The organism is Magnetococcales bacterium (assembly GCA_015228815.1).
Classification (GTDB): Bacteria; Pseudomonadota; Magnetococcia; order Magnetococcales; family UBA8363; genus UBA8363.
This window is the reverse complement of sequence record JADGCV010000004.1, coordinates 97,679-152,868: the sequence shown is the minus strand read 5'-3', so window position 1 is coordinate 152,868 and position 55,190 is coordinate 97,679. Positions and strand designations below refer to the sequence as shown.

Here is a 55,190-nt window from a genome sequence, read left to right as displayed (position 1 = left end):
GCGAAGGCGTTGGCGGAGAAGGAAGCGAAGGCGTTGGTGGAGAAGGAAGCGAAGGCGTTGGCGGAGAAGGAAGCGAAGGCGTTGGCGGAGAAGGAAGCGAAGGCGTTGGCGGAGAAGGAAGCGAAACTGGCCGCCGAGAAGGAAGCGAAGGTGTTGGCGGAGAAGGAAGCGAAACTGGCCGCCGAGAAGGAAGCGAAAGAGGGTGCGATACGTAAAGCGCCCTTGTCTTTCGTATCCTTGATGCCATTACGGGTTGAGCCGCTTCCTTTTGGGGTGAAGAAGCTGGAAGATTCACGGGAGGTGGTGGGTACGTCAATATTTCAACCCAGGAAAGTGGCGATCGTTCGTCATTGGCAGATGCCGTATACCATGATTCCCGACGAACATGACGGCACTGAGGTAGGTTTCAGCATTACCGCTCCGGATGACCAATGGGTTCGTTTCTCCATGGCCCGCATGATGGGGCGGACCGTTTTTTGCGAAGGAGAACAATTTGATCTTTCGCCAGAAAATTTGTCCGAAATGGCACTATTCGTTCAAATCGTTCCACGGGAAGCGTTCATGGTGGCTTTCGAGGGGGATGGAACGGTGAAAATTCCCAGGTCTTTCTGGGACCAGGTTGTTCAGGCCCATGGAAAATGGGTGACTGTCAGCCGGATATTGCGTCAGAGTGACGGCGGCACCTATTTCATTCGCGATGTGGCATCCAAAAAGATCCTGGATATACAGGCGGAACTTGAAAAGTGAACCGGTGGTCGGGTCGTCTTCCAAGTCGTGTTGACCAGGTTATTGTTCCGCCATCCATTTTGCCAGTGAGCCGGCGACGATCATTATCCCCGATCCCGCGGAAAAGGCCAGGGCAAGGCGGCGCAACCATTTCTTGTCGATGACTGTCAATAATCGATTGGACAGGAAAAAACCGAACAGAATGGCCGGAACGAACGATATTCCCTGAAGCGCTTCACGGAGACCGAAACGATCGATCATCGTCAACGAGGCCAGGGAAAATACAATGCCCAGGGTGAAAAATGCCCCCAGAGTGGCTCGCAGTCGCGCTCCCGAGACATGTTGCAAGGCCAGCAACATCGGTGGACCACCCGCCGAGGTCATGGTCCCCATGATTCCTGACATGAGACCAGCCACCATGAGGATGGGACGAGTCGGCTGAAAAGGTCGAATGTGCATGCTCATGAAAGCCCCAACCACGATCAGGAAACCCATGGTCGGGACCAGAATCGACCCGGGGAGGAGCGCCATGGCAATGGTTCCCGTCACTGTTCCCGCCATGCGTCCGATCCAGGCTCCTCCGACATCCTGCCAATGGACCGCATGACGTTCCCGCCACCAGGTCAATGAGGTCAAAAAAAAGGTGGCAAACATCATTGGGCCGGGGATCAGTTCCGGTTTGATGAGCAACAACAAAGGGGCGGCGATCAACGCGATGCCAAAACCGACGGTTCCCTGAATCAAGGCGCCCGTTGCGACGGCCAGCCACGCCGGCAGTAGTTGCAACCAGGGCATGTCAGGAAGCATGGGAACCAGTGAAGGAGAAAGGAGATGACAGAGAAAACCTGAACATGATGTCCACCTTCGGTGGGCAATTTCTTTTCAATCTCGTCGGCTTTGGTATCAGTCCATGTCATCATGGAAACCATCGCCAAGGGCCGATTCACGCTTAAACATACGTTGATGGATGCGACATGTCTGTACTTGGCCTCGGCAGCCCTGAAGACCCACTGTCATGTCACCCCCTGTCCGAAAAAACATCGTCCAGGGATTGAACGTCCAATATCCGAAGGCTCCATTCTTCCAGAGAGGACGGCTCTGCTTTGGCGATCTTTTCGCTGGCCCATTCGGGAATAGTGCCAAAACGACGTTGCAGCAGGCTGGTTAGAATTTTGGCCTCGCCTTTCTGTTCGCCATCTTGAAGTTTCTGCACCAGAAGACGCTCCAATTTCGGGATGGCATGGAGCCTTTCATCAGGCATCATATCAATCGTTGCCTCAAGCATCCGTCTCCCGACCTGCATCACGGAATCCGAAGTCAGACCTGCATTATCGAGATGATCTAATGAATTTTGCATGAAATTACTCCTTAAACCGGTTACAATGGCATTGAAGGGCTCTGACGCATAAGGCAACCCTTGATTCGGCAAAGTCAATCGCAAAGTTCTGCCGAAGATCGGCTGGTTTTCATAAACACCATTGATCCCGACCGGTTGAAATGAATAGCATTTGAGGAGAGACATTCGAGGGGTGATCGAACCGACAAAAAGTGTTCGCAATTGATGATATTTTAAATCAGCATATTCCAAATAGGAATCATCATATCGATAGACCTTGGCAAACGTCCTTTCGTTCAGGCTCTCGGTCACCTTTGAATGCCACTTTGTCACATTTTATAGATCAGTATACTGTCAATGATTTGCTCTATGTAAGGTCTCGGGTTGACAACGGGTTCGACCAGCCCGGTCCACGACCAGAACCCGTTGTCAACAAAGACGGAGGACCAGGAAAGAACTCATGGTCCTCCGTTCGGTCCATCTACAGTCCCATCCCCATTTGAATGTAACCGCAGGGGCAGGAAAGATGACACACATGGCAACCGTTGCACCGGGTGTAATCGGTATGCATCACCTTGCCTTGTGGCCGTTTGAAATCACGCTCGATGGCTTCTCTCGGGCAGTAGATCCGGCATTGGTCACACGCGAAGCACAGGCCACAACTCATGCAACGCTTGGACTCCACCAACGCCTGTTCGAAGGAGATCGTTTGTGTCGTCTCCTTGAATGTTTTGGTCGCTTCTTCGACGGGAATTTGCTTTTCCTCGTTCCGCTTGATCGACGGATAGAAGCTCAGACGCATTTCGGTATGTTTCACCGGACGCGCCTTGTGGGCCAAATTGATGTTGTCACCATTGAGATAGGCATGAATGGCACGAGCCGCCATCCGTCCATGTCCGACGGAACGGGTTGAAATACCCAGTCCGATCACGTCGCCCCCGGCGAATACCCCCGGGGTCGGGGTGTTGAAGGTCTTATCGACCGACAGCCATCCCCATTTGTCCGCCAGGGTATCCATTCCCTGCTCCAATTCCGGCACCTGCCCGATCCCCATGATGATGGTATCGCAGGCGATGACGAATTCCGAGCCTGCGACCGGTACCGGACGACGCCGGCCAGAACTGTCGGGCGCACCCAGTTCCATCCGGATGCACTTGACACCGGTTGCCCGTCCCCCCTCGGTGATGATTTCCACCGGGGCGGTCAGAAGCTCGAAATGGATTCCTTCATGCTCCGCCTCGACCACATCCTTGGCGATGGCGGGCATTTCATCCTTGGTCCGGCGGTACAGCACCGTCACCTGGGTGTATTTCGACACCCGGATCGCCGAACGGGCCGAGTCCAGGGCGGTTTTTTCGATGGAGACGGTCTCTTCATCATGTTGCGCCTTCCGATCCACTTCCTCGCGGGCCTGGTCGTAGGCATGGGGATTTCCCGAAGCATCGGCGGCATCGAGTTCTGCCTGAAGGCGCAGAGAGACGCGGGCGGCGTCCATGGCGCTGTCACCACCACCGATGACGATGACCTGGGAACCGATTTCCACCTTGGCCCCGGAGTTGACCCGGTTGAGAAAACTTGCCGCGGTGAATACATTGGCCGAATTTTCCCCAGGGATGTTCATGACGCTTCCCTTGTGGGCCCCAAGACCCAGGAAAACGGCATCGTACTGTTTTTTCAGGTCTTCAAAGGAGATGTCTCGTCCAATGCGGGTGTTGCATTTGAGTTCCACCCCCAGGTCGAGAATGTTTTGCACCTCCGCGTCGAGGATGTCGTCGGGCAGACGGTAGGAGGGGATGCCGTAACGCAACATTCCTCCCGTCTTGGCGAACGCCTCGAAGATGGTGACCTTGTGCCCCCTGCGGGCGAGTTGATACGCACAGGAAAGCCCCGCGGGACCCGATCCCACGACCGCAACCTTCTTGCCCGACACCTTGTCGGTCAATTTTTTGTACTTCAGTTTGCGGTTCAGGCCATGGTCGCCGATGAACCGTTCCATGTTGTTGATCGCCACGGAACCATCGGTCATGTACTGCCGGTTGCATCCCGATTCGCAGGGATGGGGACAGATCCGACCGTGGGTGGCCGGAAGGGGATTTTTATCGGTCAACAGTTCCCACGCCTCATCCAGGGCCTGATCATGCGACTTCTTGAACATTCCCGTCTGGGCGATGGTGGTCAGATAGCCCCGGATGTCCTCGCTGCTGGGACAAGCGTCCCGGCAGGGGGGGATCCTTTGTACGTAGGTGGGGCATTTCCAGCTGGTGCCGTTACGGACGACGATTTCCTCGGGTACACCACGACCGAGCCTTGCTTCCAGGTCTTCCTTGGAAACCTGATTCAAAATGGACGACTCAAGCATTAACGGATTCCTCCCGGAGTAAACAGGTTACCAGACAACCGCATCAGAGCCGGAGCATGGCCGACCTGTTGAGCGTGGAAAGGGCCTCCGGACTGTCATCGATGTGATAACGGGTAAATGGGAAACCGGTTTTTTCGAAAAACCTCTGCCATCCAATCCGCTCGATCCATTCTCCCAGACGCTCCCACGGCTTGCCCCCTTCCTTGTAGGCGGCGAGGATCGTCTTGACGGCGGCGGAAACTTCGGGCCACCGCGGCGGGTTGTTGGGAATTCCCCAGACCGCCAGTTTCATGAAGGTCGGGGCGCTGCGGGCGTTGGACATCTTGCCGCCGACCCAGATCGACAGGGTATCGGTCTGGGCATCGCGAATTTCCATGCTCGGGCATTGGCCATGGCAGGCGCCGCAGTACATGCACTTCTCTTCAACCACTTCGACGGTTTCCATTCCATCGATCGTCGCCGGACGGATCGCGGCGGCAGGGCAGATGGCGACCACCTTGGGCAGTTCGCAAATCTGCATGTTCTTGTGGTTGATCCGGGGTGGATGGTGGTGTTGCACGATGATGGAGATGTCGCCATGGCTGGCGCAGTTGATCTGGCAGCACGAGGAGGAAATGTGTACCCGGTTGGGCAGTTCCTCGTTCTTGAAATCGGCGATCAGGTCATCCATCAGCGCCTTGACCGAACCGGCGGCGTCGGATCCGGGCAGGTTGCAGTGCAGCCAGCCCTGGGTGTGGGAAATGTTGGAAACCGAAGGACCCGTCCCCCCCAGTGGCCAACCGAGATCCTTTTCGACCGCATGAATCAGAGGATCAAGGTTTTCCTTCTTGCCCACCAGAAACTCGATGTTGGAACGGGTGGTGAAGCGCAGATGCCCTTCGCAATACTTGTCGGCGATCGCGCACACCTTGCGCACGGTGTCGGCGCTCATCGTCCGTGGAGATCCGGCCCGTACCGTGTAGAGTTTGTCGCCGTTCTCGGCAACATGGACAAGCACTCCAGGACGCAATCTTTCATGGTAGTCCCACTTGCCATAGTTCTTGGCCATGAGTGGATGCAGATACTTCGTGTAGTCGGGAGCGCCCTGGTCGCGGGGCGCCAACGTGTTTTGACTCATGATACGCTTGACTCCTGTGAAAATGATGGCCTGTTGGCGATGATTCGAGCAGCCTAGACGGTTTCCCGACCTTCCGATTCACGATTCCAGACGGGGGGATTCTGGACCCGTTCCCCTTCGAACCGGCTGGGTCCCAATTCCTCGAACTTGATGTAGGAGGTCGTCCGGGGCCGGCTGACCATCCGGGCGTCGGGTTCGATGTCGATCCCCTTGAGGAAGGTCAGCATGCCGATGCGATAGATGAATTCGCCGATCCGCTCGTGATCCATGCCGTTGTCGTTCCAGAATTCCCAGACCTTCTCGACGAAATCGGTGAAATTGGTGCGGTCTTCATCGGTTTCGAGCTTGACGAACGGAACCAGAACCGACCCCATGGTGTCGCCAATCTTCAGGGTCCGCTTGCCGCCAACAAGGATGGTCGCGCCACGGTCCTTGCCCGGCTTGAGGGCCTTGTGCATGACGTTGATGCAATGCATGCAACGGACGCAATCGCTGTTATCGACCACGAGTTCCTTGCCACGGACCGAAAGGCAACGGGTCGGGCAGCGGGTCAGCACGTTGTCGATCAGGTATTCCATCCCCTTCTGGTCGATGAATTCCGCCACTTTCTTCTGATCGACCTGCATGGGGCCCCGCCAGGTGCCGATGATGGGCATGTCGGAGCGGACGATGGAGTTGGCGCAATCGTTGGGGCAGCCGGAGAGCTTGAACTTGAATTTATAAACGAACTCCGGACGGTGCAGATAGTGAATGAACGTATCGGTAATATGTTTTGTCATTTTCATGGTGTCATAGCAGGCCATTTCGCAACGGGCCTGACCGACACAGCATTGCAGCGTCCGCATGGCGGCGCCCGAGCCACCGATGTCCCAACCATTGTTCATCAGGTCTTCGGCGCATTGCAGGGAGCCTGCATCGTCGAACCCAAGGAGGAGGACGTCGCCCGACATCCCATGGAACTGCAGAATGCCGGCGCCGTTCTTTTCGGCAATGTCGGCCAGATTGCGCAGGGCATCGGTGCTGTAGACCCAGCCCGGCGGCTCGATCACGCGGACGGTGTGAAAGTTGGCGAGACCGGGATATTTGTCCGCCTTGTCGGAGACGCGGGCGATGATGCCGCCGCCGTAGCCGGGGGCGTTGAGAATCTTCCCTTGCCAGTAGTTCCAGCGGGTTTCATAGGATTCTTCCAACTGGTTGAGCAGTTGGGTGATGACGGGTCTTTTCTTGGAATACGCCTTCAGATCGGTCACAAAACTTGGCCATTCCCCCGTTTCCAGTTCGTTCAGCATCGGGGTGTTCAAGGCCATTTCCTTAGCACTCATACGATGACTCCTCTTGACAGTGTGAGATTGCTTTCCAGTGTGCTTGCCCCGATGGGAGCCGGCCTCACCTCAAGCGGCGTAGTCATGATCGGCGGGATCACGGAATCTTTACAAAGTCGGATTCTACATGCCCGAGGCATGCATGACAACTTCGAAAGATCACATTTTCCTGATTTACTCATTTCACTTTTTCACCGGTCACGACGGGTGGATGTACTCAAGGTGTCGTGGGTGGGTGACGAACGGATCCGGCACCTGTGCCACAATCAGTGAATTGCTAACAATAACAAAAAACTACGCGAAAAACCGATATTCCGCGGGACTGGCTCATTGTTTGTCCCTTTTGAATTCCTGAATCAATCCCGGGAAGCCGTCGATGATGACTACTTCATTCAAGGCGAGTCGTTCCGTGCGCGGGGGGGGAGATTCCAGTTTCCGTCCGATCACCACGGCCATGACGATGCAGTGGTCATGAGGCAGGTTCACGAGGTTTGCCGCGGCGGAAAAGTCGAAGCCGATCATGGGGCAGGAATCCAGTCCCATTCCCCGGGCGGCGAGCATCAGTGTTTGCGCCGCCATCCCTCCCGAGCGCATGGCCTCGTCCCGTTGTCTCGATGGATCGTCCCGATAGAAATGGTCCATCCCCGCGACGATCCGACTGCGTGCCTCTTCGGGTACCTGGGCACAGTAGCGCTCGGGTGATTTTTCCCATGCCCTGAGATCGGCCAGAATCAAGACCAGCAGGGATGCATTCTTCACCATTTCCCCGTTGCGGAAGACCCCGGCCAGTTCCTGACGTTTTTCCCGGTCCCGAAGCCAGAGAAAACGCCAGTTCTGCATGTTGAAGGCGGTTGGTGACAGCATGGTCAGACGAAACAGTTCCATCACCTGGGCCTCGTCGATCTCATGGTGGGGATCGAACTTGCGGACGGCGCGTCGTTGTTCGATGGCCTCGAAGAGGTCCATGGTTCCTGGTCCTTTCCGTTGTTCGACAAAACCGATAAAACGGGCCAGTTCCTGATCCGAGGCCATTTCGTCGGCGCAGGCGCATTGACTGGAGCCGTAGACATGGATTTCGCCATCATCCCGCAAGGTGGCGGCGCCATAAGTACCGAATTCGACAAACAATCGTTCAAGTTCCGCTCGTCCAAACCTTCCTTGGACAAGCCAGCGGCTGATTTGTTCCCGAGGTTGCATGTTTTTTTTCCTCAAAGGGGTAATACATACTGATTGAGTTTGCCCAGGTCGCCCGGGGCGATTTTCCGGATCCGGCTTGAGCCATCCGTGACGGACACCAGCTCGTAGGCGTCGATGATCCTGCCGTTGACGTCGATCAGCCAGGCGTGGCTGATGCCTGCCTCGATGGAGAGCATGGCTCGTGCCGCGCGCCGTGCTTTGTTGTGGCTTCCTTCGATGGCCACCGTGGAATTGATCTTGCCATAGGTACGGATGGTATAGGGCGGCGGGGCGGGCAGGGGGATGGACCCGGCGGGAAGAGGGTCCGTTTCCTCCAATCGGGGTGATTCGGACTCCGGTTCCGAGGTGGGGCGTTCTTCCTGGGGGCAAACGGGTAAACATGGGCGGCTGGACGGGGGATCCACCTGGCGTGCGGGCGATTCTTCCGCGGGATGAGTCGTTTCCGGGTTGGCGCATCCCGGAAAATGGCCCATGGCGCGAATGCAGAAGCATGAAGCGAAACCGACATGCCACGATCCATCCCCCATGGTGATGGCGGAGCCGTCGGCGAATACAAATCTTTTCTTTCCGAACCCTTCTTCGACACGGACGGCGCTGGCCCCGCACAGGGCATCGAGAAATTCGCCGTCGGCGGTTTGAAAACGGTGGCCGTCGTCATCGCAACGTCGGGCAAGGGTGGCGGCGATGGTGTCCATGACAGGCTCATTCAGGATCTTGGGTGACGATTGGTGGCTTCATTTCCAAAAGGATACGCAATCTTTTTCTCAGAAAGACCCGGGTGACCCGGAACCAGCGTTGGCCGGAAAATCGTGTGATCAGCCGTCTTTTTCCCGGAAAGTCCAGCAGCAGAAGGCCCAGGAATATCAGGACGAATCCGGGTCCAGGGATTCCGGGAATGGACAGGAGTATCCCGATGAGTAGCGCCACGGTCCCCGCCCCCTGGCGCAACAGCAACGTCGCCACTCCGGACGATGGGTTCCAGAGGGTGGGAATGCGTCTGAGTTTGTCGCCAACCATCGGGGGTGTCCATGGATTCGTTGAGGGTTCGACTGGATTGGAGTGGGGTATGGGTAATTCTCGCGCACCTTTCCATCGATTGCGATGAAAATCTCATTGTAGGCCACTTGATTCGTGAAGCGAAAGGCGGGACCCTGTCACCATTCCAGGATGCCGGGTCTTCTTGTGGCGGCGTCGTTTCATTCTCAAGTATCTTTTCTGCCTTGGAACGGGTTTTCCCATGGTGAACAGTTTGTGGCCTCGTACCATTTCCCAGAGGATCATCGCCGGTTTCATCATGGTGATGAGCCTGATGGGATTGGTGACCTGGTCGGGGTTGGACCTTCTCGACCGCACCCGCAAGACCCTTGAACTGGTGGTCACCATCGATGCCCATAATCTGCGTCTGGCCACGGGAATGGTCCAGGATCTGATCGCGCTGCAACGGGCCGAGAAAAATATGATCCTTGCCCGCGATCAGGGGGAAATGGATCAATATGAAAAGGTCATGGAGACCATCGATGGCGACCTCAGACGGCATTTTCAGATCCTGATGAATTCACTTGGTGCGGAAGACACGAAAAATCTTGAAAAATTTCGCACCCTGTTCGAAGGCTACAGCCAGGTGCGGCGGGACATCGTCCGTTTGACCCGCGAGAATTCCAATGTCGAGGCGCGCAATCTGTCCCAGGGGGTGGGACAGGAGGCCTTTGCCCAACTGGCACAAGGAATCGAATCCCTGGTGGACCGCAGTGAACTCAGGGTGCGCAACGCCTCCAAAATTCTTGCCCATTCGGCCATGGCCAAATCCCACATCGCCAGCCAACTGCTCGATGACGTTCTGGAAACCCAAAAAAACGAAAGGATATTGCTTTTCGAGGTGGGCAGGAAGGAATCGGAGGAGTTGATTCGACTGATCGCCACGTCGCGCAAAAGGGTCCTGGAAACGACCACAAAACTGGAATCATTGGCCAGTCCGACCGAGGAGGAACTTCTGTCTCGGTTTCGCGAACGCTGGCTGGAATATTTCGAGACCAGCGAACGGATCGTCCGCTTCATCCAGGAGGGGGCGCTCGCCAAGGGACGGGAACTCTACAAAAAGACGGGTCGGGCGCAACATGAAATTGCCCTGCGTATTTTTCGGCAACTCATCCAGCACACCGACATGGATGTCCTCAGGGCGCGCCAGGACATGGAATCGGCCATCGAAAAGGCCCATCTGGGCAATCGGGTTCATCGCGACCTGGTCAAGATCCATCGGGCCGAAAAGGACCTCATCCTCACCCACAACACCCGCCGCATGGACGAATATGCCGCCCGCATCGTCCTGTTGCAATCCAACGTCAACGATCATCTGGAGCGGTTGTCCCGCCTGGCCACGCCACGGGAGGCGATCATTCTGGCATCGATCAGGGAACAGTTCGAGCAGTTTGTCCAGATTACCCTGCAAGTCGTCGAAAAGGCCAAGGAGAACGCCAACCATCGCGCCTTCGATCTTTCCACCGGCAAGGGACGGCAACTGATGGATCAGGCGGAACGCATTCTTCAGGATCTGGTCAACCGCAAGGAACGTCAGATGCAATCGGCGCAACGGCAGGCGGAAGAGACCTATATCGCTTCGCGGTGGGCGGGCATGGCGATTGCCCTGATCGCCATCATTCTGTGCGCCCTGATCGCCCGGTGGATCATCCGAACCCTTTCGGAACGGGTGCGGGGATTGGTGCGTCATGCCGATGCCATCGCCCTGGGGCAGATGGTCCACAATCCTCCTTCGGCGATTCGCGACGAGTTGACGGTCATTGGTGAAGCCTTGAATACCATTTCGGAGCGTTATCTGGCCATTGCCGGGATGGCCAATCGCGTGGTGGAGGGCGATTTCACCAACCGTCTGCAACTCCAGAGCGACCAGGATCACCTGTCCCGGGCCATCAATGAAATCATCGAAAACATGGAGACCATCATCAGTCAGGCCCATGCCATTTCCCAGGGCCGGTTCGATATTCGGATCACTCCCCGTTCGGAACACGATCGTCTGAGCCATGCCTTGAAAACCATGGCCTTCAATCTTCAGTCCGCCGACATGGAAAACCGGTTGCGGCGCTGGAAACAGGATGGTCTGCTCGGTCTGGCCGAGGCGATGCGCGGCACCCTGTCCATCGATGCCCTGTCCAGTCGGGTGGTTCGATCGTTGTGCCATCACCTGAATGCCGTTTCGGGGGTGATGTATCTGGTGGTCAGCCGGCCCGATGGCGAGGGGTTGCAGTGTACCGGAGGCCATGCCGTCCCGGAGGGAATCGATCGCGACCGGGTCCTGGACCTGGAGGAAGGATTGATCGGCATGGCCGCCCGGAGGTCGGGGGCGACCCTGTGGCGGGATTTGTCCCAGGTCCAATGGAACATTGCCACGGGAATCGGGAGCATTGTTCCCCAGGCGTTGCTTCTGGCGCCCTTTCATACCGAGGGAAAACCTCGTGGCGTCATCGCCCTGGCGTTTCTTGCCGAGCCTGGGGAGCGGGAGGTCCATTTTTTCGCGGAGACCATGGAGGCCATCGCCATGGCCTTCGAAAGCGCCCAGGCCCGTCCCCTGGCCGATGCCCTCAACGTGTCCCGGGCCATGGCAACCCAACTGCAACGGACCAACGACCAACTGCGCCAGCAATCGATGGACCTAGAAAATGCCCGGACCGTGCTGGAGCAACGCAACCGATCGCTGGTCGAGGCCCAGGAAGCCCTTGAACGGCAGGCGGAAAAACTCAGGCGATCCGACCAGTACAAGAGCGAATTCCTTGCCACCATGAGCCACGAACTGCGCACTCCCATGAATGGCCTTCTGGGGATGGCGCAACTTCTGGAGAAGACGCAACTGACTCCGGGACAGAAAAGCCAGGTCGATACCATTGTTCGTTCGGGTCGCAGCCTGTTGTTGATGATCGACGACATCCTGGATCTGTCCAAGATCGAGGCGGGAATGGTCACGCTGCAACGGGAAACCTTTCTTCTGGCTCCGGTGTTTCAATCCATTCACGATCTTCTGAGCCTTCGGGCGGTGGAAAAATCGATCGATTTTTCCATGGAGATGGAGCCTGGCGTCCCGAGGGCCCTGGTGGGGGATGCGGGGCGTTTGCATCAGGTGGTCCTGAACCTGGCGGGAAACGCCATCAAGTTTACCGATCGGGGAGCCGTTCATCTGCGGGCGGGGATCGAGGAGACCGGGGGCGGGCAGCGCTGGTTGCGGGTGGAGATCCGGGACACCGGCATCGGGATCGCCGAGGAGTTCCGTGAACGTCTGTTTCGCCCTTTCTCCCAGGGCGGAGAACATATTTCCCGCCATTATGGCGGTACCGGACTGGGGTTGGCCATCTGCAAATCGTTGTTGCGGGCGATGCGGGGAGAGATCGGCATGGAAAGCATGGTCGGTCAAGGGAGCCTTTTCTGGATCCGCGTTCCCCTGGAGGCGGGTCGTGACGATGCCGCCCCGGGAACCTCTTCAGTGGTCAATACCGTCCTGTCCCGGCCATTGCATGTCCTTCTGGTCGAGGATGAACCGGCCAACCAGGAGGTGGCCCTGGGGATGCTGGACCATCTGGGGGTTCGGGCAACCCTGGCACGGAGTGGCGGCGCGGCGTTGCAACAATTGCGGGAGGGGGATTACGATCTGGTCCTGATGGATGTCCGACTGCCCGACATCGATGGTCTCGAAGTGACCCGTCGGGCGCGTCGGATGGTGGATTGCGGGAAGCGGGCTTCGGTTTTGATCGTCGCGCTGACCTCGTGTGCCATGAAGGAGGAGATGGATCTCTGTCATGAGGCGGGCATGGATGGATTTCTGGCCAAGCCTTTGTTGTTGGAGCAATTGGAGGAGCTTCTGCATGCGGTGGCGGACAATCGGCCCCTGGGAGCGCTGCGCGAGAGGGACAAGCGTTTCCTTTCCTCCGGCCTGCCTCCGGTTCTGGATGCCGTGCCATTCGAAAGGATGCGCCGGGATTTGTCGCGGGAGCGGTTCGAACGGGTTTTTTCCGCCTGCCTTCTTTCAGTGGAGCAATCGATCCAGGAACTGCGGCGGGCCTTGGTGACGGGGGATCGTGAACGGATGTCTCTGATGGCGCATCGACTCAAGGGGGCGGCGGAGACGATTGGGTTGCGGCGTTTGGGACTCTGGGCCGGAAAAATGCAACAGCAGGGGGGGGGCATGACGATTCCGGGGGAAGATCGCGAGCAGGAAACGAAATTTCAGATCAGGGAATTGGAACTCCTGGGACGACAATCCCTGGACGCCCTGCATGGTTGTGTCGCCAATCCCCTGTCCGTCGGTCACCAGGGAGGTCGGTCAGGACTGCGGCAATCCGGGTCGGAGGGATGTGGTCTGGCACGGACTTCAGGGGGTGATGGCCAGGCGATAACCGTAACCGGGAACGGTCAGAACGAGGATGGGGTTTCGGGGATCGGGTTCGATCTTTCTGCGAATGCGGCTGACAAGGACATCGATGGCCCGGTCGGATGAGGGTTCGCTGCCATGGGAGACGGCGTCGATCAGGGAATCACGCGATTTGACCCGTCCGCGGGACAAGGCCAGCGCCGCCAGAAGATCGAATTCCGCCCGCGTCAATCCTGCTTCATGACCATCCTCGTGGATCAGGGATCGTTGTTCCAGGTGCAAATGCCACGCGCCCAGGTGAAGCGTTTCCTCCGCATCCCGTTTGCGTGTCGCCGAACCGGCATGACCGGGGCGATCCTGCCGGTTGAGTATGTTGCGGATGCGCAGAACGAGTTCCCGCGGATCGAAGGGTTTGGTGACATAATCCAGGGCGCCAAGTTCCAGGCCGGCGATCCGGTCCTCTCTTCCGTTTCGGGCGCTGACGATCATGAAGGGGGTTGTCGAACGGGCATGGATCCGACGTGCGACCACCAGTCCGTCTTCATCGGGCAGTTCGAGGTCCAGCAGGACCAGATGGACCGTCTGCCGCCCGAGGATCCGATGCAGTTCTCCGGCATTACGGGCCTTGAGCACCCGATAACCCGACTCTTCCAGATAGGCCGCCAGAACTTCCAGCAGGGCCAGGTCATCCTCGACGACCAATATGTTCACGGAATTTCCGGACAAGGAGCGACCTGATCGAAACCGGGGTGGAACCGTCCGCGGACCGTGCCGGGAACATGATTCCGGTGGCGGGCGGGATGAATGTCGAAAAAATATGTATGAAACATTTCAGAAACATTCAAGAAATGCCGTGGACATCATGATCGGTTACCAATTCTGTTGAAGGGGGCGCGTGGAGTCGCGGTCTGGGTGTTGTTATAAACGCAAAATCCGATCTCCCGCAACCCTGCATGCCCCATGCATCCCACATGAATGGGATGGAAAATCAGTCGTGTGCCATAAACAGGAGAACAATCGATGATGGTCAAGAAGATGGGTTTGCTGGTGGTGTCTGGTTTGTTTGCTTCCTCCATGGCGTTTGCCGCGGGACTCCAGGAAGATCAGGAAATCGACAAGCGCACCTGCCAGAAGTGGGCACAGGAAGACGGCATCGCCGCCGACAAGATGGAAGGGTACATCAGCAAATGCATGGCGGAACTGGCCGGAACCGTCGATCAATACGGTGGCCAGGATGCCATTCCCGACAGCGCTCCCCCCAGCGGAGCGGCTCCGGCGGCGGCTGCGCCATCAGCTCCGGCGGCTCCGGCGGCGGCTGCGCCATCGGCTCCGGCGGCTCCGGCGGCGGCTGCGCCATCGGCTCCGGCAGCTCCGGCAGCGGCTCCTGCCGCTCCGACAAAGGCAGCTCCGGCAGCGGTCGCCCCGGCTGCGGGAACTCCGGAGAAGAAGTGACGACATACCTGTCCGTTTTCCGAAGAGGCGGACAGAACCGGCGTTAGCCCGGAATGACATGTCGTTCGAGGAAAACCGGCCCGTATATAATCGGGTCGGTTTTTTTATCCGCGGTCATCCATTACGAACGGTCGCCCTGTCGTACCCCCTTCATGGCGCCGATGATCGTTGAATTTCCGGGGCGACGGGAACAGAGGAAACGGACTGAATCGGAATGGGCCAGAGACGCTGGGCGGTCACCAACACTCCCGTTGCGGAAAGGATCGCGGCAAGGATCATGGCGCCCATCTTGATGATCATCCTCAGCTCAAGTTCTTTCAAATCCCGTTTCAGGTCTGCCCTGGTGGATTCGATGTCTTTTTTGAGTTCCGCCTTTGTGGATTCGATCTTGGCGTTGAGTTCCGCCTTTGTGGATTCGATCTTGGCGTTGAGTTCCGCCCTGGTGGATTCGATGTCTTTTTTGAGTTCCGCCCTGGTGGATTCGATGTCTTTTTTGAGTTCCGCCCTGGTGGATTCGATTTTGGCGCTGAGTTCCGCCTTGGTGGATTCGATTTTGGCGCCGAATTCCGCTCTGGTGGATTCGATGTCTTTTTTGAGTTCCGCCCTGGTGGTTTCGATCTTGACATCCAGGGCCTTGATATCTTTCCGGACCAACTCTGTGTTCTGGCGGATCAATTCGATGTCCCGGGTCAGTTCCAGGACCCGGGCATCCACCTTGGCCAGGTCGGCCTTGGTGGAAAGTTGCGCATCCAGGACCTCGGACAGCAGACGCATCTGGGTTTCCGCCTGTTCCTCGGTGAATCCCGTGGAAACAAGTTTTTTGACGTAGGCGTGGGTATCGAATGCGACTGCATGATTCATGGCCGGGTTTCTCCTTGTTGGAAGAGATTATCCCAACGGATCCGGTCTGGTCCAATGATTTTGTTGGTCCTTGGATTCAAGGGATGGGGCGGAGACATCCCTTGATCCGGGAGGATGGATTTGTGAAGGGTTGGCCATGAAGTGAAGGTTGGTCCTGGAATTTTTTCAGGCGGCATGGGTCTGTGTTTCGGCGTCATGACGGGCGCTGCCGGTTGGCGCCGAATGGAGGGGACCGGTGGTGGCAGGGCTGGGGTTGGGCAGTTTTTCGGCAGGATTGACGAACAGGCGGCGGTTGATGAACAGGCTGTTGCCTTCCTGTTTTTTTGCCTCCTTCTTGGCCTGGCTCGCCAGGGTTGCCACTTCGAAATAATTGCGGCATTTTTCGACGTCGGGGGTTGCGAGTCCGATGGACAGGCTGAGCAGGCCGAAGAAGGTCGGATGACCTTCCCGGTTTGCCGCCCGGATTCCCCCTGCCGCGTAATCCTCTTCGTCATAAAATCGGGGGACCATGGCGGCGAAGGAGGAGAGGCAGTCGCGGCATACCTGTTCCCAGTTTTCACCGCGCAGGATCATGATGAAATCGTCGCCGCCGATATGCCCCAGAAAGTCACGACCGCGGTCAAGGTGACTCATCAATACCATGGCCGTGGCCCGGATGACCGCATCCCCTTTTGAAAAACCGTAGATGTCGTTGTATGGCTTGAAATTGTCCAGATCGCAATAAGCGATGGCGAATGGGGTTCGTTGTTGCAGGCACTCTTCGACGGTCTCCTGGATGGGGCCATTACCTGGGAGCATGGTCAAGGGATTGGTGTTGCGGGCGCTGAGCACCTGAAGTTGCGTGATGCGGCGCAAAAGATCCATGACGTTGACCACACCCTTGTACAGGCCATGGTGGGTGACGATGAATTCGTTTTCCTGCAACTCGGCCCGGCGACTGGTCAGGGTTTGGCTGACCTGTTCCAGTGGCGTGTCCTGTTCGAAGACCGGTTGCAGGGTGTCCATGACGGTGTCGATGGGTTTGCGGTCGTACAGGGAGTGACCATAGGCGGAAAGAAACAGTCCCAGGAAGGTGTTGCGATAAATGATTCCCTTGGGTTTGCCATGGCGAATGACCGGGATCGACCTGAGATTGTCCCGGAGACGAAAGATTTCGACCACATCCTGACACAGAATGTCGGGTTCCACCGGTTTGATCCACTGCACCAGTTCCGCAAGGGTGGTTCCCTTGTGTGCGTTCATGCCGGGGACCGATTCATTCTGGAAGGTCATGTTCTGTACCACCTTGGGCCAGGGAATCTCGATGTCGCTTTTCAGGACCGGGGAGGGGGCTCCGATAAGAAACCCCTGCATGAAATCGACCTGAAGATCGCGCAGAAGGTGGAGGACATCATCGGTTTCGATTCCCTCGGCGACGACCTTGCATCCGGTATCGTGGGCCATCCGGATGATGGAACGGACAAAATCCTGATTGAGGGGATTGGTGGCGATGTCCTTGAGGAAACAACGGTCCAGTTTGACGTAGTCGGGTTTGAGTTCGAACCAGGCGCGCAATCCCGAGTGTCCCGCCCCGAGATCGTCGATGGCGACATCGAATCCCTTGGCCCGGAAATGATCGACTGCCTTGACGATGATGTCGTAATCGGTGATCGGAAGGTTTTCGGTGATTTCGATCACGACCTGGTTGGGATTGATGTTCAACACATGCATCAGCCGGGCAGTCGATCCGCGCGGGTGTTCCGGATCCAGGAGGCAATGGGGCGAGACATTGAGAAACAGTTTTGTTGGCGAGGAGGTTTGGGCAAAAGCCTTGAGGGAAAGTTGGCGACACAGGACTTCGAGATCGCATGTCCGTTCCATGGCGTTGGCCGTGGCGAACAGGTCTTCGGGCATGTGCATTGGGCTTTCTCCGGGACCGCGGATCAGGGCCTCATAGCCATGGATCTGTTGTTGGCCCGTGGCGATGATGGGCATGAAATGGGGGACCAACCGCGATTGTTCGATGATGGTGTTGAACTCATGGGCTGTGCCTTCATCGGAGGGTTCCGGAGGGGGGCGCCGTGTGTTTTTTGCATCCATCGTCACATCGTTCCGATGGCAGGCGTGCCGCGAGGGTTGTTGCACCTTGCCAAATATTTTTCTGAACATGGTCGTGAATCCTGAACGTTTGTGGATGGCCCGAGGTCTTGACGCCATCGAAAACGCCAGAACCATGCCATGGTGACGCAATGGATGCGGCACGTTTTGGAATGAATGAGAAAAAAATAATGTTTTTCAAAGTATTGGAGATGGAAAATTGCCGGTCATGGGACGATGTGGGCCGGGGTGCGGACGTTACCGGACCGCAAGAAGATTTCGAAGGTCGAAAATCTTTTTCGCTTTTTTCATGAACCTTACCGGGCCTTGTCGAAGGTGATGCGGGGATCGATCAGGACGTAGATGATGTCGGTCAGGAGTTTGGTCAGGAGACCCAGGAGGGTGAAGAAATAAAGGGAGGCCATGACCACGGGATAGTCGCGGTTGATCACCGATTCGTAGCCCAGAAGCCCCAGGCCATCGAGGCTGAAGATGGTTTCGATCAACAGACTGCCGCTGAAGAAGGCGGCGACGAAGGAACCGGGAAAACCGGTCACGAGGGGGATCATCGCATTGCGAAATACATGGCGGTAGAGAACGGCATGTTCGCCCAGTCCCTTGGCGCGGGCGGTCAGGACGTATTGTCGCGAGATTTCTTCAAGGAAGCTGTTCTTGGTCAGGAGGGTCATGACCGCGAAGGAGCCGACGACCGATGCGGTGATGGGGAGGACCATGTGCCACAGATAATCGAGGACTTTTCCTGTCAGGGACAATTCCTGCCAATGGTCCGAGACCAGTCCGCGCATGGGGAACAGGTTCCAGAAGCTGCCACCGCCAAAGAGGACGATCAACAGGATTCCGAGGACGAATCCGGGAATGGAATATCCTGTCAAAATGAGGGTCGAGGTCCAGGAGTCGAAGCGGCTTCGATGGTGGATGGCCTTGCGGATTCCCAGGGGGACGCTGATGAGGTAGGTCAGGAGGAAGGTCCACACTCCCAGGGAGATGGAGACCGGTAATTTTTCCAGGACAAGATCGACGACCGAGCGGTGATGATAGTAGGATTCACCAAAATCGAAACGGAGGTAGTTCCACATCATCGACACGAACCGTTCGACGGGTGGGCGATCGAAGCCGTAGAGTCGGCGCAGGTGTTCGATTTGTCCGGGGTCGAGACCGGCGCCGCCGCGATAGTTTCCCGTGGCGCCGTGGGAACCGCTGGCGACCTCGCCTCCCGAGGCCGAGTGTCCTTTTTCGAGGAGCGAGACCATCCGTTCGACCGGTCCTCCCGGAACGAACTGGATCACCAGGAAGGTGACGGCCATGACTCCGAACAGGGTCGGTATCATCAGAAGCAGGCGGCGGAGGATGTAGCTGGCCATCGACAGGCACTCTTTATTTCTGTTTGAGCCACCAGGACATGAGCCATCCTCCGGGGGTGTAGTAGAGTGGCGGATGTTCCGGGCGGGCGAAACGATCCCAGTAGGCGATGCGGTGGTAGTTCAAATGCCAGTTGGGGACCAGATAATGGCCGGCAAGCAAAACCCGGTCCAGGGCGTGGCAGGCGGTGACCAGGGCTTTGCGATCCGTGGCATAGATGATTTTCTCCACGAGGGCATCGACCGCGGGATTTTTCAATCCCATGATGTTGCGGCTTCCCGGAACATCGGCGCTTTGGGAGTGCCACATGTCGCGTTGTTCGTTGCCGGGGGATTGCGATTGACCGAAGACTCCGACGACCATGTCGAAATCGAAATGGTCGGTGCGGCGTTGGTACAGGGTGGCATCGACGGTGCGATAGTTCAGGCGGATGCCGAGTTTTTCCAGGTTGGCGGCATAGGGGGCCATGACGCGCTCGAACGCGGTGGAACTCAGGAGCATTTCCACTTCGAAACGTTGCCCCTGGGGGTTGACCAGAATGCGGTCTTTTCCCAGTTTCCATCCCGCCTGGGAAAGGAGGGCGACTGCCTGACGCAGGTTGCCGCGTATTCCCTCGGGTCCGGTGGTCGTGGGTGGTGTTGGCGCTTCGCCAAGGACCGACGGTTCGATAAGGTTTTTCAATGGTTCGAGAAGTTCCCGTTCCTCGGGGGAAGGTTTGCCTTGGGCGGCCAGTTCCGAGTTGGAAAAATAGCTGTTGGAACGAACGTATTGTCCGTGGAACAGATTCTTGTTGCTCCATTCGAAATCGAAGGCCAGAACCATGGCCTGCCGCACTCGGATGTCCTGGAAGATCGGGCGGCGCAGGTTGAAGACAAATCCCTGCATTCCCGTTCCGTTTTGGTGGGGGAGGGTTTCCTTGATGATTTCGCCGCGGTCGAACCGGGTCCCCTGGTAGTCCCGGGCCCATTGCTTGGAGTTGTTTTCGAAGATGAAATCAAATTCTCCCGCCTTGAATCCTTCGAGGGCGACGACCGGATCCTTGAAATATTTTACCGTGATCCGTTCAAAATTGTACATTCCACGATTGACCGGTACCTTCCAGCCCCAATAATCGGGGTTTCTCTTGAAGGTGATTGTTTTGCCCGCGTCAAATTTTTCGACAAGATAGGGACCCGATCCCAGGGGAACTTCCATCGTGTTGTCATCGAAGGGATGGGTTTGGAAATATTCTTTGCTGAGTATGGGCAGTTCGCCGAGAATCAGCGGCAGTTCGCGGTTGAGACGGGCAAAATGAAAACGGACCTCCCCGGGAGAGACGGTCTCGACCTCGGTCAGATCCTTGAAATAGCTGGCATAGAGCGGATGGGCCTTGTCGGATTTCAAGAGTTTCAGGGAAAACTGCACATCGTCGGCGGTGATTTTCTGGCCATTGGAAAAACGGGCCTCGGGATGAAGGGATCCCCGTACCGATAATTGATCCGGAGCGACCTCGATGTCCTGAAGCAGGAGTCCGTATTGGGCGAAGGGTTCATCTTTGGATTGAACCATGAGCGACTCAAAAAGGAGGGATCCCAGGTGGGATGGTGCCGTTCCCTTGAGGGTGAAGGGGTTCATCTTGTCGAAGCCGCCGACTTCATGCAATGTCAGTTCGCCGCCGACAACCGCGCGCGGGGAGGTATAATCAAATCCGGAAAACCCGGCTGGATACTTCAGATTGCCATCGAGGCTGATTCCGTGCCCGGCCAGGACTGGATCAACCAGCAGGAACAGGATCAGAAATCGGAGAAAAAAAATAGTGAAAGAAAAAAGGGGTCTGGGGGATTGCCCCCAGGGTGTTGATTTTGATTTTTCATCCCCCCGATGGGGTCTTGGAATGCAATTCCCGGATATTTTCATTATCTTGAACCTCAAGAGCGTTTCGCGCCAGCGCAACAGAACATTTTCGCAAAGGATGAACCAATTGCACAATGTTTGCAAGCGATTGACGTGGGAAGCCATGCCCGGAAAAACATTGTGTTCGGATTGAAGTGGCGGGATGGCGTCATTGGCGGGAAAGGAGCATGCATCATGAAACACCGTATCAGGGAACCGGCGGTCGCCGGGACGTTCTATCCGAGGGATCCCAGGTCGTTGCGGGCGATGATCCGATCATTGCTCGATCAGGTCGCCCCCCCGTCCGGCGACGAGCCTTTGGCCCTGATCGTGCCGCATGCCGGTTATGTGTATTCGGGTCCGACGGCGGCGCATGGATACCGACATCTTCGTCCTGCCGTCGCGGGGACCCCCCGGAGGGTGTTTGTTCTTGCCCCGAGTCACCGGGTGGCGCTGGAGGGGATTTCGGTGGGCAATTATCACGCCTATGGAACCCCTCTGGGGACGGTTCCGGTCGATGGGGAAACGGTCGAACGTCTGGCGGGGTTTCCCGATGTCAGCACCGATCCAGCATCCCACATCAGGGAACACGCCCTGGAGGTTCATCTGCCGTTCCTTCAGGAAACCCTGGTTCATTTTCTATTGGTGCCCATCATTATTGGCGACATCAGCGGCGGTCATTTGGCCGACCTTCTTTCCCGGGTGTGGACGGTGCGCGACCTGCTGATCGTCTCTTCGGATCTGTCGCATTATTATCCCTATGAGGAGGCGGTCCGCCTCGATGCCCGCAGCCATGAAGCGGTCTTGTCGGGAAGTCCCAGGTTGATGGCGGGATGTCTGGCGTGTGGTGTCACCGGGATGACGGCGCTCCTGGAGTTGGGACGCCGGCAGAGGTGGCAGGCACGGTTGTTGGACTACCGTAATTCGGGAGATACCGCGGGCGACAGGAGCCGGGTTGTCGGTTATGCCAGTTATGCGTTTTATTCAAAGGGGAATGCGATCATCGGTCATAATGAAGAAACAGGGAATATGGAGGCGGATGTGGCAGAGGGAAGCGCCACGTTTCCGGACGATCTTCCCCGGCTGGCGCGGCGGCATCTGGAAGGGGTGTTGGACGGGAAGCCGGGGGTGGTGGACCGTGAGGCATGGATCCAGACCCATGCGGCGCTGGGGGAGCGTGGCGCCTGTTTCGTGACCTTGACACGCAAGGGGCGTTTGCGCGGGTGCATCGGTTCGCTCGAAGCCCATCGGGGTCTGTTGGATGATCTGTTGGACAATGCGGTGGCGGCGGCGTTGCGCGATACCCGTTTCCGTCCCCTGGCGCGTGCGGAACTCGACGAGGTGTCGGTGGAGGTTTCGCTGTTGACGCCGCCGGTGGCGCTTGATTACGTGGGGACGGAGGATCTGTTGCGCCAATTGCAACCGGGGGTGCATGGGGTCATTCTGTCGCAGGCGGGGCGGAGGGCGACCTTCCTGCCCCAGGTTTGGGAACAGTTGCCCGATCCCGTGACCTTTCTGACTCATTTGTGTCAAAAGGCGGGACTTCCTGGGGATTGTTGGCGCCATCATCCCGGCATTCATCGCTACACGGTCCGGAAGATTCAGGAATCGGGCCTTTGATCGGGAGACCGGCATGGCGGGATTCAAGGTTCATTTCTTGGCCGCGGCGATCACCGGCGGCTGTCTGGGAACGGCGATGCTTCAATCGGGGATGCTGGAGCCGCATGGGGTTTTGGCGGCTTTTTTTCTGACCTCGTTCGGAGGGGTCGTTCCGGACCTCGACGCCGACCATTCCATCGTTCTGGCCACGGCGACGACGGTGATGGCGGTGGTGGTTTCGTTTCTGGCGATGTTCCACTGGCGGCAGGGGCAGGGTGTGGTGGAACTCATCGCGCTTTGGTTCGGGTGTTATTTGTTTTTCAAATGGGTGGTCCTGGGGTTCGTGACCCGTTTGACGGTGCATCGTGGCATCGTTCATTCCATCCCGGCGGCGATTCTGGGGGGGATCATGACGGTTTTGTTCCTTCATGATCTGTTGGGATGGCCGGATCATTTGTCATGGTTGGGGGGTGGCTTTTTCTGGACGGGATACATGGTCCATCTGACCGTTGACGAGTTGACTGGTTTGAAGGTGTTTCGCCTGGGCGGGTTTGGGCCATCCCTGCTGGGCCGGGCTTTGAAATTTCGTGGTCCTGGCATTCTTTCCACCGTGGCGGTCTATCTGGCGATCTTCCTGGCGATTCCGTTTCTTCCGGAGCTTGCGGCGCTGGGACCCGCGGTGACCCGTCTGAGCGCGGGGCCTTTTCATTGATCGATCCGGGGCGAAAAAAGGGAGACGATTCGAATTCGCGACGAGAAATAGTGGAATGCCGCCATGAAGTATTCTCTGTTGTTGGTGATAATCACCGTGATATTTGCATATCCTGGATGTTCCGAGAGTTTTTACAAACCGTTAGGAAATGAGGTCATCGTGGCAGAAGTTGCCGAAGAGGCATATGCTATTGAGATTGTTCAAGTGACACCGGAAGGAGAGAACGCATATAACATGATTCGAATCAATGGGAAAGATCTTCATTTGATCGATGAACCATTCGTTTCGTTTTTTGAACTGGATCCAGGTGCAACGATTCCGCATGTGTACATGATGCACACGCCCCTGAGGAAGGAGGGATGTGAAGGAAAATTTTTCATTGTGGACCTGAATGATTTCAAGAATCCATTTTTCTCGAAAACCTTTGGAAATTGTTATCTGCCGCGGGTGTTCCGTCAGGGCGATGAGATTGTCATGATGTTTCCGACCTGGAGGGAAAATGAGTTCGTGCAATACAGATACTCCAGGGGACAGTTGACAAAAAAAAAGGTGAGGCATGGGAAGGATGAATTCAGGAAAGTCATTGAAACGATGAGAGAAGATGAATACGCCGTGGCAATAATTCAGACATCTTATCATCATTTTTTAATTGAAGTGAATGGTGTAATTATAAAATATATTAATGCTTATAATTTATCATTCTTTAAAGGAGAAATTAATCCTCTGGTGCCTGGAGTGTATTTTGTCCAGGAGTCTGGTCAAGAATCCTGCCAGGATTATCTTATTATTGACTTGAGGAAACGTGATCATCCGATTGTGACCGATTTGTTTGATACTTGCGCCAAATTCCCGGATCATATCACGGTGGATGGAGATGATCTGATGATCCAATTTACATTCAATTTTCCTCCATCACTGAATGTCAAATATTCTAATGGCCATATTCAAAAGACGTTCAATTGACATATTTATTATTATAATATTATTTGCATATCTATTCTTCCGCGGCATGGCGTATGGAAAGGAGGGATCGCCGTATGATTCAATGGTTTATCAAGAAATAATAACTAAATTATACATTATTCAGATTTTTCGAATTACTGAAGATGATCGTGCCAGATATAATATAATACGTATCAATGGAAAGAATATTCTTAGAATAGATGACCCAATTGTTGCCTTCGAGGAGTTGGATTCGGAGGAAAGCGTGTCGCATGTTTATTTGGTTAGAATAAATAATGGTGGAAATAATTGCGAAGGAGAATATATTTTTATCGACATGAATGATCATTATAATCCACAAATATCAAAAAGAATAGGAAACTGTTATTTGCCAGTGATCTTTCGTCATGGCGAAGAAATAGTCATGATGTTTCCGACCTGGCAGGCGCGTGAATTTGAGCAGTTCCGATATGTCAGGGGACGTCTGACGGAACGGGTGGTAAAATTGAGAATAAATGAATTCAGGAAAGTGATTGCGTCAAAGCATGACGGAAAAAACACACTTAAAATTGTCCAGACCGGATATGGTTTCTTTGCCATTGAATTGAATGGAAAAAAGATAAAGTATGTAGAATCTCATGACCTCGATTTCCTTTCTGGAAACCTTGGGATTAACTTTCCATTGGTTCATGTCCTTGAGGTAAAGAATTACGGGCAATGTTCAGGATACATGATCGTCGATCCAAGAAATCGCGATTATCCTTATGTGACTGATCTATTGAGATATTGTCATAAGATTCCTGGAAGAGTTTCCGTCGATAGGGACGATATAATCATAATGTTCCATGATCAATATAAAGTATCAGAATCAGAGTATTATACAAGATTGAAATATTCAAAAGGGCATACCGAAGAAAGTTTCATTGCGATAGAGGAACGTGGGAAAAGAAAATAAATCCGTGACACCGGAAAGCGCGTGGATGAGAAGAACGATGTTCGTTCAGATTTCCTTCCACCGTTGATGGGTCCCAGCCAGTCCGCTTTTCCGGAGCTTGCGGCGCTGGGACCCGCGGTGACCCGTCTGGGCGCGGGGCCTTTTCATTGATCGATCCGGGGCGAAAAAAGGGAGACGACCCGAAAGAGACTGGCAATGAGGGCGGATCGCCCCTATAACCAAGTCTTGAACGCAATGTCGTCTCCGTGCCGTGTGCATGGCGGCGCATGCCGGAGTGGAACGGGTGGTCGCTGGCCGGCTGGTTGCGGCTGGAGGAAAGTCCGGGCTCCACAGGGCAGGACGCCGGGTAACCCCCGGCGGGGGTGACCCCAGGGAAAGTGCCACAGAGAGCAGACCGCCGGTCGGGATCCATGGATCCACCGGCAAGGGTGAAAGGGTGCGGTAAGAGCGCACCGCGTTTCCCGGTAACGGGAACGGCATGGTAAACCCCGTCCGGAGCAAGACCAAATAGGGGGACATGATGGATGGCCCGTCCAGTCCCCGGGTAGGTTGCTTGAGGTGACCGGAGACGGTCATCCCAGAGGAATGGCCACCACCCATTCACCCTGGAACGGTGAACGGGAACAGAACCCGGCTTACAGTTCCACTCCGGTTCCCTTTTCGATCTCCCGTGCCGACGAGACCAGGCGGGGGGCCTTTGTGAACTGTTGGGAACATCGGAAAAGAGAAGCGCATGATGGGTTACCATTTTTGAATATCGATAGACTCCATAACCATTGGGACATCCCTTCGCCCTTTCCAAAAGGTAGGATCATGCCCGCTTTTTCCTCGTCCATCGTCGATTTTTCCAGCCTGATGCCTCATGGATATTGTCTGTTGTGGGATCCGTCCCTCCTGTGGTTGCACGTCCTTTCGGATCTGGCCATCGGATTGGCCTATTTCCTGATTCCGGCGGTGATCGGTTATTTTCTGGCGCGACGGCGGGATAATTCCTTCGGGATGATTCTTTTCCTCTTCGCCGCCTTCATCCTGGCTTGCGGCACGACCCACTTCATGAATGCCCTGACCGTCTGGAAACCTTTCTACTGGGAGGCCGGCGTGGTCAAGCTGATCACCGCCATCGTTTCCATTCTGACGGCGGTGGTCCTCTTTCCGAAAATTCCAAAAATCCTGGCCCTGCCCAGCCTGGAGGCGACCCTGAAGAAGCTGGAACACGCCTACGTCGTCCTTCGGGAGAACCAGACCCGCCTGAAACTGGCCATGGAGGCCGGAAAGGCCGGAACCTGGGAATGGGATTGCCAAAGCGGCAGGGTCCAGTGGGACGAAACCATGCAGGCCATCTTCGGTCTGACTCCCGGCAGCTTTGACGGTACGTTGCAACATTGGTGGCAACGAATCCATCCCGGGGACCGGGAGGAAGCGATTCGCGTCATGACCGGGGCCGTCACCCAATCCGGACGTCTTTGGCATCGTTACCGGATCCAGGGCGAAGAGGGACGCTGGCGCCATGTCGAGGTCATGGCCGACTTTTTTGCCGAAAGTTCCGGCGAGGTGACGCGGGCCATCGGCATGTGCCTGGATGTCACCGAACATCAAGAACTGACCGAGGCCCTTCGCGAAGCCCGCGACCGCCTTCAGTTGCAGGTCGATTGCGTCAACCGGATGCAATCCCGTTTTATCGAAGGGACCGATTCCCGACAAATCTTCGAGGCAATGCTGCTCGACCTGCTGCGTCTGACCGGCAGTTCCATCGGCTTCATGAACGAGGTGCGGCATGACGAGCGGGGAGAGGTCTTCCTGCACTTACTGGCCACTGCCAACATCGCCAGGGACGAGACGACGCGACAGCGCTACCACGTCCTGCATCAGGCTGGGGCACTGAGCTTCGAGCATATTCAGGGTCCCTATGCCAAACCCTACTGGACAGGCAAGCCCGTCATCGTCAATACCCCGATCAACGATCCCCAGGATTGCGGTCTCCCGGAAGGACAGCCTTCGCTGAATGCCTTTCTGGGATTGCCCGTCATGCGGGGAGAGAAAGTCGTGGGCATCATCGGCCTGGCGGACCGGCCCAACGGCTATGATGCAGGGGTCATCACTGCGTTGGAGCCTCTGCGTGCCACCTGCGCCCGAATCATCGAGGGACATCGCGACCGACAGGAACGATACCAGGCCGAACACTCCCTTCGCCTCAGCGAGGAACAAAAACGCACCATCATCGAAAAATCACCCTTCGGCATCGTCGTCGCCGACGATGCCGGGGTGATCCTGGAATTTAACGTCGCCTCAGAACAACTCTTCGGCTACACCAGGGAAGAAATCCTCGGCCACCCGGTAGAGGATCTGGTGCCGCTCGAACACAGAGAGATTTATCGAACCGAGATTGGACAGATCCAGGAAAAAGTGAACAACCCCCTGCTGGAGGGGCTGCCTTTCGAGGCCGAAGCGATGCGCCGGGATGGCACTCTTTTTCCGATCCGTATCGCCCTCAATCGCATGGTGATGAAGGGAACCCCTTCCTTTGTCGGGCTGATTGCCAACATCACCGAGGAGAAGCGTCTTTATTCCGAACTGATCCAGTCGGAAAAAATGGCTGGATTGGGCACCATGGTGGCGGGCGTGGCCCATGAAATCAACACTCCGGTAGGCATCGGGGTCACCGCCGCTTCCGAGTTGGAAGAGCGCACCCTGGCTTTTGAACGCATGGTCCGAGGGGATGGCATCTCCGAGGAGGATCTCGACGCCTTCATCGCCTCGAACCGGAGACTGGCCAGTCTGATTCGCGGCAATCTGGAACGGGCCGCGGATCTGGTACGCAGTTTCAAGGCCGTGGCGGTGGATCAGTCCAGCGAGCAGCTTCGCACCTTCAAGGTGCGAGAATACATCGAATCGGCAATCTTGACCCTGCAACATGATCTTCGCCAGACCCGGATTTCGGTCAATGTTCATTGCCCGGAAGATCTGGAAATGACCAGCTATCCGGGGGCACTTTCCCAAATCGTGATCAATCTGGTAGGCAACTCCCGCATTCACGGCTTCAAGCCTGGTGACGATGGGACGATTTCCATGACCGTGGTCACGGAAGCAGAGTGGGTGCATCTCACCTATCGGGACAATGGTCAGGGCATGTCCGAGGAGACGTGTCGGCGTATTTTCGAACCCTTCTATACCACCCGACGGGACCACGGCGGGAGTGGTTTGGGAATGCACATCGTCTACAATCTGGTCACCCAGACCCTGGGTGGTTCCATTTCTTGCGGTTGCCCCCCCCAGGAAGGGGCGCTGTTCCAACTGCGGATGCCGCGGTGCGTCGAACCGGGAAAGATGGAGAAAAAGGGCTGATGTGACACCGGAAGGCGATGAGGAAACGGATCATCGGTATCTGGCCAGAACATCCTCCAGGGTCGCCGCACGGTGGGCTGCTGTTGGACGATCAATGCATTTTGATGATGGTTGCCAATGCACCGAATCCCGCAATCATGAGTCTCCCAAGTGTGATGGTGAGCCGGTATTCAAGATCCTTCAAATCAACCTTGGTTGCCAACCCTTTGGATTCCATGGCCTTCGAAAGTGCGCGCGCCTGCGCCCTTGCCTGTTCATCGGTAAAACCGGCGGCTTTCAATTTTTCGGCAAATTCCAAGGTGTCAAACGTCGTTGTCGTCATGGACAATCCTCTGTTTCACCTACCATGCCGGAAAGAAAATCATCATTATGACACCACTGCCAGTTCTCGGGCCTGGTGGTTGCGGTGGTGTCCGGTTTCAGGATCCTTGAATCGGCTCATCCTCCTCCATTCGTCGGGCCTCGTCGATGAGCATGACGGGGATACCGTTGCGGATGGGATAGGCCAGGTGATCGGAGCGGCATGCCAGTTCATCCTTCTTCGAAAGCAATACCAGCTCTCCCTTGCATTGGGGACACACGAGTATTTCCAGGAGTTCCTTGTCGATCATCGGTTTGCGCCTTGGATGAAAATAAGTTGCCGGATGGAAGATCCCGTGGGTGAACCGTAACGGTCGCAATCCTCAAGGACACGCTTCCGGACCTTTTTGTTCTTTCAATCTTCGTTTCGATTCCATCATCGCTCGAAAGGGGCCATCGGTCAACAGAGGTCCACCCGTGATGCGGGCCAGACAGTTGACGACAATCCGGTAGAACCATTCCGCTTCTTCCAGCGACATCGTTTCGTAGGCGGGAGGCCAGTCGAGGCGGTTCATCGCCCTCAGGACCGGGGCTGTGAGGGGGAGCAGACGGTCCGCATACGGGGCGCCGCAGCGACGGCAGACCATTTGTTGCCTTTTCACCGAGAAAAACGCCACATTCTCAAGGTCGCCGCACCCGGCGCAACCATCGAGTCGCCAGCCATGGCCCAGCAGATGAATCATCCTTCCCAGACCGTGGGAAAGCGTGAGGAGTGGGGGGCCGCCGGCATTCAAAAGGTCCAGACATGAAACCGCCAGATCGAAAATGTCGCTACAGGGGTCGGCCTCCGGAATCAGGCGGATGATGGTTTCCTGAAGGATCTGGGCGGCCCCCAGGGCCGGGGCTCGATGGGGCAGATGGTGTCGGGCCGTGGTGATCTCCGCCCGTCTCAGGGTGAGCATGGCCGTGGTGCCGCGGGCGCTTCCTTCGACCTCAAGGGTATGAAAACCGGCAAGTGCCCCTCGGCGTCCATCGCGGTGGTCGCTGCGGACGCCTCGGGCCATGAAGGTGTGTTTGCCGTGGGTCCGGGTCAGAATCTTGAGTACCAGAGAGGACTCGCGAAAGGCGATTCGTTGCAGGACCAGTCCCTGGTCGGTGATGCGCATGCCCAGGCTCGATAATCATCAATCTCCCGTTTCCAGATGTTCGGGATAACCCATGGCACGCAGCAACGATTCGTTCTCCCGCCAGTGATCCTTGACCTGAACCCACAGGTTTAAATTCATGCGCAGGTCCAACAATCTTTCCAATTCGGTCCGGGCCTGGGTTCCGACCCGCTTCAAGACGCTGCCCTTTTTGCCGATGACGATTCCCTTGTGCGATTCCCGTTCCACCATGATCACCGCCGCGACATCCCAAAGCCCCCGTGCATCCGCCCGTTCGGCAAAGGTTTCCACCTTGACTCCGAGGACGTAGGGCAATTCCTGGTGCAGGGAAAGAAACAGTTTTTCCCTGATGACCTCGGCAATGATGAAGGTTTCCGGCTGGTCGCTGATCTGCCCCTCGGGAAAATAAGGGGGACCCGGGGGGAGCGATTCAAGAATCCACCCCGGCAGTCGATCAAGGTTTTCATTGTTCAGGGCTGAAACAGGAAGAATCCGGGTAAACCGTTGAGAATGTGCCTCCAGCCGGGCCAGAATCGGCAACAGTTCCTGGTATGCGATCCGGTCCATCTTGTTGAGCACCAGAAAAACGGGTGTCCGGCCTACGGGAAGGGAGTTCAGGATATCCATGTCTTCCCCGGTCAATCCCCTGGGCAAATCGACGAAATAGAGAATCAGATCGACTTCGCGGCAGGCATCGCGGGCTGTCCGAACCATGGCCCGGTGCAACCGCGAGGGACCTGGAGAATGAATGCCCGGGGTATCCAGAAACACGATCTGTCCCAGGGGTTGATGCAGAACGCCAAGAATACGGGTTCGGGTGGTCTGCGGCTTGTGGGTGACGATGGCGACCTTGTGCCCCAGAATGCGATTGAGAAAGGTCGATTTCCCGGTATTGGGACGTCCGGCGATGGTGACAAAGCCTGATCGATATCCCCCTTGCGGCGATGATGATCCCGGCATGAATGTTGGCTCCATTTGAAGTGCGGGCAAGAGTGAATTCAATAATTCCAAACCGGGGAGGTACCTGGGCAGTTATCAATGATTTTCACGGATATTCCCCATCCAGGGAGGTCAGAACCTCGAATCCGGTATCGGTGACAAGAATCGTGTGTTCGAATTGGGCCGACAGGGAATGGTCACGGGTCACCACCGTCCATCCATCGGGAAGATGGCGTATTTCAGGCTTTCCCAGATTGATCATCGGTTCGATCGTGAAGATCATTCCCGGCTTGAGGGGGGTGCCGGTGTTCGACTTGCCATAATGGAGAACCGCCGGTTCTTCATGAAAATTGCGTCCGATGCCATGGCCACAATATTCGCGAACGACCGTGCAATGATTGGCAAGGGCCATCTGTTCCACCGCCCAACCGATGTCCCCCAACCGTGCTCCGGGAACGACGGCGCGAATGCCCGAATCCAGACAGGATTTGGCGACCTGGCAGATTTTCAATCCCTTGGGGGTCGGTTTGTCCACATGGAAGGTTTTGCTGGTGTCGCCATGGAAACCGTTGAGGCAGGTGGTGATGTCGATGTTGATGATGTCTCCCGATTTGAGCACCCTTTTTCCGGGTATGCCATGACAGACCTGCTGATTGACCGAGGTGCAGATCGATTTGGGAAAGCCGCGATAGTTCAAGGGGGAAGGAATGGCTCCGTGCTCGATGATGAAGGCATGGCAGATGTCGTTGAGTTCTTGAGTGGTCATGCCTGCCACCACATGGGGTTCGATCATCCGGAGGGTTTCCGCCGCCAGGCGGCAGGTCTGGCGCATGGCGGCGATTTCGGCTTCGGTCTTGATATGAATCATGAATCGGGAGACTCCATGGGCATTGTCCCGGCGAGGCGAAAGGATTGAGACATGGATCCGGGCGTCGGTGCCTGGATTCTGGGGAAAAGCGATGCATGACGCACTGTTTCGGCGGTTTACGTGACGGCCTCAAGGGGATTTTTCCCTGGAGCGCACCTGGGCGTTACCTTTGGCCCGTGCTTTGGCAGTGCCCCCTTCCCGCCAGGGGGAGGTTCCCCCTGGACCTGTACGAAATTCCCGAGGGGGGCTTCAGGGCTTTGCGGGGGAAGCGTGGGCCGGGTTCGCGGGGGGGGTGGCGGGAGGGGCCGCCAGTTTGGCCTGGACCGTCTGTCCCTGCCCGTTGCGGTTGAAGTTGATTTCGACCACATCTCCGGGCCTCAGAGTTCCCAGCAGCCGGACCAGCGCCTGCGGTGTGGCGAGCGCCTGGCCGTTGATCGAAACGATGATGTCTCCCGGCTTGAGTCCCGCCGCTTCGCCCGGGCCGCCCGGAGCGACAGCCTGAATGCCGACGCCACCCTGGGCCATGGTTGGGGCGACCCCCAGCCAGGTGGTCGGTAACGCGGGTTCCATGGAACCCTCCCAGGGAAAACGGGGAAATCCGCCATTCCAGTCGGTTCCGGGCGGGTTGGCAAAATCGCGCCCCTGGGAGGCAAGAGCGCCCGGATCCCCCAGATCGGGACGCAGGCGATTGATGGGGGTCTGGGCAACCGACAGGTGTTCGTAGCCATCTTCGAGGGTTGCCTTGATTTCCATTTCCTGACCATTGCGCAGCAGTCCCAGGGTCAGGGTGGTTCCGGGGGTGCGGCCACGGATGGTATGAATGAATTGATCCATGGTGACGATTTCCTGGCCGTCGATCTTGCGGATGATGTCGCCGCGGGTCAGTCCCGCCTTGTCCGCCGGGCCGTTTTTGATGATCTCGCCCACCTGGACCCCTCGTGGCGGTTCGATGGTCATTCCGATCCATCCGATCGCCTGGGCGGTCCGGATCGGGTTGAAGGTGAGAATGCATGCCAGTAGAAAAAGGATGGAAATTCGATTTCCGTGCATGAATCGCTCCTCGAATTCCCTCGCGGGGGAGGGGTTGATGGTGATGATGGCGGGCCATTACGTTGAAGAATCGTCGCTTTCCTCGTGTCCTGGCGGATTTTCTTCCCGTGAGGCCGTGGCGATGACGGTGGCCGTTCCCGTTTTGGCGATCACCGGCATTTCCAGGCCGAACTCGGTCATTACCCGTTCCACCGTATCATACAATTGCTGCCTTTTTATAGGTTTGGTAATCGGATGCACGCCGGGCGCCGAACAGTGTTTCTCCCTGGCCTCCTCTTTGCTCGAAGTATACAGAAGGATTGGAAGGGTATTCCAGTCCGATGTTTCCCGGATGCGGCGGATTTCATCGATCGCCTTGCCGGGGGCGTGGGAACAATCGAGGCAGATCAGAATGAAGGGGCCCGAATCCGTCTCGAAGGTGTTTGGGCCGACCTGGGAAAAATGATCCGCCTCCCGGGTCTTGAACCCCATGGAGTGGAACAGTTTCATGAAGATGCGACGGTTCATGGAATTGCGTCCCGAAACCAGGATCCAGGGTTGCTGTTCGCCCAGTTCGGGGAGCGCGATGTCGGGTTTCTGGCAGGGCAGGGTAATGAAAAATGTGCTTCCGTGATGCAGTTGGCTCTTGACCCGGATTTCTCCGCCCATGATTTCGACGATCTGCCTGGCGATCGCCAGACCCAGGCCTGTCCCTTCATAACGGCGGGATGGGGTTGGATCGACCTGGGTGAACGGATCGAAAATGGCCCCGTGGAGGGTGTCGGGAATGCCGATCCCGGTGTCGGTGATGGTAAACAGCAGATGTCCCGGTCTTGGACTCGGGGCGGTACAGGAAACGTCCAGATCGACCGACCCCCGTCGGGTGAACTTGACCGCGTTGCGGACGACGTGCAACAGCGCTTGCCGGAGACGTTCCGGATCCCCGACGAGGCGCCTGGGGACCTCGGGGGCCAGATGGGTGGAGAGGGCCAGTCCCTTTTCCCGAGCCTCGGGGCTCATTTCTTCCGCGACGCCGGCGACCAGGCGATGAATATTGTAGACGCGGTTTTCGAGAATGAACTGATCGGTGGTGATACGCGACAGTTCCAGCAGGTTGTCGATCAATACCGCAAGCCGGTCGGAAGCGCGCCGCAGATCCTGGAGATATTTTCTCTGGTTTTCATTGATTGGCCCGAAGGCGCTGCCCAACAACAGGTCGGTGCAGCCGGTGATGGTGTTGAGGGGGGTTTTCAGTTCATGGGAAATATTGGTCAGGAAGTTGTCCTTGAGTCGATTGGCCGTTTCCGCCGCCTCCCGCGCCTGTTGCAGGGTCCGTTCCATTTCCAGGCGCAGGGAAATATCCTCCTTGATCGCCAGATAATGGGTTGTTTCCTCGCCGGGGACCTGGATTGGCGAGATGGTGTTGAGTTCCCAATAGGTCGAGCCGTCCTTGCGCCGATTGTGGAATTCGCCACGCCATACCTTCCCGGCGCGGACGGTGTTCCACAGGTCTTCGAACACCTCGATCGGGGTATCGACCGATTGGAGCATGTCCGATTTTCTTCCGAGGATTTCTTCGGGCGTGTATCCGGTGAGCCTGGTGAAACTGGGGTTGGTATAGATGACCACGTCCTGAGCGTCGGTGATCAGGACGGGCGCGGGGCTTTGTTCCACCGCCTGCGACAGCTTGCGGATTTCCATCTCTGCCCGTTTTTTCTCTTCAAGTTTGGCCTTGAGGGCATCGCGGGTCGCCACGATTTCCCGGGACAGCCCCTGGAAACGGTCCCGCAGGGTGACCAGTTCGTCACCGGCGGTCTCCCCCGCCGGATTCCTCCCAAGAATATCTTGCGAAAACAGGGTGATTTCCCGGGTTACCTGACTGATCTTGCCGGTGATCCACAGCAGGATGAACAGTTCGGCGAAAATCAGCGACAAGCCCGTGACCAGCCTTTGGGAGCGCTCCGCGACAAGAATGGAGGTCCCCAGGGATTCGAATTCCTCGGAAGAGACCAGGGTGACCAGTTGCACGAACAGATCGGAGGACCCATAGTCGAAATAGGATTGTCCGGCAATGAAAAAGGTGCTTCCCAGATCGGCGATCGTCGTCCCTGGGGGGACCCGTTGCGGATGATTGCTGGCGATGATTTGCGACCGTCCTCCTTCGAGAATGGCTACCAGTCCGTTGAAGTCCGACAGAGGGAGGGACATCCCGGTCAGGAAGTGTTCATCGAGGGGGGTGGCCAGGAGCAGGGTTCCCAGTGGGTGTCCCTGGGAATCGACGAGGTTTTCGGAGGAGAGGAGAAACGGATGGGTCTCCACCCGGGTCAGGTAATCCTGGTGCAGGCTCAGTTGCAGCAGGGTGGGTGTCGGATTGGCCAGACTCGAAGGGAGGGGGTCGGGGTGGTTGCTATAGCGTTCCCTCAGGGTGTTGTCGGGACCAAAGACCAGAATATGCCGCAAGGGGACGAATCCGCGCAGAACGCTTGCCGTGGGGAGCCATTGCGGGGTGGTGGCATGGATGACCGGTGGCTGGGGGGGGCTGTTGGCGGGGAGGGAAAAATGATCGATCAATGCCCGTTGACCGGCCAGCAACCGGACCAGTCGGGAGTGGGCTTTGATATGGTGATCGAAGCGGATGCGGTTGTATCCCGCCTGCGCTTCCACCATTTCCTTGAGGCGGTGATGGAACAATCCGCGGATATGACGCGACTGCCATTCGTCCAGGACATGCCATACCGAAATGCCGACCAGAAGCGTGGCCAGAACGGCCTTGACGGTCAGTGGTAGCCGTTCGAGCAGTGCCTTCATTTCCCGACCCGTCGTTTCATTCCCGGTCAACCCGCGTCCTGTGGCGTCTGGATGGCGGGTGGATCCTTGCGGCCCGAGGGATCGGCGAACCGATCGTTGAGGTTTTGAACATACCGGTCGGTCTCCTTGAGGACATCCTGAAGTTTTCGTTTGATGTTGCCGCCCCATCCGGCGGGCCGGGTTGAAAACAGGGAACGCCATGGACGGGTGTTGAAGGCAAATCCGCGGGAAAGGTGATCCAGGAGGTCTGGATGTTCCACCTGACGCGAAAGTTGCGCGAGGATCGATCGGGCGTTGAAACGGCGCACCGCGAAATGCAGCCACAACCAGGCGGTTCCCAGCGCTGCCGCCGCCAGGTCGATCAGGAGGCTTTGCCACCATTCGCCCCAGAACCACAGGCCCCTTTCGATCAGGGAGACTACGGGGAGATCAAGGTGCGATTCGAGAAGACCGGCCCCCGCCACGAGCGCCAGGAGGATCGACGCATCCTGAATCAATACCCGCCGCCGCCACCGGGTGAGAAGAAGGCCCAACCGGGGGACGACCTCGGCGCCGATGGAGCGGGCGGTATATTCCAGGACGCCGATGATCCGGTAGGCCCGTTCCACCTCGACGCGGTGCATCCGTTCCTCGATTTCCGAAAGATCTTCCAGACACTTGGCCTCGAAGCGGTTGCGCAGTTCATCGTTGGGGAATCCGCGCGCGGCATCGCGGTTGTAGATCTGGTAGAAGCGTCCGGCGGTCAGGCCGCATTGGGCGAGCGCCCGGAGCCAGGAGGCGACGACATCCTCCAGGTTGTCCTCCTGGGCGGTGCAGTCGATCTGGTTGAGCACGAAGAGAAATTTGTTGGCGTCGGCCCGGTTGATGGTTTCCTTGACCAGATGGTCGAGGGTGTCCTTCATGGCTCCGGGTTCGGGATGCCGGGCGTCGAAGAAGACCAGGACCAGGTCCGACAGATCGATCATGTGGTTGGTGATGCGCAGGGTCGCGGTGCGTTGGGCATCGGCGTCGAAACCGGGGGAGTCGATCAGAATCTTGCCGCGAAGTTTCTCGGTGAGGCAGGTCTTCAACTGAAGATAGGAATCGATCCTTTGTCCTTCACCCTGGCAGACCTTTTCGATTTCGTGGCTGATCTGGTAGAAGGGAAACCGGGGATCGGCATCCAGGGCGAGTCCGGGCAGGGTCCTTATTTTTTCTTCCTTGCTGAAGCAGATGACGGTGAATTTGTCGTCCACTGCCTGATTGCCGGTTCGCTGGATCTTCTGACCGAGATAGCTGTTGATGAACGTCGATTTCCCGGAGGAAAAGGTCCCGAGGATCGACACCATCGGCCACCATGGGACCCGGGTTGCGTAAGATTCGTTTCTTTCCAGCAGTCCCATGCGGTAAGCTACGTGGTCGAGGTTTCGGAAACTTTGCACCACCTGTAGCAGAACGGGATTTTCCGATTGCAGATGTTTTTCAAGGCTGGCGATGCGTTGATCGATCTGGCTTGCGGTCTTGTCGAACATTGTTGGGCTCCAGGGAAGGAGAGACGATTGAGTTTCCGAAGTCTTGGTATACACCATTCCTGACACCGGGTGCGAGATGGCTTAACGCAACCCATCCCGATTCTCTTGAGACGACAGTGGGGCAATGCCATGGCTGGAGAAACCTTGACCATCACCGACAATCGCACTGGAAAAAGCGTGGAACTGCCGATCCTCCACGGGACCGAAGGACCTCCGGTCGTGGACATTTCCAAGTTCTACCGGGAATTCGGCATGTTCACCCTTGATCCCGGATTTCTTTCGACCGCTTCCTGCCAGAGCCGGATCACCTTCATCGACGGCGACAAGGGGGTCCTTCTGTATCGCGGGTATCCGATCGATCAATTGGCGGAGAAAAGCACGTTTCTTGAGGTGTGTTACCTGTTGATGTGGGGCGAATTGCCGACCCGTCCCAAGTATGAGGAATTCTGCCGCATCGTCATGCAGCATACCATGCTCCACGAGCAGATGCAGAATTTTTACAAGGGATACCGGCGTGATGCCCATCCGATGGCGATCATGGTGGGGATGGTGGGGGCGATGTCGGCGTTTTTCCACGATTCCCTGGACATTCACGATCCGCGGCACCGGGAAATTTCCGCGTTTCGCGTCATCGCCAAACTGCCGACCATCGCCGCCGCCTCGTACAAATATTCCATCGGGCACCCGTTCATCTATCCCAAGAACGAACTGGGATATATCGAAAATTTTCTGCGGATGCTTTTCAAGGTACCGTGCGAGAAATACCGGATCTCTCCCGTGTTGGTCCGGGCCATGGAGCAGATTTTCATCCTCCATGCCGATCATGAACAAAACGCCTCGACCGCGACGGTCCGGCTTGCGGGATCGTCCATGGCCAATCCCTTCGCCGCCATATCCGCCGGGATCAGTTGTTTGTGGGGGCCGGCGCATGGCGGGGCCAACGAGGCGGTTCTCGACATGCTTGGCGAGATCGGTACCGTGGACCGGGTGGGTGAGTACATCAAACGGGCCAAGGATCCCAAGGACAACTTTCGGCTCATGGGGTTCGGCCATCGCGTCTACAAGAACTACGATCCCCGCGCCCGGATTCTTAAAAAGGCGGCGCACGATGTCCTGGCGGAACTGGGACGGGAGGACGACCCGATCTTCAAACTGGCCCTGGAACTGGAGCAGATTGCCCAGAGTGACGAATATTTCGTCGAAAAGAAACTCTATCCCAACGTCGATTTCTATTCCGGCATCATCCAGTCGGCCATCGGCATTCCCACCAACATGTTTACCGTGATTTTCGCCGTGGCCCGTTCCATCGGCTGGATCTGTCAGTGGATGGAGATGATTTCGGGGAAGGAGTCGATCGGTCGTCCGCGTCAGTTGTATGTCGGATCTCCCGAGCGCGATTATGTTCCTCTGCATCGCCGGCCGTGATCTCCCGGTGAATGACCCTTCCGGTTCAATCCGCAACCGGTGTCCGTTGACACCGGTTGCGTGAATCATCATAGTTCCCCGGTACCACGCCAAGGTTTAAGGATGGAGCGGGTCGTGGTTTCCCTGTCGGGGGATCAGGTCTTTGTTCTGGGGGTGAAACGGGTTGAATTGGGAGTGTCGCAGTGGAATTGACGGGGGCTCAAATCGTCGTCCGAACGCTTTGCGATCTTGGGGTGCGTCATGTGTTCGGCTATCCTGGCGGATCGGTGTTGCATATTTACGACGCCCTGTTCAAACAGCCCGAACTTCACCATATTCTTTGCCGTCACGAGCAGGGGGCGGTTCATGCCGCCGATGGATATGCCCGGGTCAGTGGCAGGGTGGGGGTGGCCCTGGTCACTTCAGGTCCTGGGGCGACCAATGCCGTGACGGGATTGGCGACCGCCAACATGGATTCCATTCCCCTGGTCTGCATCACCGGCCAGGTCCCCGTCGATCTGATTGGCAACGATGCCTTCCAGGAGGCAGACACCGTCGGGATCACCCGATCCTGCACCAAGCACAATTATCTGGTGCGCCGGGTATCGGATCTGGCGCGGGTGCTGCGCGAGGCCTTCCACATTGCCCGAACCGGTCGTCCCGGACCGGTGGTGGTGGACATCCCCAAGGATGTGACGGCGGCGGTCTGCGACTATGAAGACACCGGCGCCGAGGTGCGCATCCGTTCCTACAATCCCACCGTTGTCGGCAACGCCCGTCAGGTGCGCAAGGCTGTCTCCATGATCCTGGAGGCGCGTCAGCCCATGATCTATACCGGGGGAGGGGTCATCCTTTCCGATGCCGCCCCCCAACTGACCCGTTTCGCCCGTCTTTTGGGGGCGCCCATCACCAACACCCTCATGGGCTTGGGCGGATTTCCCGCATCCGATCCCCTGTTCGTCGGCATGTTGGGAATGCATGGTACCTACGAGGCCAACATGGCGGTTTCCAACTGTGATCTTCTGATCGCCGTCGGCGCCCGTTTCGACGATCGGGTGACGGGAAAAATCTCCCAGTTCGCCCCTTCCGCGCGAATCATCCATCTGGATATCGATCCCACCTCCATTTCCAAGAATGTCAAGGTTCACCTGCCGATCGTCGGCGATGTCGGCAATGTCCTCGGACAGATGAACGCCCTTCTGGAGGCACCCGGCGCTCGCGACCGTCAACCCGATCTCTCTCCCTGGTGGCGGCAGATCCAGTCCTGGCGCGAAAAGGAATGCCTTCGCTATCACCAGGGCAAGGATTGGATCGAACCGCAATTCGTCATCGAAAAACTTCGGGATCTGACCGAGGCCAACGCCATCGTCGCCACCGACGTGGGACAGCATCAGATGTGGGCGGCACAGTTTTATCCCTTTGATCTCCCGCGCCGCTGGCTGACGTCGGGAGGGCTTGGGACCATGGGGTACGGTCTTCCCGCCGCCATGGGGGCCAGCATCGCCAAACCCGATGAAACCGTCATTCTCATTACCGGCGACGGTTCCATTCAGATGAACATCCAGGAACTGGCTACCTGTTCCCAGTTTCGCATTCCGATCAAGATCGCCATCCTCAATAACAGTTTTCTCGGGATGGTGCGGCAATGGCAACAGATTTTCTATGAAGGACGTTATTCCCAGTCCAATATTTCAAGCCGTCCCGATTTTGTCCTTCTGGCCCAGGCCTATGGCGCGGTTGGATTGCGGGCGACCCGTCCCGAGGAGGTGGAACCGACGATCCGTGAGGCCCTGGCGATCGACAACGCCGTCGTCATGGATTTCAGGGTCTCCGAGGAATCCAACGTCTATCCCATGGTCCCGGCCGGCAAGGCCCTGAACGAGATGATCCTGCTCTAGGGAGGTTTGATCATGCGGCATATCATTTCGGTCCTGGTGGAAAACGAGGCGGGTGTTCTTTCGCGGGTGGTGGGGCTGTTCGCCGCCCGCGGCTTCAACATTGAATCGCTCACGGTCGCCCCGGTCGGGGATGAAACCACCTCCAGAATCACTCTGGTCTCGATCGGCGACAATGAAATCATCGAACAGATCATCAAGCAGCTTCACAAGTTGATTCCGGTCATCCATGTGAGCGATCTGACCGAAGGGGCGCATGTCGAGCGGGAATTGATGCTGGTCAAGGTGGCGGCGGAACGGGAGGTTCGGGCCGAGGTTCTCCGGATTGCCGATATTTTTCGTTCCCGGGTCCTGGATGCCACTGCCAATTCGTTCATGATCGAGGTGACCGGGGACAGCAATAAACTGGATGCCTGCCTGGAATTGCTCAAACCGTTGGGGGTCATCGAATTGGTCCGGACGGGACAGGTGGCGTTGAGCCGGGGCAATCGGGGAATGATGAAAGTCTAGAAGAACTGGTATTTGAAAAATGACCGAGGATGGGTCCGGGGTCGGTCCCCCCTTTCCGAACGAAAAACGTCAAGAATCTTTGGGGATGTGCCAATGAAAATCTATTATGACCGTGATGCGAACCTTCAACAGATCAAGAACCGCCGGGTTGCCGTGATCGGCTATGGTTCCCAGGGACACGCCCATTCCCAGAATCTCAAGGATTCCGGGGTCGATGTGGTGGTGGGTTTGCGGGCGGGTTCCACCTCGTGGAAGAAGGCGGAGGGGGCGGGGTTGACGGTGATGGAGGTTGCCCAGGCGGTCGCGGGGGCGGATGTGGTGATGATTCTGGTTCCCGACGAGCATCAGGCGCGGTTGTACCGTCATGAAATCGCGCCGAACATGAAAAAAGGGGCGGCCCTGGTGTTTGCCCATGGGTTCAACATTCATTTTGGCCAGATCGAACCCCCTGCCGACATGGATGTGTTCCTGGCGGCCCCCAAGGGGCCGGGCCATCTGGTGCGGGCGGAATATCTGCGTGGCGGCGGAGTGCCCACGCTGGTGGCGATCCATCAAAATGCCAGTGGCCAGGCCTTCGATGTGGCCCTGGCCTATGCCTCGGCCATCGGCGGCGGACGGGCGGGGATCATCGAAACAAGCTTTCGCGAGGAGACCGAAACCGATCTTTTCGGCGAGCAGGCAGTCCTGTGTGGCGGCATCACGGCATTGATTCAGGCGGGCTACGAAACCCTGGTCGAAGCGGGATATGCTCCGGAAATGGCCTATTTCGAATGTTTGCATGAAACCAAGTTGATTGTGGATCTGATCTACGAGGGGGGGATTGCCAACATGCGCTATTCCATCTCCAATACTGCCGAATATGGCGATCTGACCCGGGGTCCCCGTGTCGTCGATGCCCGGACCAAGGAAGAGATGAAACGGATCCTGACCGAGATTCAGACGGGAGAATTCGCCCGCGAATGGATCCTTGAAAACCAGGCGGGCCGGCCCCGGTTCCAGGCCCTGCGTCGTCTGGGGGCGGCCCATCCCATCGAGGAATTGGGAGGAAAGCTGCGGGCGATGATGCCCTGGATCCAGAAGGGCAAACTGGTCGATCGCAGCAGGAATTGATCGTTCGGGCGGGTCTGAAGGCCGGGTAACAGGATTGAGGAGTCGGAAGGCGATGTCCAGCTTGAGTCCGGTGGCACGGGAGGGATGGCCGTTCATTCTCGGGTTTGCCGTCGTTGCGGCGCTGGCGAGCCTGGTTTTGCCCAATCTGGCGTGCATATTGCCGTTCTGGCTCCTGACGGGTTGGTGTGTCTGGTTTTTTCGCGATCCGGACCGGGTGGTTCCCGCCGATCCCGGAGTCCTGGTGGCCCCGGCGGACGGTCGGTTGGTGGCGGTCGAAGAGGTGGCCCAGGCGCCGTTCGGTCTTGGGCCATCGCTGAAACTTTCCATTTTCATGAATGTCTTCAGCGTTCACGTCAACCGGGCGCCGATGGCGGGTCGGATCGAGGCCATGGCTTATCATCCGGGTCGCTTCCTGAATGCCCGGCTCGACAAATCCTCACTGGAAAACGAACGGATGGAACTCCTCATGCGGGGCGAGGGGGGGATTCTGGTTTGTTTTGTCCAGGTCGCGGGGTTGGTGGCGCGGCGGATCGTCTGCCGGGTGGGGCAGGGGGATCGGCTGGAGCGCGGCGGGCGGTTCGGATTGATCCGCTTTGGGTCGAGGGTCGATCTTTATGTACCCCGTTCGGCGAAGGTTTTGGTGACGCTGGGGGATGAAACCCGGGCTGGAGAAACGATCATGGCCCATCTGAATGTGGCGGCGGGTGGTTGACATGACCGGAAAACGTGGCGCCTATATCTTTCCAAGCCTGCTGACCACGGGGGGGATGTTCTTCGGCTTCTATGCCATCATGGCGGCATTGACCGGACAGTATGAGCGGGGGGCCCTGGCGATCGTGGCGGCGGGAATCATCGACGGTTTGGATGGCCGGGTGGCGCGGGCGATGAACGCCACCAGCGCCTTTGGCAAGGAGTATGACAGTCTTGCCGATTTTCTCTCCTTTGGCATTGCTCCGGCGGTGTTGATCCATCAGTGGGCATTGGTTCCGTTCAATCGGGTGGGTTGGGCGGGGGCTTTTTTGTATGCGGTTTGTGGGGCGTTGCGCCTGGCCCGTTTCAATGTCCAGCACTATGTGGGGGACGAACGGGTTTTCAAACGTTATTTCCAGGGATTGCCCATTCCGGCTGCTGCGGGAATCCTGGTGGCGACCTTGTTGTTCTATCTGGAAATGGGGTGGGATCCGCCGTCTCCGGCGGGTGGATATGGGGGGGTGGCTTTTCTGCCGCTTCTTCTGGTCTATGCCCTGGGCATTCTGATGGTCAGCAACATTCGTTTTCGCAGCATGAAGGATGTGGACTGGCACAAGTCGCGACCGTTTCTGACGTTGGTCGGGGTGGTGGTGTTTCTGGCGGTACTCACGATTCATCTGGCAGTGACGTTGTTCCTTTTGAGTGGTTTCTATCTGGCCTCGGCGTTCCACAGTCATCGGGAGTATCGGCGTCTGTTGGCGGAAGGGAAGGAAGTGGAGGAAGATGAGGTCAAGGATTTTACAGTCTGAAGTGATTTAACGATCATGGATGGGTCTGGGAAGGGGCTTAGCAGAGACGAGAACGGATGGTTACATCTCCGAAGAAGCTGATCGAGGTCGCACTGCCGTTGCCGGAGATCAACGATGCATCGGCCTATGACAAGATGCCCGGTATTGGGCCGCATCCCAAGGGCATTCATCACTGGTGGGCAAGGCTGCCGCTGCCGACGGCGCGTGCGGTGCTGTTTGCCTCCGTGGTGGACGACCCGTCGGCGCACCCCGATCAATTCCCGACCGGGGAGGCGCAAAATGCCGAGCGCGAGCGCCTGTTTGGCATCATCCGCGAGTTGATGCAAAAAAAGCTGCATGAACGGCCCGATGTTTACGCCAAGGCGCGCGAGGAGATGTTGAAACACGCCGATGGAAAGTTGCCGCCGGTACTCGACCCCTTTTCCGGTGGTGGTTCCATTCCACTGGAGGCGGCGCGTCTGGGCTTTGCGGCGCATGCGGCGGATCTCAATCCGGTGGCGGTGCTGCTCAACAAATGCAATTTGGAACTGGTTCCGCGCTGGTTGGAGTGCTCGCCAGTCAATCCAGAGGTGCGTGGCCATGTCCTGAAAGACACGGGTTGGACAGGATCAAGAGGGCTGGCCGAGGATGTTCGCTACTACGGAAATTTGATCCGGGAACGCGCGATTGCAAAGATTGGACATCTCTACCCGAAGGTAAAACTGCCCAGGGAATATGGTGGTCGCGAGGCGAACGTGATTGCATGGCTGTGGGCCAGAACAATCATGTGTCCAAACCCGGCCTGTGGCGCCCGAGCGCCATTGGTGCGGTCTTTTTGGCTTTGCCGAAAGAAGCCAAACTTTATTCATGCAAAACCTGTATTTGAGGACAAAAGCATCCGTTTCATCATCGAAAAGAGCGGAATCGCGGAGAAGGAGACGACAAGTGGAAAGGGTGCGCGTTGTCTGTTCTGTGGGCGGCAATTTTCCAAGGCGCAGGTAAGAAAATCGGCAATTGACCATGGAGTTGAGGACATACCGCTTGCTACCGTGGCGGACATCGGACAGGGCAGGACCTACTTGCCAAGTGATTCCGTGTGGATGCCAGAGGCGTTAAAGCCTGAAGCACCGATGATCGAACAGAACATGACGAACGATCGGCGATGGTTCTCGCCGCCGCTTTATGGATGGTCCAGATTTGTAGACATCTTTACCCCACGCCAGCTGACCGCACTGGTGACGCTTGGCGACCTGGTGAAGGATATCCACGAGGATGTGGTCGTGGACGCAGCGAAAGCAGGGCGTTTCGATGATGTCGATGAGTATGCCAGGACCGTCACCACGTTCCTGGCGCTTGCGCTTGATCGATGTGCGGATTTTAACAATGGACTTTGCAGATGGACCTCTGGCAACCAAAAAGTGATGAATCTTTTCGGGCGGCAGGCAATTCCCATGGTCTGGGATTTTGCGGAAGCGAATATTCTAGGCAATACGGTTGGGTCTTGGGTTACTTGCGAAAATTACGTTGCTGATTGCATCGAGGTGCTTGGCAAGTCGTCAGTCGGTAGCGGTAACGGTCGCCAAGTCGATGCCTCTGGCGCATGGAACGATGCCAGTGGTCTTCTGGTCAGTACCGATCCCCCCTACTACGATAACATTGGCTACGCTGCACTATCCGATTTCTTCTATGTCTGGCTCAGGCGTACCATCGGCGACCTGTATCCCGAGCTTTTCAAAACCATCCTTGTACCGAAGGCCCCTGAACTTACCGCTGCCCCCGAACGCTTCGACGGGAATAAGGAAACGGCCAAGGAACATTTCGAGTCCGGCTTTCGCAAGGCCTTTGCCACCTTGCGCGAAAAGATGGACCCGCGCTTTCCGCTCACCGTCTACTACGCCTTCAAGCAGGAAGACGAGAAAACAGGCAGTGACGAGGACGACAACGGAGATGAAGAGGGCCCAAACAATGGGACCGATTTGACGACGGGTTGGGAGACGTTGCTCGATGCCCTTCTTGGCAGTGGCTTCCAGATTACCGCGACCTGGCCGGTGCGCGCTTCGCAGAAGTGGCGTATGGTGGCCATGGGTACCAATGCCCTGGCCTCCTATATTGTGCTCGCCTGCCGCCCGCGTCCGGTCGATGCCCCACAATGCGGTCGCCGCGAGTTCCTGAACGAAATGAAGAAAGAACTCCCGACCGCGCTCAAACGCCTCCAGCAGGGGAACATCGCCCCTGTGGACCTGGCCCAGGCGGCCATAGGTCCCGGCATGGCCGTGTTCTCGCGTTACGCGAAGGTCGTCGAGTCGCACGGCAATGCCATGACTGTGCGCACCGCTCTGGCTCTGATCAACCGGACCCTTGATGAGGTACTGGCCGAACAGGATGCGGAATTTGACGCCGACACCCGCTGGGCATTGGCGTGGTTCGATCAGCACGGAATGGAGGAAGGCGAGTTTGGCGTGGCCGAAACGCTCTCACGGGCCAAGAACACGGCGGTCAACGGCCTTGAACAGGCAGGCATTGTCACGGCGCGGGGTGGCAAGGTCCGTCTGGTCAAACGGGATGAGTTGCCGGAAAACTGGGACCCAGCCTCGGACAATCGTTTGACTGTCTGGGAAGCGACCCAGCGCCTGATTCGTGTCCTCGACCAGCACGGTGAAAGCGGCGCCTCGGCGCTCCTGCGCAAGTTGGGCGGTTCGGTTGGCGAAACGGCACGGGAGTTGTCGTATCGACTGTACAAGGTCTGCGAAGGCAAGAACTGGTCGAGCGAAGCACTGGCCTACAACAGCCTCGTGCTGGTTTGGCCCGAACTGACCAAATTGGCCCAGGCAACACCGCGCGAGCACCAACGAACCCTTTTTTGAATGGGGATCGTTCAATGACGAGGGCAAAACATGGCCAAGAGCAATCATGGCAGAGTGGGTGATGCGCTTGAACTGCTCAACGCAGGGGTTCGCCCCTTTGTGGAGCGGGAACTGCGTGCCGTGCATGGAGATCAGTGGCAAAAGATGGTGGCGCGGGCGATCCGTGAAGACCGTGGTACGGTGAGCGAGGTCAACTGGGACACCCAAAATCTGCTCACTGTCATGTGGGACCAGTGGAACGCCGTCTTTCGTAACACCCTTGGCTATACCGGACGATCCCTGGTTAGCGAACTGCGCGAGATCCATAACCGTTGGGCGCATCAGGCGTCTTTCAGCAGCGATGATGTCTATCGGGCGCTGGACAGCATCGGACGCCTGCTCACTGCCATTTCGGCCCCCGAGACAAAGGAACTGGAAGATCAGAAGATGGCACTGCTGCGCGTGCGATTCGACGAGCAGTGTCGGGGCGAAATGCGCAAGCAGGCCGTGGCTCCCACCGAGGGCAACCCGCGGAGCGGCCTGAGGTCCTGGCGCGACGTCGCCATCCCGCACCGGGACGTGGCCAGAGGCAAGTACCAGCAGGCCGAGTTCGCGGCTGATTTGTGGCAAGTGTACCTGAACGAGGCAGCGTCCGAGTACCAGGATCCCACCGAGTTCTTTCGGCGCACCTTTATCACCGAGGGGCTGCGGAAACTCCTTGGCAACGGCATCATCCGCATTGGCGGGCAGGGTGGCGACCCGGTGGTCGAGCTGCAAACAAACTTCGGCGGCGGCAAAACCCACAGCATGCTGGCGCTTTATCATCTTTTCTCCGGCACGTCTGCGACCGAACTTCCCGGCGTCGAGCAAGTCCTGGAGGATGTCGGATGCAAGGTGGATTCGAAGGTCAATCGTGCCGTCGTCGTCGGCACGAAGGTGTCGCCCGGCAACCCGAGCACCAAGGCCGACGGGACGGTTGTCCGAACGATCTGGGGTGAGATCGCCTGGCAACTCGGCGGCAAGGCCGGTTACAAGATGATCCGTGCCGATGACGAAAATGCCACCAACCCCGGCGACAAAATGAAGGAACTGTTCAACAAGTTCTCGCCCTGTCTTGTCTTGATCGACGAATGGGTCGCTTACGCACGGCAGCTGCACGAAGGCAGCGTGCTTCCCGCGGGCACCTTCGACACCCAGTTTACCTTTGCCCAGGCATTGAGCGAGGCGGCCAAGGCGGCCAGGAACACCTTGCTGGTGGTCAGCATTCCCGCTTCCGACAACGAGATCGGCGGCGAGTGGGGCCAGCGTGCCTTGTCCCGACTCAAGAATGCCGTCGGTCGCGTGGAATCGAGCTGGCGACCGGCCAGTTCGGATGAAGGGTTTGAAATCGTGCGCCGTCGGCTCTTCGAGCCTCTGCATGAACCGCAGGCATTCGTGGCACGTGATGCCGTGGCGCGCGCCTTTGTGGAGATGTACGGAACGCAGCACAGCGAATTTCCATCCGAGTGTCGAGAGGCGGAGTACGAACGTCGCATCAAGCTGGCCTACCCGATCCACCCGGAACTTTTCGACCGGCTCTACAACGACTGGTCCACGCTCGACAAATTTCAACGCACGCGCGGCGTGTTGCGTCTGATGGCGGCGGTGATTCATTCTCTGTGGGAAAGACAGGACGGCAATCTGCTCATCATGCCTGGCACCATCCCCATTGACGATTCGGCGGTGCAGTTTGAGTTGACCCGCTACCTTGATGACCCGTGGACCCCTGTGATCGCCAAAGATGTGGACGGGGCGCATTCCTTGCCGCTCAGGCTTGACCGGGATTCCCCGAACCTGGGCCGCTACTCTGCCTGCCGTCGCGTGGCGCGTACCATCTATGTTGGATCGGCCCCGACCCAACGGGCTGCCCATCGAGGCATCGACGAGCGCCAGGTGAATTTGGGATGCGTCCAGCCTGGCGAAACCGTGGCCACCTTTGGCGATGCCATCCGCCGACTTACCGATCGGGCGACCTATCTGTATGTGGACGGCAGCCGTTATTGGTACGCGACCCAGCCCACGGTCACACGTCTTGCGGAGGACCGTGCGAACCAGATCCACGAACACGATGTCATGGACGAGATCGTGCGCCGCCTGCGCGACGAGGCGCGCAGCCGTGGCGATTTCCATCGCGTGCATGCGTGTCCGAGCGGCAGCGATATTCCGGACGAACACGAGGCGCGGCTGGTGATCCTGAGTCCGGATCGTCCTCACGGCAAAGGGCAAGCGGATAGCGCGGCGCGCATGGAGGCGCAGGCCATCCTGGACAGTCGCGGCAGTAGTCCCCGGTCCTACAAAAACACCCTGGTGTTCCTGGCGGGCGATGCAAGTCGGCTCAAGGAGCTTCAGGTTGCCGTCCGGCAATTCATGTCCTGGAAGTCCATATGGGACGAGCGGGAACAACTCAATCTTGATCCGTTCCAAGCCAAACAAGCGGATACGCAGCGCAAGAACGGCGATGAAACGGTTAAAGTGCGCATTCCCGAGACCTACCAGTGGCTGCTTGTCCCGAACCAGCCAGACCCGAGGGGATCGCCGGAATGGACGGAAACACGCCTGCAAGGATTGGATTCGTTGGCGCTTCGCGCTGCCAAAAAGCTCAAGAGCGAGGAGATGCTCCTCGTCCAGATGGGTGGAGTTCGGTTGCGCCTTGAATTGGACCGGGTACCTCTCTGGCGAGGTCATGACGTGCCGGTGAAGCAGCTTGTCGAGGATTTTGCGACGTACCTGTACCTTCCCCGTCTTCGCGATTCGGACGTGCTGATCGCGGCCATCCGGGAAGGAATCACGCGACCGACCTGGCAGTCGGACACGTTTGCCGGCGCACAGTCCAGGGATGCCGCAGGCCGCTATTCAGGCCTTGCGGGTGGCGGTTCAGCCACTGTTCAGGACGAAGCGGGATTGATCATCGTCAAGCCCGATGTGGCAGCCGAACAACAGCGCCGGGATATCGCAGCGGCTGAGACGAAAGCCGGAAACGGTTCGGCGACGGTCCCGGACATCGAACGGACCGTGGCACGGCGTCAATCGACCGGGAAGGGGGGAACGCTTGCAACGGACCCCGGCATACCACCAGCCGCCCTCGGGTATCGAAGATTTCGCGGATCGGTGCGGATCGATTCGCTCCGGGCTGGACGGGACGCCAGTCGGATTGCCGACGAGGTGATCCAACATCTGTCGAGATATATCGGGGCCAACGTCGAAGTGACGATGGAAATCCGCGCCGAGTTGCCGAGCGGGGCCAGCGAGAAGACCATCCGCGATGTAACCGAAAATTGCCGCACCCTGCGCTTCGCTTCTTTTGGGTTCGAAGAAGAGTGATGCGACCCCAATGGGGGAGAGAAATTCTGCTGGATGGTCCGATCAGACATTGAAGCGAAAGTGCATGATGTCGCCATCCTGGACGGTATAATCCTTTCCTTCCACTCGGAGCTTTCCTTTTTCCTTGGCCCCCGATTCCCCGCCACAGGCGACGAAATCCTCATAGGCGATGACCTCGGCGCGAATGAATCCACGTTCAAAATCGGTATGGATGACGCCGGCGGCCTGTGGCGCCTTGGCACCGTTCCCCACGGTCCAGGCCCGTACCTCCTTGGGTCCGACCGTGAAGAAGGTCATCAATCCCAGAAGGCGATAGGCCTGACGGATCAACCGGTCGAGTCCAGGTTCCTTGAGCCCCAGATCATCGAGAAAGGCCTGTTTTTCCTCGGCCTTCAGTTGGGCAATCTCCGCTTCCATGGCACCGCAAATCACGACGACCTCTGCCCCTTCCCGTGCAGCCCGCGCGCGAACGGCGTCGGTCAAGGGGTGTTGTCCCGGGACCTGGGCCGCAGCTGCCGCGGATTCATCGACATTGCAAACATAAAGAACCGGTTTGGCCGTCAGGGGAAAAAGTTCGCGCATGACAACCTTTTCCTCGGGGCCCAAGCCCAGGGCGCGGATGGGCGTGCCTTCGTTGAGGCCGAGGATGACTTTGTCATAGACCGAGGTGAGAAAACGGGCCTCCTTGTCCCCGGAACGGGCCTTGCGGATCACCGCATCCCGGCGTTTTTCGATACTTGCAAGATCGGCCAGCATCAGTTCGGTTTCGATGATTTCGATGTCGGTGGCAGGATCGATGATGCCATGGACATGTGTGACATCGATATTTTCAAAACAACGGACCACATGAGCCACCGCGTCTACCTGACGAATGTTGCCGAGAAACTGATTGCCCAGACCTTCACCCTTGGAGGCCCCCTTGACGAGGCCTGCGATGTCGAGAAATTCCATGACGGTGGGCAGGGTCTTGGCGGGCTTGGCCATGCGGGTCAGGGTGTCGAGTCGGGGATCCTGGACCGTCACGACGCCGACATTGGGCTCGATGGTGCAGAACGGGTAGTTGGCAATCTGGGCCCCTGCCGAGGTCAGTGCATTGAAAATGGTCGATTTTCCAACATTGGGAAGACCAACGATGCCACATTGCAAAGCCATGACTATTCTCCTGCCTTTTTGTTCCCAGACCCCTTCCTGGGATCGTTGGGTTGTTGCGTCATGATCTGTCCCAGATGATTCATGGCTCCCGCCGGGTCGCCACGCAGCAAAAAAGGAAGCACCTGGGGAAGAAGGGCGATGGATGCGTCGTGGATGACCTGCTCCTGGGACGAGAAGGGTTCCAGGACATACCGGGCCGGGTCCATCTTCCCCGGAGGTCGGCCAATGCCAAGGCGGACACGGAGGAATTCGGGTGAGGCAAGGACTTGGTGGATTGATTTGAGGCCGTTATGCCCGCCATGTCCGCCCCCCTGTTTGACCTTGATGCGACCCGGAGCCAGATCCAGGTCGTCGTGAAAGACCACGACATCGACCGGTTCAAGGTGGTAGAACCGGACCGCTTCTCCGACCGCGTTTCCCGACAGGTTCATGAAGGTTTGCGGACAGAGCCAGGAGACTGTTTCGCCATCGATCCGTCCGGAACCGAACCACCCCCCGAACCGGGTGACTCGGGCGCCGAGACCGAACTGGCGGACGAGACACGCCACCGCGTCAAAGCCGATATTGTGTCTCGTCCCCTGATAATTTGGGCCGGGGTTGCCCAGCCCCACCAGCAGTTTCATGAACGGAACGTCCGCATGGACCCTCCCAGGTTCAGGAGGCTTCGGCTTGGCTTTCGCCCGATTCCGGCGCCGCGGGGGCCCCTTCCTCGACTTGCTCCGCCTTGACGCCGATGAGGGTGACGATGGTCATGTTCTGATCGCCGTGAACTTCGGTGCCCGCCGGCAGCTGGATGTCACGCAGATGAATCGAATGACCGATTTCCAGCCCTTTGATGGAAACCTCGATCGCCTCGGGGATGGCGCCCGCCTGACAGTGAATTTCCATTTCATGCTGGACAAGTTGCAAGATGCCGCCGCTGCGGATGCCGGGGGACTGGTCTTCATCCACGACATGGATGGGCACCATCACCTGAATTTTTTGATGGGCATCAAACCGCATGAAATCGACATGAACCGGTCGTCCGCTGACGGGATGGAGCTGCAATCCACGCATGAGGGATTTTTCGGTGCCGACGCCATCGATGACCAGGTCGATGACCTTGACCCGGATGTTGGTTCCTTCGATTTCGAGGGTTTTGAGCAGTTCCCGCAATTCCAGGGAAAGGTTGATGTTGCTTTTTGTCTTGGGACCGCCGTACAACACTGCGGGAACGCGACCATCGCGCCGCAGTTGACGAGCCACCCCCTTGCCGGTCCCGTCTCTTTTTGTGGCCTTGATGATTGCCATGATCCGACTCCATGAAAAGGGTAAGAAGTGAAAAGGCGGGGACGATCCCCGATCACGACCGGCCTCCAGGGGTGCCGGTCGATTCAAGAACCCCAACCATTTGGGGTCCGAGCGATGGGTCCGCATGGAACAGGCGGACAGAATTGTTGTTTTCGGTCAGACGAAGAGGGAGCTGACCGATTCTTCGTCGCTGATGCGGCGGATGGCCTCTCCCAGAAGGCTGGAAACGGAATGCCGTTCGATCTTGGGGCATTCCTCCCCTTCGGGGGAAAGACGGATGGTATCGGTGACGATCAGCCGGTCCAGGGAGGAGGAATCCTGGATGCGGCGGACGGCGGGTCCCGAAAGGACACCGTGACTGGCGACGGCGATGACGTTTGTGGCGCCGTGATCGATCAGGGCGTCCGCCGCCTTGACCAGGGTGCCGGCGGTATCGACCATGTCATCGACGATGATGCAGCTTTTTCCGGAGACGTCGCCGATGATGTGATGCACCTCGGCGACGTTGGCGGCGGGGCGCCGTTTGTCGATGATGGCCAGTTCCAGATCGAGTCTTTTGGCATAGGAGCGGGCGCGGACGACGCCGCCGACATCGGGCGAGATGACCATGCCGTTCTTGATCCCCTTCTGCCGGACCGCCCCGAGAAGGACGGGGGTGGCATAGAGGTTGTCCACGGGCATGTTGAAGAATCCTTGAATCTGGCCGGCATGGAGGTCCATCGTCACCACCCGTCCGACGCCGGCGGCCTGGAGAAGATCGGCGACCAGTTTGGATGTGATGGGGGTTCTTCCTGCCTCCTTGCGATCCTGGCGTGCATAGCCAAAGTAGGGGATGACGGCGGTGATTCTTCCCGCCGAGGCCCGTCGCAGGGCGTCCACCATGATCAGGAGTTCCATCAGGTGATCGTTGGCCGGGGAGGAGGTCGGTTGCACGACGAAGACATCGCGGCCACGGACATTTTCGTCGATCTGGACGAATATTTCGCCATCGGAAAAATGTCGGATGGTGGCGTTGGCCAGATCCATGGATAGGTATTCGCAGATACGCCGTCCCAGTTCCGGGTTGGCGTTGCCAGAAAAAATTTTCAGTTTATCGATCGGCATCGTTGGTTGAATCTCGATAAAGGGGGACAGAAAAGGCGTGGGCACCGATCCCTTAGGATCGATTCGGTGGGGCTGTCGTTGTCGAAGCCTTCTCTTCTCGACCAAGCGTCGCGGGGGAAACATACACCCATCATCGCCCGATGGCAACCATTCGACATGAATTGTTCCGGGCAATGGCCTCTGAAAATTCAAAGTCGGTCCAGAGGGATGGGAATGGTTCAGATGTTGGGAACCGGTATCTGTTTCTGGGTCCGGTGGACGGTATTGAGCGTGGCGCGGGGCAGCAGGAGTTTGACGATTTTGTCGTATCCTTGAGCCTGGGCCAGTTGCAGGGGGGTATTGCCCTGGGCATCCAGGGCGTTGCAGTTGGCTCCGGCATCGATCAACAGGGCCGCGACTTCGTAATGGCCGCGGAAAGCGGCCCAGTGGAGTGGCGTTTCGCCGTATTTGGCCCGGGGATCGACCTGCCGGGTCCGGCTGGAAAGAAGACGGACCATGTCCGCATGTCCCTGGCCTGCGGCCCAGTGGAGCGCGGTATCGCCTGAAATTCCAGAGGTTGTGAGATCGACGCCCCGATCGACCAGGAGGGCGGCAATTTCGAGTTGACCGTTTTTTGCCGCCAGATGCAGGGGGGAACGACCGCTTTTGTTGACCTTGCCCGGATCGGCGCCCGAGCGCAGCAGAAATTTGACCACATCGAGCCGCGATGATTCGGCTGCCCAGTGCAGGGGGGAATCCCCTTTGCCATCGATTGGATCGACCTTGGCGCCGTGGCGCAGGAACAAACCAACCAGGGCAAGGTTGCCCTCCCCCGCGGCCCAGTGCAATGGCGTTGTGCCATTGGCGTTGGCGGCGTGAATGTTGGCGCCTTTGTCGAGGAGGGTCCAGGCGATTTCCAGGGAACCCTGTCGTGCCGCCACGATGTGCAATGGCGTGTCTCCCCGCCGGTCGGGAAATGATACGTTCGCCCCGGCTGCCAACAGTTCCTTGATCAACGATAGGTTTTCCCGCACGACCGCGAAATGCAGTGGAGTTTGTCCGAAGACATCACGGTCGTTGATCCATTTTTTGGCGCGGATGTGGATTTCCGCTTGAACCAGGTCTCCTTCCTCGATGGCGGTGTGGAGTGGGGTCCGTGTCGATTTTTTTTCCATTTCCTGGACGGGTCGTCGTTCATCCGTCCGAGTCATTTCTGGCGTGGCGGCGCCTGTAGCGGTTGTCGATGCCATTGCCGTGAGGGCCAGGGCAATGAAGGCCGATCTTCCCACCCATCCTGTCATCGTTCTGACGTTATTCCATGGCATGGATTGGGCTCCTTGTCGTTAAATGTACTGAATTGAGGGTCGATTGGCGTGAAGAAGCAAGAATTTTGCCAATTAACAAAACCTTGCGAATTGCCTGCGGATCCCCTCGGCAAGGGTTATGGTGGGAATGAAGGGAATTTCCTCGATGGAGGGCTCGATGGCGGAGGAGCGGGAGACGACGGGGGGGGGAAGGGTGATGGGGGAAGCGGATGTGCCGATGGTCTGGATCAGCCGAGCCAGATGGGTGCTGTCGATGGGTTGGGATTCGTCCCAGACCCGTTGCAGGGCCAGTAAAGGGGTGGTGGTGGCCGACAATCGGTCGATCCCTTCGAGGACAACTCGGAGAACATCGTCGATATGGGTGAAATGAAAGAAAACCCCCAGGCTTCCGGGGTGGATGAGGAGGGGTTGGTTGTCGCGGGCGCGGCGGATGAAGGTGGGCAGCAATTTTCCTTCCGGTTCCTCGGGGGAACCGTAGACATCCGAAAGCCTGAGGATCA

The 55,190-nt window shown here is 57.5% G+C and carries 43 protein-coding genes, 1 other RNA gene and 3 pseudogenes (1 of these 47 cut by a window edge); 20 read left to right on the top strand and 27 right to left on the bottom strand.

Annotated features, from left to right (window positions below; genetic code table 11):
• The coding region (locus HQL76_03045) for a hypothetical protein (protein ID MBF0108137.1) at positions 1–747 on the top strand (747 nt) is incomplete at its 5' end.
• Positions 748–786: 39 nt separating this feature from the next.
• Here HQL76_03045 and HQL76_03040 read toward each other — a convergent pair.
• From HQL76_03040 to HQL76_03005, 8 genes are all read right to left on the bottom strand, one after another.
• Complete coding sequence (locus HQL76_03040) at positions 787–1,533, bottom strand: sulfite exporter TauE/SafE family protein (GenBank protein ID MBF0108136.1); 747 nt, start codon at positions 1,531–1,533, stop codon at positions 787–789.
• Positions 1,534–1,744: 211 nt separating this feature from the next.
• A complete protein-coding gene (locus HQL76_03035) occupies positions 1,745–2,374 on the bottom strand; it encodes a DUF4351 domain-containing protein (protein ID MBF0108135.1) in 630 nt (209 codons plus the stop codon).
• A gap of 169 nt (positions 2,375–2,543) precedes the next feature.
• Positions 2,544–4,421, bottom strand: a complete 1,878-nt coding sequence (locus HQL76_03030; protein ID MBF0108134.1) for an FAD-dependent oxidoreductase — start codon at positions 4,419–4,421, stop codon at positions 2,544–2,546.
• A gap of 43 nt (positions 4,422–4,464) precedes the next feature.
• Positions 4,465–5,538, bottom strand: a complete 1,074-nt coding sequence (gene dsrB, locus HQL76_03025) for a dissimilatory-type sulfite reductase subunit beta (GenBank protein MBF0108133.1) — start codon at positions 5,536–5,538, stop codon at positions 4,465–4,467.
• Between the two features lie 53 nt (positions 5,539–5,591).
• Positions 5,592–6,845 carry a dissimilatory-type sulfite reductase subunit alpha gene (gene dsrA / locus HQL76_03020; protein ID MBF0108132.1) on the bottom strand — a complete coding sequence of 418 codons (1,254 nt, stop codon included), beginning with the start codon at positions 6,843–6,845 and terminating at the stop codon, positions 5,592–5,594.
• Positions 6,846–7,187: 342 nt separating this feature from the next.
• Positions 7,188–7,826 (bottom strand): nitroreductase family protein, encoded by a 639-nt coding sequence (locus tag HQL76_03015; GenBank protein MBF0108131.1) that lies wholly within the window; start codon positions 7,824–7,826, stop codon positions 7,188–7,190.
• Between the two features lie 242 nt (positions 7,827–8,068).
• Positions 8,069–8,752, bottom strand: a complete 684-nt coding sequence (locus HQL76_03010) for a hypothetical protein (protein ID MBF0108130.1) — start codon at positions 8,750–8,752, stop codon at positions 8,069–8,071.
• Positions 8,753–8,759: 7 nt separating this feature from the next.
• A complete protein-coding gene (locus HQL76_03005) occupies positions 8,760–9,074 on the bottom strand; it encodes a hypothetical protein (GenBank protein MBF0108129.1) in 315 nt (104 codons plus the stop codon).
• Between the two features lie 220 nt (positions 9,075–9,294).
• Between HQL76_03005 and HQL76_03000 the strand changes: the two are divergent.
• From HQL76_03000 to HQL76_02990, 3 pseudogenes are all read left to right on the top strand, one after another.
• Positions 9,295–9,801, top strand: a pseudogene (locus tag HQL76_03000) (MCP four helix bundle domain-containing protein).
• A 774-nt stretch (positions 9,802–10,575) separates the two neighbouring features.
• Positions 10,576–12,021: pseudogene (locus tag HQL76_02995) on the top strand (GAF domain-containing protein).
• 414 nt (positions 12,022–12,435) lie between these two features.
• Positions 12,436–12,918 (top strand): annotated as a pseudogene (locus HQL76_02990) (response regulator).
• A gap of 510 nt (positions 12,919–13,428) precedes the next feature.
• Here HQL76_02990 and HQL76_02985 read toward each other — a convergent pair.
• Positions 13,429–14,139: a response regulator transcription factor gene (locus tag HQL76_02985; protein MBF0108128.1), complete on the bottom strand. Its 711-nt coding sequence runs from the start codon at positions 14,137–14,139 to the stop codon at positions 13,429–13,431.
• A gap of 309 nt (positions 14,140–14,448) precedes the next feature.
• On the opposite strand from HQL76_02985, the gene HQL76_02980 reads away from it, so the two are divergent.
• Complete coding sequence (locus HQL76_02980; protein MBF0108127.1) at positions 14,449–14,880, top strand: hypothetical protein; 432 nt, start codon at positions 14,449–14,451, stop codon at positions 14,878–14,880.
• Positions 14,881–15,030: 150 nt separating this feature from the next.
• Here HQL76_02980 and HQL76_02975 read toward each other — a convergent pair whose 3' ends face one another.
• On the bottom strand, positions 15,031–15,741 hold the full coding sequence (locus tag HQL76_02975) for a DUF1640 domain-containing protein (protein MBF0108126.1): 711 nt from the start codon (positions 15,739–15,741) through the stop codon (positions 15,031–15,033).
• Positions 15,742–15,906: 165 nt separating this feature from the next.
• On the bottom strand, positions 15,907–17,889 hold the full coding sequence (locus HQL76_02970) for an EAL and GGDEF domain-containing protein (GenBank protein MBF0108125.1): 1,983 nt from the start codon (positions 17,887–17,889) through the stop codon (positions 15,907–15,909).
• A 38-nt stretch (positions 17,890–17,927) separates the two neighbouring features.
• On the opposite strand from HQL76_02970, the gene HQL76_02965 reads away from it, so the two are divergent.
• The gene (locus tag HQL76_02965; GenBank protein ID MBF0108124.1) at positions 17,928–18,131 is read left to right on the top strand and encodes a hypothetical protein; all 204 of its coding nucleotides are present in this window, start codon (positions 17,928–17,930) and stop codon (positions 18,129–18,131) included.
• A gap of 3 nt (positions 18,132–18,134) precedes the next feature.
• Here HQL76_02965 and yejB read toward each other — a convergent pair whose 3' ends face one another.
• Together yejB and HQL76_02955 are read right to left on the bottom strand one after the other, a co-directional pair.
• Positions 18,135–19,199 (bottom strand): microcin C ABC transporter permease YejB, encoded by a 1,065-nt coding sequence (gene yejB, locus HQL76_02960; GenBank protein MBF0108123.1) that lies wholly within the window; start codon positions 19,197–19,199, stop codon positions 18,135–18,137.
• Positions 19,200–19,212: 13 nt separating this feature from the next.
• Positions 19,213–21,093: an ABC transporter substrate-binding protein gene (locus tag HQL76_02955; GenBank protein MBF0108122.1), complete on the bottom strand. Its 1,881-nt coding sequence runs from the start codon at positions 21,091–21,093 to the stop codon at positions 19,213–19,215.
• Positions 21,094–21,264: 171 nt separating this feature from the next.
• Here HQL76_02955 and amrB point away from each other — a divergent pair, with 171 nt between their 5' ends.
• The 6 genes from amrB to HQL76_02925 all read left to right on the top strand — a co-directional run bounded on the left by amrB (position 21,265) and on the right by HQL76_02925 (position 28,619).
• On the top strand, positions 21,265–22,689 hold the full coding sequence (gene amrB, locus HQL76_02950) for an AmmeMemoRadiSam system protein B (GenBank protein ID MBF0108121.1): 1,425 nt from the start codon (positions 21,265–21,267) through the stop codon (positions 22,687–22,689).
• A 13-nt stretch (positions 22,690–22,702) separates the two neighbouring features.
• Positions 22,703–23,380, top strand: a complete 678-nt coding sequence (locus HQL76_02945) for a metal-dependent hydrolase (GenBank protein MBF0108120.1) — start codon at positions 22,703–22,705, stop codon at positions 23,378–23,380.
• A gap of 63 nt (positions 23,381–23,443) precedes the next feature.
• Positions 23,444–24,343, top strand: coding sequence for a hypothetical protein (locus HQL76_02940; GenBank protein ID MBF0108119.1), 900 nt, complete (start codon positions 23,444–23,446; stop codon positions 24,341–24,343).
• Positions 24,315–25,277: a hypothetical protein gene (locus tag HQL76_02935; protein MBF0108118.1), complete on the top strand. Its 963-nt coding sequence runs from the start codon at positions 24,315–24,317 to the stop codon at positions 25,275–25,277. The genes HQL76_02940 and HQL76_02935 overlap by 29 nt, the downstream gene beginning before the upstream one ends.
• Before the next feature lie 271 nt (positions 25,278–25,548).
• An RNA gene (rnpB, locus tag HQL76_02930) (RNase P RNA component class A) lies at positions 25,549–25,931 on the top strand.
• A gap of 159 nt (positions 25,932–26,090) precedes the next feature.
• A complete protein-coding gene (locus HQL76_02925) occupies positions 26,091–28,619 on the top strand; it encodes a PAS domain S-box protein (GenBank protein ID MBF0108117.1) in 2,529 nt (842 codons plus the stop codon).
• A gap of 91 nt (positions 28,620–28,710) precedes the next feature.
• Here the strand turns inward: HQL76_02925 and HQL76_02920 are convergent, their stop codons facing one another.
• The 8 genes from HQL76_02920 to HQL76_02885 form a co-directional block, all read right to left on the bottom strand.
• A complete protein-coding gene (locus HQL76_02920) occupies positions 28,711–28,941 on the bottom strand; it encodes a DUF1640 domain-containing protein (GenBank protein ID MBF0108116.1) in 231 nt (76 codons plus the stop codon).
• Positions 28,942–29,038: 97 nt separating this feature from the next.
• Positions 29,039–29,227, bottom strand: a complete 189-nt coding sequence (locus HQL76_02915) for a Trm112 family protein (protein MBF0108115.1) — start codon at positions 29,225–29,227, stop codon at positions 29,039–29,041.
• A gap of 75 nt (positions 29,228–29,302) precedes the next feature.
• Positions 29,303–30,085 (bottom strand): DNA repair protein RecO, encoded by a 783-nt coding sequence (gene recO, locus HQL76_02910; protein ID MBF0108114.1) that lies wholly within the window; start codon positions 30,083–30,085, stop codon positions 29,303–29,305.
• A gap of 18 nt (positions 30,086–30,103) precedes the next feature.
• Entirely contained in the window at positions 30,104–31,045 is a 942-nt protein-coding gene (era, locus tag HQL76_02905) for a GTPase Era (GenBank protein ID MBF0108113.1), read from the bottom strand.
• 85 nt (positions 31,046–31,130) lie between these two features.
• Positions 31,131–31,892: a type I methionyl aminopeptidase gene (gene map, locus HQL76_02900; protein ID MBF0108112.1), complete on the bottom strand. Its 762-nt coding sequence runs from the start codon at positions 31,890–31,892 to the stop codon at positions 31,131–31,133.
• Between the two features lie 249 nt (positions 31,893–32,141).
• Positions 32,142–32,942, bottom strand: coding sequence for a PDZ domain-containing protein (locus HQL76_02895; protein ID MBF0108111.1), 801 nt, complete (start codon positions 32,940–32,942; stop codon positions 32,142–32,144).
• 57 nt (positions 32,943–32,999) lie between these two features.
• The gene (locus HQL76_02890; protein MBF0108110.1) at positions 33,000–35,759 is read right to left on the bottom strand and encodes a PAS domain S-box protein; all 2,760 of its coding nucleotides are present in this window, start codon (positions 35,757–35,759) and stop codon (positions 33,000–33,002) included.
• Positions 35,756–37,240, bottom strand: coding sequence for a dynamin family protein (locus HQL76_02885; protein ID MBF0108109.1), 1,485 nt, complete (start codon positions 37,238–37,240; stop codon positions 35,756–35,758). The genes HQL76_02890 and HQL76_02885 overlap by 4 nt, the downstream gene beginning before the upstream one ends.
• Before the next feature lie 129 nt (positions 37,241–37,369).
• Here HQL76_02885 and gltA point away from each other — a divergent pair, with 129 nt between their 5' ends.
• The 8 genes from gltA to HQL76_02845 all read left to right on the top strand — a co-directional run bounded on the left by gltA (position 37,370) and on the right by HQL76_02845 (position 49,840).
• Positions 37,370–38,665, top strand: coding sequence for a citrate (Si)-synthase (gene gltA, locus HQL76_02880; GenBank protein MBF0108108.1), 1,296 nt, complete (start codon positions 37,370–37,372; stop codon positions 38,663–38,665).
• 182 nt (positions 38,666–38,847) lie between these two features.
• Positions 38,848–40,542 carry a biosynthetic-type acetolactate synthase large subunit gene (gene ilvB / locus HQL76_02875; protein MBF0108107.1) on the top strand — a complete coding sequence of 565 codons (1,695 nt, stop codon included), beginning with the start codon at positions 38,848–38,850 and terminating at the stop codon, positions 40,540–40,542.
• 12 nt (positions 40,543–40,554) lie between these two features.
• Entirely contained in the window at positions 40,555–41,049 is a 495-nt protein-coding gene (gene ilvN / locus HQL76_02870) for an acetolactate synthase small subunit (GenBank protein ID MBF0108106.1), read from the top strand.
• Between the two features lie 93 nt (positions 41,050–41,142).
• A complete protein-coding gene (gene ilvC, locus HQL76_02865; protein ID MBF0108105.1) occupies positions 41,143–42,159 on the top strand; it encodes a ketol-acid reductoisomerase in 1,017 nt (338 codons plus the stop codon).
• A 52-nt stretch (positions 42,160–42,211) separates the two neighbouring features.
• Entirely contained in the window at positions 42,212–42,871 is a 660-nt protein-coding gene (locus HQL76_02860) for a phosphatidylserine decarboxylase family protein (GenBank protein MBF0108104.1), read from the top strand.
• A gap of 1 nt (position 42,872) precedes the next feature.
• Entirely contained in the window at positions 42,873–43,658 is a 786-nt protein-coding gene (gene pssA / locus HQL76_02855; protein ID MBF0108103.1) for a CDP-diacylglycerol--serine O-phosphatidyltransferase, read from the top strand.
• A gap of 56 nt (positions 43,659–43,714) precedes the next feature.
• A complete protein-coding gene (locus HQL76_02850; protein MBF0108102.1) occupies positions 43,715–46,501 on the top strand; it encodes a DUF1156 domain-containing protein in 2,787 nt (928 codons plus the stop codon).
• A 30-nt stretch (positions 46,502–46,531) separates the two neighbouring features.
• Positions 46,532–49,840: a DUF499 domain-containing protein gene (locus tag HQL76_02845; protein MBF0108101.1), complete on the top strand. Its 3,309-nt coding sequence runs from the start codon at positions 46,532–46,534 to the stop codon at positions 49,838–49,840.
• A 42-nt stretch (positions 49,841–49,882) separates the two neighbouring features.
• Here HQL76_02845 and ychF read toward each other — a convergent pair whose 3' ends face one another.
• The 6 genes from ychF to HQL76_02815 form a co-directional block, all read right to left on the bottom strand.
• On the bottom strand, positions 49,883–50,992 hold the full coding sequence (gene ychF, locus HQL76_02840) for a redox-regulated ATPase YchF (GenBank protein ID MBF0108100.1): 1,110 nt from the start codon (positions 50,990–50,992) through the stop codon (positions 49,883–49,885).
• 2 nt (positions 50,993–50,994) lie between these two features.
• Positions 50,995–51,615: an aminoacyl-tRNA hydrolase gene (locus HQL76_02835; GenBank protein ID MBF0108099.1), complete on the bottom strand. Its 621-nt coding sequence runs from the start codon at positions 51,613–51,615 to the stop codon at positions 50,995–50,997.
• A 31-nt stretch (positions 51,616–51,646) separates the two neighbouring features.
• A complete protein-coding gene (locus HQL76_02830) occupies positions 51,647–52,282 on the bottom strand; it encodes a 50S ribosomal protein L25/general stress protein Ctc (GenBank protein MBF0108098.1) in 636 nt (211 codons plus the stop codon).
• A gap of 156 nt (positions 52,283–52,438) precedes the next feature.
• Complete coding sequence (locus HQL76_02825; protein ID MBF0108097.1) at positions 52,439–53,380, bottom strand: ribose-phosphate pyrophosphokinase; 942 nt, start codon at positions 53,378–53,380, stop codon at positions 52,439–52,441.
• A gap of 224 nt (positions 53,381–53,604) precedes the next feature.
• A complete protein-coding gene (locus HQL76_02820; GenBank protein MBF0108096.1) occupies positions 53,605–54,690 on the bottom strand; it encodes an ankyrin repeat domain-containing protein in 1,086 nt (361 codons plus the stop codon).
• Positions 54,691–54,762: 72 nt separating this feature from the next.
• Positions 54,763–55,190 carry the final stretch of an NAD(P)-dependent oxidoreductase gene (locus tag HQL76_02815; protein MBF0108095.1) on the bottom strand. The gene runs 466 nt beyond the window's last position, so only the last 428 of its 894 coding nucleotides appear in the window; its start codon lies off the right edge, out of view — the gene reads right to left on this strand; the stop codon is at positions 54,763–54,765.

Excerpts from the sequence above, each read along its gene's own strand:
- yejB (MBF0108123.1), bottom strand. The coding sequence starts at position 19,199 with ATGGCCAGCTACATCCTCCGCCGCCTGCTTCTGATGATACCGACCCTG.
- pssA (MBF0108103.1), top strand. The coding sequence starts at position 42,873 with ATGACCGGAAAACGTGGCGCCTATATCTTTCCAAGCCTGCTGACCACG.
- gltA (MBF0108108.1), top strand. The coding sequence starts at position 37,370 with ATGGCTGGAGAAACCTTGACCATCACCGACAATCGCACTGGAAAAAGC.
- HQL76_02945 (MBF0108120.1), top strand. The coding sequence starts at position 22,703 with ATGGCGGGATTCAAGGTTCATTTCTTGGCCGCGGCGATCACCGGCGGC.
- HQL76_02885 (MBF0108109.1), bottom strand. The coding sequence starts at position 37,240 with ATGTTCGACAAGACCGCAAGCCAGATCGATCAACGCATCGCCAGCCTT.
- HQL76_03015 (MBF0108131.1), bottom strand. The coding sequence starts at position 7,826 with ATGGACCTCTTCGAGGCCATCGAACAACGACGCGCCGTCCGCAAGTTC.
- ychF (MBF0108100.1), bottom strand. The coding sequence starts at position 50,992 with ATGGCTTTGCAATGTGGCATCGTTGGTCTTCCCAATGTTGGAAAATCG.
- HQL76_02830 (MBF0108098.1), bottom strand. The coding sequence starts at position 52,282 with ATGGCAATCATCAAGGCCACAAAAAGAGACGGGACCGGCAAGGGGGTG.
- HQL76_03005 (MBF0108129.1), bottom strand. The coding sequence starts at position 9,074 with ATGGTTGGCGACAAACTCAGACGCATTCCCACCCTCTGGAACCCATCG.
- HQL76_02970 (MBF0108125.1), bottom strand. The coding sequence starts at position 17,889 with ATGTTCAGAAAAATATTTGGCAAGGTGCAACAACCCTCGCGGCACGCC.
- HQL76_03040 (MBF0108136.1), bottom strand. The coding sequence starts at position 1,533 with ATGCTTCCTGACATGCCCTGGTTGCAACTACTGCCGGCGTGGCTGGCC.
- dsrA (MBF0108132.1), bottom strand. The coding sequence starts at position 6,845 with ATGGCCTTGAACACCCCGATGCTGAACGAACTGGAAACGGGGGAATGG.
- HQL76_02940 (MBF0108119.1), top strand. The coding sequence starts at position 23,444 with ATGAAGTATTCTCTGTTGTTGGTGATAATCACCGTGATATTTGCATAT.
- HQL76_02895 (MBF0108111.1), bottom strand. The coding sequence starts at position 32,942 with ATGCACGGAAATCGAATTTCCATCCTTTTTCTACTGGCATGCATTCTC.
- recO (MBF0108114.1), bottom strand. The coding sequence starts at position 30,085 with ATGCGCATCACCGACCAGGGACTGGTCCTGCAACGAATCGCCTTTCGC.
- HQL76_02920 (MBF0108116.1), bottom strand. The coding sequence starts at position 28,941 with ATGACGACAACGACGTTTGACACCTTGGAATTTGCCGAAAAATTGAAA.
- amrB (MBF0108121.1), top strand. The coding sequence starts at position 21,265 with ATGAAACACCGTATCAGGGAACCGGCGGTCGCCGGGACGTTCTATCCG.
- HQL76_02820 (MBF0108096.1), bottom strand. The coding sequence starts at position 54,690 with ATGCCATGGAATAACGTCAGAACGATGACAGGATGGGTGGGAAGATCG.
- HQL76_02850 (MBF0108102.1), top strand. The coding sequence starts at position 43,715 with ATGGTTACATCTCCGAAGAAGCTGATCGAGGTCGCACTGCCGTTGCCG.
- ilvC (MBF0108105.1), top strand. The coding sequence starts at position 41,143 with ATGAAAATCTATTATGACCGTGATGCGAACCTTCAACAGATCAAGAAC.
- HQL76_02955 (MBF0108122.1), bottom strand. The coding sequence starts at position 21,093 with ATGAAAATATCCGGGAATTGCATTCCAAGACCCCATCGGGGGGATGAA.
- era (MBF0108113.1), bottom strand. The coding sequence starts at position 31,045 with ATGCCGGGATCATCATCGCCGCAAGGGGGATATCGATCAGGCTTTGTC.
- ilvN (MBF0108106.1), top strand. The coding sequence starts at position 40,555 with ATGCGGCATATCATTTCGGTCCTGGTGGAAAACGAGGCGGGTGTTCTT.
- HQL76_02925 (MBF0108117.1), top strand. The coding sequence starts at position 26,091 with ATGCCCGCTTTTTCCTCGTCCATCGTCGATTTTTCCAGCCTGATGCCT.
- HQL76_02845 (MBF0108101.1), top strand. The coding sequence starts at position 46,532 with ATGGCCAAGAGCAATCATGGCAGAGTGGGTGATGCGCTTGAACTGCTC.
- dsrB (MBF0108133.1), bottom strand. The coding sequence starts at position 5,538 with ATGAGTCAAAACACGTTGGCGCCCCGCGACCAGGGCGCTCCCGACTAC.
- HQL76_02975 (MBF0108126.1), bottom strand. The coding sequence starts at position 15,741 with ATGAATCATGCAGTCGCATTCGATACCCACGCCTACGTCAAAAAACTT.
- HQL76_02935 (MBF0108118.1), top strand. The coding sequence starts at position 24,315 with ATGGCCATATTCAAAAGACGTTCAATTGACATATTTATTATTATAATA.
- HQL76_03030 (MBF0108134.1), bottom strand. The coding sequence starts at position 4,421 with ATGCTTGAGTCGTCCATTTTGAATCAGGTTTCCAAGGAAGACCTGGAA.
- HQL76_02860 (MBF0108104.1), top strand. The coding sequence starts at position 42,212 with ATGTCCAGCTTGAGTCCGGTGGCACGGGAGGGATGGCCGTTCATTCTC.
- HQL76_03010 (MBF0108130.1), bottom strand. The coding sequence starts at position 8,752 with ATGGACACCATCGCCGCCACCCTTGCCCGACGTTGCGATGACGACGGC.
- HQL76_02980 (MBF0108127.1), top strand. The coding sequence starts at position 14,449 with ATGATGGTCAAGAAGATGGGTTTGCTGGTGGTGTCTGGTTTGTTTGCT.
- map (MBF0108112.1), bottom strand. The coding sequence starts at position 31,892 with ATGATTCATATCAAGACCGAAGCCGAAATCGCCGCCATGCGCCAGACC.
- HQL76_02835 (MBF0108099.1), bottom strand. The coding sequence starts at position 51,615 with ATGAAACTGCTGGTGGGGCTGGGCAACCCCGGCCCAAATTATCAGGGG.